Raw genomic sequence first — 56,477 nt, 5'->3', positions numbered from 1 at the left:
TGCGGGCCGTTGGTAGGCTCCTTACGGCAGCGCGGCAGATGCGAACACAAGGCCCGGGCGGAAGCGCCAGCCTTGGGGGCGATCACCAGCACCTGCGCGCCCGCTTTCAGCGACATCAACGGCAGGTGCAGACCGTTCAGTTCGGCATAGGCTTTCTGCGTCTGCTTTTGCCAGCCATCGCTTTTCTGGCGCATGCGCAGATCGGGGTTCGACATCTGCCAGCTCTGCGCTATACCGCCCCAATAGCCGGGCTGCGGCGCGTCTCGGTGCCATGCTTCGCCCTTGCCGATCGGGCCGCCGAGATAGGGATCATAACCGATAAAGCCCTTTATGGCATCGTCCTTCAGCAAGGTGGAGAGCGACAGGGCGTTGATGGCGCTGTAGCCGGTGCCGATGACGAACAGCGGCTTTTGCGCCGAGGGCTTGACGATATCGCGGATGAAATCGCGCGCCGTGATCTGGGCGTCGTGATAGCTCGGCGCGAAGATACTGTCGTTCTGCAGCAGATAATGACCGGCACCGCCCTGACCCGGCGCCTCCATAAGCCAGACGCCATAGCCTTCATCGATCAGGTGACGCATCAGTTCGAAATAGACCTCGGCGGGATAATCGGCATCGGCCAGGATCAGAACCTGCGCCTTCGGATTGATCGGCGGCGAGGCCACGCCGTAGCGCGCTTCGGGCAGGGAGCCGGCGCGATAGGCGCCCCAGACAAAGCCTTCGGGCGGATAATATTGTGGCGAAAGCCCCGCCGGAATGCGGCTATCGAGGAAGGCCTGGCCCGGTTGCATCTCTTTTGCCGCGTCCTTGAGCTTGGAACAGGCGACAAGGCTCGCTACCAGCAGGAGAGCAAGTGACGCCACGATCACGGATTTACGAAAGGGAAACGCCCACATTCAGCAAGCTATACTTGAGATTCCGTGAAGCGGCTATGACATTTGCAACGCACTATTAGCAGGAATTGACTTGATATTATGACGTGAAAAGACCAATTAGGGCCTCTGTATTCTCGTGAAGCCCCCAATTGAGTCAAGCTGAGCCCTCCATGGTCACTCTGATAAATCGTGTTGATTCCAGCCCGCGTGAACTGCGTCACCCGGAAAAGCAGAACAAACCCGATTCGCCGATCCTGAAAAAACCAGACTGGCTGCGCGTCAAGGCGCCCGGCTCGACCGGTTATAACGAGACGCGCGGCATCGTGCGCGACGCCAAGCTGGTGACCGTCTGCGAGGAAGCCGCCTGCCCGAATATCGGCGAGTGCTGGTCGAAAAACCACGCCACCATCATGATCATGGGCGACACCTGCACACGCGCCTGCGCCTTCTGCAACGTCAAGACCGGCCTGCCGCAACCGCTCGATACCGACGAGCCAAGGCGCGTGGGCGAAACCGTCGCCCTGATGAAGCTGTCGCACGTGGTTATCACGTCGGTGGACCGCGACGATCTGAAAGATGGCGGCGCGGCGCACTTCGCCGAGGTCATCCGCCAGATTCGCACGCAATCGCCCAAGACGACCATCGAGATCCTGACGCCGGACTTCCTGCGCAAGGAAGGCGCCGCCGAGATCGTCATCGACGCCAAGCCGGACGTCTTCAACCACAATTTAGAGACCGTGCCGCGCAACTATCTCAAGATCCGCCCCGGTGCGCGCTATTTCCATAGCTTGCGCCTTCTGGAGCGCGTCAAGGAACGCGATCCGCAGCAGTTCACCAAGTCCGGCATCATGGTGGGGCTCGGTGAAACGCGCGAAGAAGTTATGCAGGTCATGGACGACATGCGCTCGGCCGGTATCGACTTCATCACCATCGGCCAGTATCTCCAGCCGACGCGCAAGCACGCCGCCATTGATCGCTTCGTGACGCCGGATGAATTCAAGGCCTATGAAGCCATCGCCCGCGCCAAGGGTTTCCTGATGGTGTCGTCGTCGCCGCTGACGCGTTCGTCGCACCACGCCGGCGAGGATTTCGAGCGCCTGCGCGCTGCCAGAGCTGCGAAAAAGTAGTCCATGACGCAATTTCGTCTTGAGCGCGTCCTGCCTTATGACGCTGCGCAACTGTATGACCTGGTCAGCGATGTCGAACGCTATCCGGACTTTATCCAGTGGATCACCAAGCTGCGCGCCTATAACCGCGAAACCCTGCCGGATGGCGTCAGCCGCTTCGATGCCGACGTCAATGTCGGCTTCAAGATGCTGTCTGAGAAGTTCTCGACGCGTGTGACGCGCCATCCTTTAAACAAGACGGTCGATTTCGCGCTGATCCGCGGGCCTTTCCGCAAACTGGCCGGCCGCTGGTCATTCGTTGTCGTCGACGGCGGCACGCAGGTCGCCTTCGATATGGATGTCGAGATCAAGAACCCGATCCTCGATGCCGTTTTCAAAGCCAATTTCAAACTGGCGGTCTCGAAACTGCTGGCGATTTTTGAAGCCCGCGCCGCCAGCCTTTATCCCAAGCTATGAGCGCATTTGACTGGCATAGCGAAGCGCTAACCCGCGAAACGCCGCTGAATGCCAGTTATAAAATGACGCAGAACGTGCGACGCTTCATGATTGGTGAATGTGGCGATGAGTTTGCCTTCGATCGGGCGTTTATGGCCTGGATGAAAAGCGGCGTACCCCAAACCCTGGGCGATCTTGTCGATGAATGGCGCAAACGCCACAATCGCTGATCACGCCTGAAGCGTCTCGATCACCCAGCTTAAGGCATGAATGACGCTGGCTTCGCGCACCTGGTCACGACCGATAGCGCCGAACTGCATTTCCTGCGCCAGGGTCGTGATCCGCTTTTCCGGATCGATATGGCTGAGGCCAAAGCACACCATGCCGACCGGTTTTTCCGCGCTGCCGCCGGTTGGGCCGGCAATCCCGGTAACGCTTAAGCCCATGTGCGCGCTGGCTGTTTTTAACGCGCCTTCCGCCATGGCCGCCGCGACTTCGATGCTCACCGCGCCATAGGCCTGCAAAAGCGCTTCCGGTACGCCGACCAGAGCCGTTTTGGCGGCGTTGGAATAGGTGACGAAACCGGTTTCAAACACCTCGGATGAGCCCGAAACGCCTGTGATGGCCCCCGAAATCAGTCCGCCTGTGCAGCTTTCCACCGTGGTGATGGTCTTACGCTGTGCTTTCAGCAGGTCGATCAGGTGCGCGGCGAGTTTTGGCTGGGTCATGGTTCACATCAAAGAAAAAGGCGACCCGCAAGGATCGCCTTTTACCATCAAATAACAAGAAGAAATTAGACGCCGGCGTGCAGAGGGGCGTCCAGATTAGCGTTAGCGAAGTCCCAGTTGACCAGCGAGGTCAGGTAGGTTTCGATGAACTTCGGGCGCAGATTCTGATAGTCGAGGTAGTAGGCGTGCTCCCAGACGTCGAGGGTCAACAGCGGCTTGTCACCCTTGGTGAAGGGCGTTTCGGCGTTGCCGGTCTTGACGACCTTGAGCTTGCCGTCGGTGCCGAGCACGAGCCACGCCCAGCCGGAGCCGAACTGCGTGGCGCCAGCGGTCTTGAACTGCTCGACGAAGGCGTCGGACGAACCGAAATCGGCGTCAATCTTGGCGGCAATCGCGCCGGTGGCTGCACCGCCGCCGTTCGGCTTCATCGAGTGCCAGAAGAAGGTGTGGTTCCACACCTGGGCAGAGTTGTTGAACACGCCGGGGTTCTTGCCTTCCGACGCCTTGACGATCTCGACCAGCGACAGACCCGCGAATTCTGTGCCTTCGATCAGCTTGTTGAGATTGTCGACATAGGCCTTGTGGTGCTTCGCATGGTGGAAGCTGAAGGTGTTGGCCGACATGTACGGTTCCAACGCATCGGTGGCGTAGGGCAGGGCTGGCAATTCGAAGGGCATGGGAGGACCTCGGTGTGGGGGTTATGAAAAACGCGAACCCCCGTCATATATTCGGGGCGGAATCTCTTTTCAATACCTAGTGACCATGAGAATACTTCGCAATAAAACCCATAGCAATTCAATGGGTTTGATCAATTTCCTCAACACCCTGTTTTTACAGCTCGATCGCGCAGATTGCCTGTGCGGCAAGACCTTCTTCGCGGCCGGTAAAGCCCATGCCCTCGGTCGTCGTTGCCTTCACACTGACGCGATCAACCGTAATGTTGAGAATCTCGGCGATGCGGGCGCGCATGGCCTCGCGGTGCGGCTTGATCTTCGGACGTTCGCAGATGAGCGTGACATCGACATTGACGATCTCGGCGCCGACACCGCGCACCAGGTCGGCGGCGTGCTGAAGAAATTGATCGGAGGCCGCGCCCTTCCACTGTGGATCGGTCGGCGGGAAATGATCGCCGATGTCGCCCAGACCTGCCGCGCCCAGCAGGGCGTCGGTGAGGGCGTGCAGGCCGGCATCGGCGTCGCTGTGACCGATCAGGGTCTGGGTGTGCGTGATCTCGACGCCGCACAACCACACGCTGTCACCATCACCCCAGCGGTGGGCATCAAATCCCTGACCAATTCTAATTTGTTTCAAAGGCTTATCCTTGGGAATTAAAGCTTCAAGCAGGGCGAAATCTGCGGGATAGGTCAGTTTGTGTAGGCTCATATCGCCTTCGACCAGGGTAACATTGATGCCGGAATGGCTGGCGACCATGGCTTCATCAGTCGGCGTCTGGTCGGCGGGCCAACGTTCGTAGGCGCGCAGGATATCACCCAGCCGAAAAGCCTGCGGAGTCTGGGCGCGCCACAGATGTTCACGCGACGGCGCCTCGACAATGCGGTTGTTCTCGCCGCGCTTAAGCGAATCGGTGACCGGAAGCGCCAGAATCGCCGCCGGTTTCATCTCAAGTTCTCTCAACAAGGCATTGATATGATGCGCTTTAAGCAAGGGGCGAGCGGCGTCATGGATCAGCACCACTTCGTCCTTGCCGGCGCTTATGGCGTGAAGTCCATTGACCACGGAATCAGCCCGTAGCGCGCCGCCGGCCACGATTGTGGCGCGCGCCCCATAGACGATTTCGGACTGTGTCACGTCTTCCGGCGGCACGACAATGACGATTCCGGCTGCGCCTGCCTCTTCAAAGGCCGCGAAGGACCAGTCAAGGACGGAGCGGCCGCCGAGCAGCATCCACTGTTTTTTGCCGCCCGAGCGGCTGCCGGACCCGCCGGCGACGATGATCGCATGAAATGTCATGGGACCGTATTAGCGCGATACAGGCGTGGCGCAAGAGGCTTGAAGTGTGTATGTGAGCCTTATGACGGCACAGAGTTTGAAAATCGGTGATGTGGATATCAGGGGCAGGGTGCTGATCGCGCCCATGACCGGCGTGTCCGACCTGCCGTTTCGCTATATGGCGCATAAGCTTGGCGCGTCCTATGCCGCCACGGAAATGGTGGCGTGCGCGGAGATGGAAAGTGGCCGCCCTGATATTGTGCGCAAGGCGCAACTGGGCGAGCATGACGGCCTCAAGATCATCCAGCTTATCGGGCGCGATCCGGCGCATATCGCCCGTGGCGCGCATCTGGCCGAAGAGTTGGGTGCCCACATTGTCGATCTCAATTTTGGCTGTCCGGCCAAGGAAGTGACCGGTGTCTTGTGTGGCTCGGCCCTGATGCGCGATCTCGATCAGGCCGAACGGATCATGACGGCGGCGCTGCAAGCCACATCGCGTCCGGTGACAGTCAAGATGCGGCTGGGCTGGGACGACAATCACAATGCCGCCGAACTGGCGCAGCGGGCTGAAAAGCTCGGCATCGCTGCCCTGACCGTGCATGGCCGTACTCGCCAACAGTTTTACAAAGGTGAGGCCAACTGGCGCGCCGTAGCCGAGGTCAAGGCGGCGGTGCGCGTGCCCGTCATCGTCAACGGCGACATTATTGATCTCGATTCAGCTCAGGCAGCGCTGGAACAATCCGGCGCGGATGGCGTCATGATCGGTCGGGGTATCTATGGAAGGCCCTGGTTTGCGCGTGATCTTGATCAGGCCTTAAATGACAATAAACCGATGCAAATCATCGATTTATTGCAAAGGGCTAATCTGATGATTGAGCACATGCAGGCTTCCATGCGTTTTTATGGCGACGTTTTGGGCCTGCGCATGTTCAAGAAACACCTCGGCGCCTATATCGAGGCGTCGACACATCACTCCGATCCGCAGGTGCGACGGCAGGACAAGGCGCGCGTCTGCCGCATGGAGGATGCGGTTCAGATCGAAGCCGCCGTCCGGGATTTGATGACCGCCTGACCGTGGCAACAATCTCGTGAAATATGCAACATTCCTGTTGATATTCGGACACAGTAGTGCGCAAATGTCACTAGTTTGGTCATCAGTGGTTCACCCTTGAAAGACGCTACAGCACGACGACGCTGGCTGCCGCAGTTGCGACGCAGCCTGAAATCGCTCCGCACGGCTGGCCTTGGCAAGCTTGGCCTGGCGGTGGGTTATGGCGCGTCCATGCTGACCACCGCCTTTATCGTCTGGCTTATCGTCGCCACGCCGGGCACCGGCCTGACCATCAAGGGCCCCGTCGGCAACACCGCCGACTATCTTCTCATCCTCGTTTTTCTCAATCTGGCCCTGCTGCTGGGTCTGGTTTTCGTCGTCGTCCGGCGCGTCATCACGATTGCGCGCAGCCGTGGCGCCGATGCCGGCGCGCGTTTGCACCTGCGCTTCGTCTTCCTGTTTTCGCTGGCGGCGGTGACTCCGGCCATCATTGTGGCCCTGTCCTTCACCTTCCTCAATCGCGGCATCGACACCTGGTTCTCAGATCGGGTCAAGGCCTCGGTCGAGAACGGTTATGACTTTGCTGGCGTGTACCTGACCAGCGCCATTGATGCCTCGACCATCGCCATGAAGGATATCCAGACCCGCGCGCAGAGCGAGAATGGTCGCAAGCTGTTTCCCGATCGGCTGGCCTTCGCCATGGGCCTGCAAAAAGCATTGGAAGAGCAACGCGGCGAACTGACGGCCATCTATGTCATCGACCGAACCGGACAGGTTCTGGCACGCGCCGAGGGCAAGGGTTCGCCTCTTTATATGGCGCCGCCGCCGGAAGCGATTCAGGATGTGGCCTCAACCGGCCCCAAGGCCTACCCCTATGGCGATCCCGACGCCATCCGCCTGATCTATCCGCTCAGCAACTATAACGGTGCCATGCTTTATGGCATCAAACTGCTGCCAACGGGCATCTATGCCAAGATCCAGACCGCGACCCAGGCGATCAACGACTACCGCGAGACCACCAACAAGAAGATCCGGGCTCAGAGCATCTTCTTCATGGCCTATGTCGAGGCCGTGCTTCTGGTGCTCATCGGTGCCATCTGGGGCGGCACCTCAGCCGCAGAAAGCATCGCTGTGCCGGTGGCCCGACTTGTGCAGGCCGCTGACAAAGTGGCTGGTGGGGATCTCAACGCGCGCGTCATGACGATCAAGCAATCCGAAGATATCGCTGTGCTGTCACGCGCCTTCAACCGCATGACCTCCGACCTGCAAAGTCAGCAGGCGGCGCTTAAATCCGCCGGTGAGGAAGCGGAAAGCCGGCGGCGCTTTATCGAAACCGTGCTGTCGGAAATTAGTGCCGGCATCGTCGGGCTTGATGTTCTGGAGCATGTTTCGGCCATCAATCGTCATGCCGCCAACTTTCTCAGCATCGCTTCCGAGGATGCGCTTGGTGTGAACATACGCGAATTAGCGCCTGAAATTACTGAACTTCTCGATAAGGTGTCCGTGCATCGCGTCGAAGAGGTCGAGGTCGATCTGGTGCGCAAGGGCGAGACCCGCCGTATGCGCGTGCGGGCGTCCGGTCTGGAGACCGGCGGGGCGGTTCTGACCTTCGATGACATGACTCGCCTGATCGCGGCCCAGCGTAATGCCGCCTGGAAAGACGTGGCGCGCCGCATCGCCCACGAGATCAAGAATCCGCTGACGCCGATCCAGCTTTCGGCTGAACGCCTGCGCAAGAAATACCGCGGTCAGATTGATACGGATGTCGAGATCTTCGACCGCCTGACCGACACCATTGTGAGACAGGTCGGCGATATCGGCCGCATGGTCGATGAATTCTCCTCGTTCGCCCGTATGCCGGCGCCGAATTTCTCCGAGGAAGACGCACCGGAAATGGTGCGCGCCGCCGTCTTCGCGCAGCGTGTGGCAAGGCCGGATCTTTCTATCGAGATTGTCGAGCCTATGCCGGACGTCAAGGTGATCTGTGATGGCCGGATGCTCAGCCAGGCGCTTGGTAACGTTCTCAAAAACGGCGGCGAGGCGATTTCTTCGCGCCTGATGCGTGATCGCGGCAGCGATGAAGTCCAGCCGAATGATGGTATTCTTGGCCATCTGCGCGTCGAAATGCTGATCAAGGATGGCGAACTTGTCATTGAGGTCGAGGACGACGGTATCGGCCTGCCGGAAAAAGATCGTGACCGATTGACCGAGCCCTATGTCACCACGCGTGAAAAGGGCACGGGCCTCGGCCTGGCTATTGTAAAGCGTATTCTCGAAGACCATGGCGGTGAGTTCTATCTCAACGACGCGGTCCATTTAAGCGGCGCGCGGGCTGTCCTGCGTTTGCCGCGTATGCAGATCGGGCAAAATCCGGTTGCGGCAAGAGACGGTCATAGCAGCCCGAAACTTGTGAGCCAAAATATATGAGGATGTGATGAAAGTATCGTCTGGCGTTGATATTCTGGTTGTGGATGATGAGGCGGATATCCGCGAGTTGATCGCGGGTATTCTGGAAGACGAAGGCTATTCGGTGCGAACCGCGGCCGATTCCAACGCCGCCTTGCGGGCCATCAAGGCGCGCAAGCCCAGCCTGTGCGTGCTCGATATTTGGATGCAGGGCGGCGGCCTCGATGGCATCGAGTTGCTGAGCGTGATCCACGAGCTCGATCCGGATATTCCGGCCATCATGATTTCGGGTCACGGCACGATTGAAACCGCCGTCACCGCCATCAAGAAAGGCGCCTTCGATTTTATCGAAAAGCCCTTTAAAACAGAGCGCCTGATCATGGTTGTTCAGAGAGCGCTTGAACTGACCAGTCTGCGCCGAGAAAACAAGCGCCTGCGCAGCCAAGCCGTCGTGCCGGACGGACTGATCGGCAATTCAGCGGCGGCGCAACTGTTGCGGTCGACCATCGCCAAGGTGGCGCCGGCCAATTCGCGCATCATGATTTCCGGCCCCGCCGGTTCCGGCAAGGAACTGGTGGCCCGCATGATCCACGAGGTCAGCCCGCGCGCCAAGTGCGAATTCGTGCCGATTTCGGCCGCCGGTATGACGCCGGAACGGCTCGATGTCGAACTGTTCGGCGAAGAAGGCGAGAGCGGACGTCCGCGCAAGATCGGTGTGTTCGAACGCGCCCATGGCGGCACCCTGTTCCTCGATGAGGTGGCCGACATGCCGCCGGAGAGCCAGAAGTCGCATCCTGCGTGTGCTCGTCGAGCAGCGCTTCACGCGCGTTGGCGGTGCTCAGGATGTGCAGGTCGATGTGCGGGTCATCTCCTCAACCTCGAAAGACCTCTCGACCGAGATCGCGGCGGGCCGCTTCCGCGAAGACCTGTTCCACCGTCTCAACGTCGTGCCCGTTCGCGTGCCGGGCCTGTCGGAGCGTCGTGGCGATATTGCCGAACTGGTGCAGTATTTCATCGACCGCATCGCGGCGGCGCAAGGCCTGCCCAAGCGCATCCTCTCGGAAGACGCCATGGCCACTTTGCAGGTCCACGAATGGCCGGGCAATGTGCGCCAACTTCGCAACAACATCGAACGCCTGCTGATCCTGGCGACCGGCAATCCGAACGAACCGATTACCGCGCATATGCTGCCGTCGGAAGTGGTGGAATCCGCCACGGCCGGCGCTATTCGTCCGGAGCGCATCATCGCCCTGCCGCTGCGCGATGCCCGTGAGGTGTTCGAGCGCGAATATCTGTCGTCGCAGATCGTACGTTTCGGCGGCAATATTTCTCGCACCGCCAACTTCATCGGCATGGAGCGCTCGGCGCTGCACCGCAAGCTGAAGAGCCTGGGACTGGCCCATATCCGTAGCGATGAAGACGACATCTAGTTTGCGCAAGCCGGTTTTAGAAGCTATTCAGGCGCATCTGTCAGCCAAGAGTGAATCATGCCCAGAATAGCCTATGTTAACGGCGTCTACGAACGCGCCAGCGAAGCCGCCGTCTCCATCGAGGATCGTGGCTACCAGTTCGCCGACGCGGTCTATGAGGTGTGGTCGGTGTTTGATGGCCGGCTGGCCGATCTTGACGGCCACATGAACCGCCTTGAGCGTTCCTTGCGTGAATTGCAGATCACCATGCCGATGCCGAGCCGTTCTTTGCTGGTGGTGCTGAACGAGGTGATCAGACGAAATCGCATCCGCGAAGGCATGATCTACCTCCAGATCAGCCGTGGTGTGGCGCCGCGTGACCACGTTTTTCCGGCCAATGCCCGCGCTTCGGTCGTCATCACCGCCAAGCCCGTCGATCGTGATGCGGCTGAGAAGAAGGCGGCCGTCGGCATCAAAGCCATCAGCGCGCCGGATATCCGCTGGGGTCGTTGTGATATCAAGACGGTTGGTCTGCTGCCTAATGTTCTGGCCAAGCAAAAGGCGAAAGAGCAGGGCGCCGGCGAAGTGATTTTCGTAGACCAGGACGGCTTTGTGACCGAGGGCGGCTCGACCAATGTCTATATCGTCTCGGCCGAAGGCCTTATCCGCACGCGCAGCCTGAACGCCAACATATTAGCGGGTGTCACGCGCCTGAACGTGCTGCCGCTGATCCGTGAAAGCGGGCTCGAACTACACGAGGAAAGCTTTACGCTGGAAGAGGCCAAGGCGTCCGCTGAGGTTTTCATCACCGCCGCCACCAGCCTGGTCATGCCGATTGTCGCCATCGACGATCACGTTATCGGCGACGGCAAACCGGGACCAATCGCTTGTGCGCTAAGGGAAGCCTATATCGATCATGCGGGGCGCACCGCGGGTGTGTAAAATAAATTTACTTAAGCGCAGTTGAATTCAAAGAGATTCTTTGCCAAATATGAGGCTTATTGTCTGTGTGGGGGGTATTGTGCCCCTCAAATTTTAAACGAGAAGGGCCGACAATGTCCCACGATAAGAAACAAAACCTGCAAGACACGTTCCTCAACAGTGTGCGCAAAACAAAAACTCCCCTCACCATCTTCCTGATCAATGGCGTCAAGCTTCAGGGCATCGTGAGCTGGTTTGACAACTTCTGTGTCCTTCTGCGCCGCGACGGTCAATCGCAACTGGTTTACAAGCACGCGATTTCGACCATCATGCCGGCCGCACCCGTCCAGCTTTACGAGCAAGAAGAAGATCTTGACGACTAAATCCCTTCAAGGCTGTTTAGTTTGACCGATCGTTTCCATGACAACGCGCCGGAGATCGTGCGCGCTGTCGTCGTTGACCCCGACATAGATGTCCATGTCTCCGCCCGCCACAGCGGAGATACGGCTATCGCCCGCAAGTACGACAACTCACGGCTTGAAGAAGCCGTGGGCCTTGCCATGGCTCTGGACCTTGAGATCACCCGCACGCTGTCCGTGCGTGTGCGCAAGCTCAATCCGGCCACGCTATTCGGCGAAGGTAAGGTCAATGAAATCAAAGCGCTGTGCGAAGAAGCTGAAGCATCGTTGTGCGTCGTCAATGGATCGCTTTCGCCTATTCAGCAACGCAATCTGGAAAAAGCCCTCGATGTTAAGGTGGTCGATCGCACCGGCCTGATCCTGGAAATTTTCGGGCGCCGCGCCCGTACGGGTGAAGGCAAGCTGCAGGTTGAACTGGCGCGTCTTGAGTATGAACGCTCGCGACTGGTTCGCACCTGGACCCACCTCGAACGACAGCGCGCCACCGGCACGACCGGCGGCCCAGGGGAAACCCAGATCGAACTCGACCGTCGTATGATCGCGGACAAGATCAAGCAACTCAAATCCGAGCTGGAAGAGGTGAGGCGCACGCGCGGTCTGCACCGGAATCAGCGCAAGAAGGTGCCTTATCCTATCGTGGCGCTGGTCGGTTATACCAATGCCGGCAAGTCGACCCTGTTCAACAACCTGACCAAGTCCGAGGTCTTCGCCAAGGATCTGCTGTTCGCCACGCTCGACACGACCTTGCGTTCGCTCAAGCTGCCGAACGGCCGCTCAGCGATTCTGTCAGATACGGTGGGTTTCATTTCTGACCTGCCTCACGAGCTGGTAGCAGCCTTTCGTGCAACACTCGAAGAGGTCGAACAGGCCGATTTGATCCTGCATGTGCGCGATGTCTCCAATCCGGAAACGGAGGCGCAGAAGTCGGACGTCGAGCAGGTCATGGCGCATATTTTGCCCGACCTCGACCGCTCGCGCATGGTCGAAGTGTGGAATAAGATTGACCTGTTAGACGATGAATCCAAAGATATTTTGTATTCTCGCGCCATTACCGACCGAGCCGGCAACAAGCCCTTGCTTGTCTCGGCGATTACCGGCGAAGGCGTCTCCAATCTGCTGCAGCAGATCGCACTTCTGGTCGATGCCGCCGGCGAAGAAATGGATATTACGCTGGAACCGCATCAGGGCGATGTGGTCGCTTTCCTCTATCAGCATGGCCGCGTACTGGGGCGTCATGAGGATGAGGACGGCCGCACCCATCTGCGCGTTAAATTGAGCGATCAGGCCTATGGCCGCTATGAACGTATGCTGACCGGCAAGTCCTGATACCTGCTTAATCTCAATTTTAAATGCGGACGGTTCTTGCAATGACGCTGACTCAGGTCTAAATAGTTAGCCTTCTAACTATTAGATATGAACATGTCCGTCGAAGATCGCTTTTCCGCCGCCCTGCATAATACCGCCCGTATGTGGCGCCTGGCCCTTGATCGCCGCCTGAGAGACTTGGGTGTCAGTCAGGCCGGCTGGCTCAGCATCGCCTATATCGCCAAGACCCAAGGACCTTTGTCGCAAGGCGAACTGGCCAATCTTGTCCAGGTAGAAGCCGCCACCATGGTCTCGACCATCGATCGTCTGGAAAAGGCCGGACTGGTTTTGCGCGTCGCCTCGGAAAGCGATCGCCGCGTTAAGCACGTAGTCCTGACGCCTGCAGGCGAGGTGCTTTATGGCAAGGTGCGCACTCGTGCCGACGAGATGCGGCGCGATATATTGGGCCATATCGAGCCCGAAAAACTGGCTATGACAGCAGATATCCTTGAAAATATACAAGCGTTTATAGAGAAAACCTGATGAGTGGTACAGCAACAGCCCCTGTGGGCGGCTTAGCCATCAATCGCGGCATGATCACGGTTTCGATCATGCTGGCAACGATTATCCAGGCCATTGACGGCACCATCGCCAATGTGGCCCTGCCGCATATGCAGGGCAGCCTCAACGCCTCGTCGGACCAGATCACCTGGGTGCTGACGTCTTTCATCGTGGCTGCCGCCATTGCCACGCCCTTGACCGGCTGGCTGTCGGATCGCTTCGGCTTGAAGAACGTCTTTCTTGTTTCCATCGCCGGTTTCACGGTCGCCTCCATGCTGTGCGGTATCGCCGGCAACCTTTCGGAAATCGTTGTTGCGCGACTGTTACAGGGCCTGTTTGGCGCGGCGCTCGTGCCCTTGTCGCAATCGACCCTGCTCGACATCAACCCCAAGGAAAAGCACGGTTCGGCCATGGCGGTCTGGGGCATGGGCGTCATGGTGGGGCCGATTCTGGGGCCGACGCTCGGTGGCTGGCTGACCGATGCCTATGACTGGCGCTGGTGCTTTTTCATCAATGTGCCGATCGGCGCAGCGGCCTTTTTCGGCATCTGGAAATATATACCGCGCACCATCGCCAAGCGGAGTATTCGCTTCGATGTCTTCGGTTTCGCCATGCTCAGCCTGGCCATCGGATCGTTGCAGATGCTGCTCGATCGCGGGCAATCGAACGACTGGTTTTCGTCATCGGAAACCTGGATCGAGGCGATCATCGTGTTCGTCAGCCTGGGCTATTTCATCATCCACACGGCCACGCGGCCGGCCGGCGCCACCTTCCTTGATTACAGGCTGCTGTATAACCGCAATTTCGTGACCGGCCTGTTGTTCATCTTCATCGTCGGCATGGTGCTTTTCGCCACGCGCGCGCTCATGCCCTCCATGCTGCAAGGCCTGATGCACTATTCGGCCATGGCCGCCGGTGTGGTGACGGCGCCAAGCGGACTGGGTACCATGCTGGCCATGCTTGTGGTCGGACGGATGGTGGGTAAGGTCGATTTGCGCCTGATCCTGGCGGCCGGTTTCGGCCTGACGGCGGTTTCGCTGGCCTGGATGTGCACCTATACAATCGTGCTGTCACAACATGATATCATCTGGCCGGGCATTGTTCAGGGCATCGGCATGGGGTTGGTGTTCGTGCCGCTGAGCGCCGCGTCCTTCGCCACCCTGCCGGCGAACTTGCGTCCGGAAGGCACCGCCATCTATAGCCTGATGCGCAATATCGGCTCCAGTATCGGCATCGCCATGGTGCAGGCGCTTCAGGTGGGCAACACGCAGTCCGCGCACGCCGGCATTGCCGAACGTATGACGGAAACCAATTCGGCGCTGATGAGCAGCAGTTACGCTCAGACGCAAAGCGGCCTTGAAGGGCTGAACAATGAGATCAATCGTCAGGCCAGCATGATTGCCTATGTCGATAATTTCTGGCTGATGCTGATCCTGTGCCTGCTCTCCATGCCTTTGTTGCTTTTGATCGCCGCGCCGAAAAAGAAAAAGTCGGCGGAAGAGATAGAACACGATCAGCTAGCGGCGATGGAATAGCTAAAACAGGCTCAGCGTTTCATCGACCGGATCGATTTCGGTTTTTTTGCTCGCCGGTTTTGTCTTGGCCTTAGGCGTGAAGTGTCGCGTCAGGCGGGTGGCGAAAACCTGCTTGTTCTTCTGCATGTCCATGATGACCTCCTTGGCCATATCGACACGTGGTTCATATTTCAGACTGTACAGCGTGAGTTCGACCAGCACGGGCGCGAGATCGGCACCGCGTTCGGTCAGGGCATAGATGAACTTGCGCTTGTCGGTGGCGTCCGCCGTCTTGGTGATCAGGCCGTTCTGTTCCAGCTTGAGCAGACGATCGGCCAGAATGTTGGTGGCGATCTTTTCCTCTGAGCGCAGAAAACCCTGATAGCTGTTATGACCGCGCAACATCAGATCCCGCACGATCAGCATCGACCAGCTATCGCCGATAGCCTCCAGCGCCAGATTGATCGGGCACAGCGATCGGTGCGTCTTCGGCAGTGCGCTCTGCTTCGCCTTGGCGGGCTTTGAACCTTGAACCAGCTTTGAGCGGGCAGGGAAGGATTTGGCAGGCTTTTTCATACGCGGGCACCAGAAACGTCTTGCATGGCAGTTCGCAAGTGATGCGCGTTAATCTTTTGATTCGCAAGACAGCTTTCAATGACTTGCTAAATAAAAGTTTGGTTGCAATTAGATTGCTATTCACAACCAGTTTGAAATTCCAATTGTGCACAGCAAGTGAAATGCGATTTTCATTTCAATATGAAAGCAAGCTGATATCAGGAAGGGCGCCGCGCGACCTTAACGTCATAATCGCGCAAGGTGTTTTTATCGCCGGCCAGAACACGGTGGAAACGCGTGGTGATATCCAGCGTTTCCACCGGCTTGCTTAGCTCTGGCGCGGTTGTGGCACAATCATGCCGGATCGCCATTTTCTGATGCCCGGCATTGAGCGTCAGTTGGCAATCACCGCTATAATCTGTGATACGACGCTCAAAAAAGCGCGCCTGCTGAAAGGCCCGAAGAATGCGCTTTACGGCGAACTTGGAAATCTTGTAGCGATAGATCCGTGTCATGTCGCTGAGAACCACATGCCCTTCGGCATCGACATCAAGCCTGACAGAACCCGGCGCCTCATAGCTGATACGGGCATCCGCGGGCAGGGGCTGATTTTGCGTCGTGGCATGGTAGGCGATGATCAAGCTGGCGCAAAACAGCGTACTCATCAACGTATTGCGCAAACGTTTCGGCAGCGGCTTAATCTTCAGCACATCACTGGGTTTCGCGCTCGGCGTTCTTGGCGGCATTCCACAGCGCGTCCATTTCCGCTAGGTCGGATTGATCAGGCGTCTTGCCAAGTTTTGCCAATTCGGCTTCGATCGTTTCAAAGCGCCGGACAAACTTCGCGTTGGTCATGCGCAGAGCGTTTTCCGGTTCGACATCGAGCTTGCGCGCCAGATTGGCCAGCACGAACAGGACGTCCCCCAGTTCCTCATGCGATTTCTGCACATCGCCGCGCGCGATCTCAACCTTCAGTTCCTCAGTTTCTTCATCGAGCTTATCGAGCACCTCATGAACACTCGGCCAGTCGAAGCCGACACGCGCCGCGCGCTTGGTCAGTTTGGCGGCGCGGGTGAGGGCGGGCAAACCGACCGGCACGTCATCGAGCAGACCGTGCTTTTCCTTGGCCTTGCGCTCCTGCGCCTTGATGATTTCCCATTCGGTATTTTGCTCATCGGCCGTGCGATCACCGGCATCACCGAAAACATGGGGGTGGCGACGGATCAGCTTTTCGCTCATGCCAGCGGCCACGTCGTTGAAATCGAACAGACCCTGTTCTTCGGCGATACGCGCGTGGAACACCACCTGAAACAGCAGGTCACCCAGTTCTTCCTTCAGATCGCGCATATCCTTGCGCTGGATGGCGTCGGCCACCTCGTAGGATTCTTCGACCGTATAGGGCGCGATGGTATCGAAGGTTTGTTCTTTGTCCCAGGGACAGCCGGTTTCCGGATCGCGCAACCGGCGCATGACGTCCAGCAGACTGTCGATGGATTTCGAATTGCTCACACGATGTCCTTTGCTTTCAGTTGCGCCATAATCTGTTCGTGCCGTTCTGGCGTCAGATCGTAGGCCTTCATAGCGAGCGCGCCAAGAATAAGGAAGATCACTGGCAGGCCGATAAATAAAATTTCCACCCACACCAGAGCATCGGCCGGGCTTTGCGCCGGCGCCTTGACGTTGAAATGCAGCAGCCCCAGGATCGTGATCGTCAGGGCGGAAATGGCATAACCGACCTTGGTGGTGGCGGAAAGGATCGCCATCAGCGTGCCCTTGTGATCATGGCCGGTCTCCAGCATGACCTCATCGCCGATATCGGCCATCAAGGCACGGGTCAGCAAAAGCGAAGCAGCGTAAGGGATACCATTGGCAAATGTCATGGCGGCGCAGACAATAAAATTGCCCTTGGGCGCGAAATACATGGCGGCATAGAGCGCGGCAAAGATCAGGCTGGAAAGGATCAAAACCTTATGCTTGCTCATGCGTTTCGAGGCGATCGTCCAGATCGGCGCGCCAACAATGCCCGCCACGAAATAGAGCAGCATGGCGATATTGCACTCCATGCGCGTCAGCCCCTTGGTCTCTTCAAAGAAATAGAAGAAGAGGGCGGCCATCACGCCCGGCGCCAACCCCATGAAGAGATCCGCCCACAGGATGCAGCGCACGTTCTTCCGCTTCCACATATCGAAATAGTGGCTGAGTTTGAGATCATGTGTGGAGGTGTTCGAGACTTTTTCCGGCACCACCCACAGCGCAATGGCGATGCTGATCGGCAGGCTGAGCATAATGAAGGCACCCATGATCTGAACGCCGAGATTATAGCTATAACCAAGACTTTGAATAATCACAGGAATAAGCGCCGCCGCCAGAATGCCGATAATATTGCCAACCTGCCACCACGCAAAGATGCGCGAACGCTCATTGTAATCGGTGGAGAGCACCGTGCCCCAACTGGCCTGGCTGAGCGCCGCAATCGAGAAACCGACATAAAGCACAAACAGCCAAAGCCCGAGATAGATCGGTCCGACGCCTTTTTGCGCCATGAAGATAAAGCCGGTGCTGACGAAAAGGATGGGCAGACAGATCAGCATCCATAACTTGAAGCGGCCAAGCTTGGTTCGCGTGCGATCCATCCAGTGTCCCAATACCGGATCGATCAGGATATCGAAGCAACGAACGATGAAGAAAATAGCGCCGACCATTGCGCCCAACTGAAGCTGGGTGCCGTAGTATTCCGGCAGGGTGGCGACCAGCGGCAAACCCAAGGCGGCAAAGGGAACGCACGGCGCTATGAAGGCGAGCATACGTCCCATGCCGACCTTATCGCTGGCTGGCTGTGTGCTGATTTGTGACGCCACGATTTCCCCCGATTGTGCGAGTTTGTTCACGCCACGATAGGGCACCACGGCGCCTTTGCCAACGGGCCATCACATGACATAGACGTAAAGCTGTGTCTGCCGGCGATCGTCCACCGATATAATGCGGTCGGGTTTATAATCCGGCACAGGAAAACTGTTGCTGATCAATAGCGTACCGGCGCGCATCTCGGCCTTGGCCTTATCGAACATACGCGGCATGGGCACCGGGGACAAAAAGCAATAGACGACGTCGTAGTCAGCAAGATCGGCGTGCCATATGCTTTTGTAAATCACCTTGGCGTTGGCAGATGCTGCGAACAGCATGTAAATTTTCGAACCCAGATAGACGAGCGGTGCGGTTTCAAAGCCAAAGGCTTTCAGGTTGGGATGCGCGCGGGCAACGAAAGCCACGACACCACCCATGCCGCTGCCGAGATCGACAAAGCTGGTGGCTTCGCCCGTAAGATCGCTGATGGCCTGCCAGGTTTTACGATTGGTCATATAGAAGGGCACCTGTTCGGAGGCGCTGTTCCAGTAGACAAGACCGCAGAGAACAAAAGCGACCAGATAGGCCCAGGCGGGCACGGCGGCATTAAGCGCCACGGCCAGCGGCAGCAGAATCTGGATCGGTATCCAAAACCACGACAAGCCCATAAACCTGCCGATGGCAGCCGCAGCAAAACCTTGCAACACAAGACGCAACAATCCGTGGACGGGAATTTTGTCAGCAAGAAACCAAAGCGCCGCAATCACAAGGGCTTGTGAGAGAAGGACCTTGATCCAGGGTAGGCCTTGCTGGCTAAGACGGTTCATCGGCGGCGTTGCCTGTGGGAATCATTATGCTTCAGCAGACGTTTTCACAGTCTCAAGGTCAAGTCCGCAGAGTGGCAGACTTTTATCGCATAATAAATATTATGAGAAATAATACATCATTGTGGTGAATTTGGCTTCAGCAAACGCCCTTATAGCTTACTTATGCGCCGTAACAGCGTTCGACACATACCCCTTATGGGAAACCACGTAGCTTGATTTCAACGCAAAGATTTTGCGTACAGATTGCACGTCCGTTAGGAGTTCTGCTATGGCTACCACGACCGCCGCACATTTTGAACCAACGACCGACACTTTTGGCCAATTGACGCTTAACGCGCGTCACAAAGTTCGCGCCTTGCCGATCAATTTGCTCATCGCCTTGGCCTTCCTGAGCGCCATCATTCTGGCGATCACCGGTATAGTTATGGCGGACAATGCCATGTTCGTCCATGATCATGCGCAAGTCGTTTATTATGGCGGCGTGCCGTTGGACTATGACTGAACCGGATCACCTATTACATCAAGGCCGCCTGTTAACCTATTGACACAGCAGCCTAAAGGTTAATTTCAAAACCTATCTGATCATAAGCAGGCTCGACACCCTCAGGGAGTTGGGCCTGCAGCGCATTATAGTCCAGATCCTGGTGCAAATTCGTTAAAATGGCGCGTTCGGGCTGCACGCGCCGGATCCATTCCAGTGTTTTTTCCAAATGCGAATGGGTCGGATGCGGCTTATAACGCAGGCAATCGACAATCCACACCTTCAAATTCCGCAAAGCTGCAAAGCTGTCTTCAGGCATATTCGATACGTCACTCGAATAGGCCACATCACCGATGCGATAACCTACCGAGCGTATGGGGCCATGCTCCTGATCGAAGGTCACGATCGGCAGGGCGCCCCCCTCACCTGCGACGCTCCATAGCTGCCCATGTGGCGGTATAATATGAGGCTCGCAAACCGGCGGATACCCCAAATTCCCTTTAAAAACATAGCCGAAGCGCCTTGCCAGGGTGTCCATGGTCGCCTGATCGGCATACCCATCGATCGGCGTGTCGCGTTTGAAGGTAAAGGCGCGCATATCGTCAAGGCCGTGAGTTTGGTCGGCATGATCGTGCGTCCATAACACAGCATCGATATGCGTGACCCTGGCGCGGATCATCTGGTCACGAAAATCGGGTGACGTATCGATCACAACCGAGGTCATGCTTTCAGGCCTCGCCTGATCATAAAGCCCGAACCACGCCGAGCAGCGTGAGCGCCGGTTTTTAGGGTTCTCCGGATCACACGCGCCCCAATAGCCGTCGATGCGCGGCACGCCGGTTGAGCAGCCGGACCCGAGAATGCTGACCTGAAGCACCTGCGCCATCAGCGGGGTATCCTGTCAAAAAGCTTGAAGAAGGCGTCATGGGTCTTCGACCTGACGTCATCGAGGCTCCAGCCACGAATATCGCCCAACTTGTCATAGACATGGCGTACGAAAGACGGTTCATTGCGCCGACCGCGTATCGGAACCGGCGCCAGATAAGGGCAATCGGTCTCGATGATGATCTTGTCGGCCGGCATATCGACGATGATATCGCGGACATCCTGCGCCGCCTTGAAGGTGGCGATGCCCGAAACCGAAAACCAGGCGCCCATTTCCGCACAAGTTTTAGCGAGTTCCGCGCCGCTCGTATAGCAATGCAGCAGCAACTTGAAGGCACCCCTGGCGTGTTCTTCACTGAGGATTTGCCCCATCCAGTCATCGGCCTCGCGTGTATGAACGACGAGCGGCAAACCGCTTTCACGCGCGGCGATGATATGCTGGCGGAAAACCTGCGCCTGGATATCGCGCGGACTGAAATCATAATGGAAATCAAGACCGCACTCACCGATGCCAACCACCTTGGGCTTTTGCGCCAGATCCAGCAAGGTTTGGGCGGTCAGGTCAGGATTTTCGCGCGCCTCGTGCGGATGCGTACCGACGGTGGCCCAGATATCGTCATGATCCTGCGCTATCTTATACACAGCATCGAAATTTGACACCTTATCGCAGATGTTGACCATCAGCCCGACACCCGAGGCACGGGCGCGCTCGATCACTTCGGCGCGGTCCTCGTCAAATTGCGGGGCGTGCAGGTTGACGTGGGAATCAATATATTGGCAATCAACCATAATGTCTCACATCATACCTTAAGATAAGCTGGCCAATTCATTGTAAATAGACCAAAAATAGTCTCCGCGGTCAAGATTGACAAATTCGACCTCGCCGACCGATAAAATCAGCCTGGACCACAGTTGCGAATAAATTTGCCCGTTTTGTGACGTCTCTGCGCTCAGCGAACGCTCATGAAGACGGTCGGTCAGGCAGGCCATAAAGGTGGCGAACTTCCGGGCGCCATCGTTTTTAGCCGATGAGGATTTGAACGTGGCCGCCATTTGCATCAGCTCGGCGCGCGGTGGCAAGGGCTTCTCAAGCAGGCGTCCGGCGAAGCTATCCATCTCCAGAGCGCCTTCTTCCATAAGGCTTAGCGCCTTGCCTGGCGCGCCATGGGCCAGTCTGACCAGTCGTGTGAGCGTCTCTTCATCGACGTCAAGGCGCTTGCGCACGAAGGCGCTGACGGCTTGGTCCGTCCAGGGCACAAAGGTGAGCCTCCTGCAACGCGAACGGATGGTTGGCAGCAACCGGCCCGGCGAATGGGAAATCAGGAAGATGATGCCCTTATGAGGTGGTTCCTCAAGAATTTTCAACAAGGCATTGGCAGAATTGATGTTTAAGTCATCAACGGAATCGATGATGCAGACGCGATAAGGCGAACGCGACGGCGCCTTGGAGAAAAATTCGCCGATCTCACGCACGGCGTCGACGCTGATGTTCTTCTTCAGCTTGCTCTCGCCCATTTCGCGTTCAAGCACCAACAGGTCGGGGTGCGAACCGGCGGTAATCAGGCGCACATCGGCGTCTTCCGGCGACATGGCCAATCCGCCGAAGGCCGTATCCCGGTCACGTCCCATCAGGAAACGTGCGCACCGAAAGGCGAAACTGGCCTTGCCCAGCCCTTGCGGTCCGCACAACAACCAGGCGTGATGAAGACGGTTTTTGTCATAGGCCGACAGAAAGGCCTGATCCGCCGCTTCACCCTGCTCAAAGATGAAGTTTTCGCGTGGCGTGGTCAGCGTATCCATCATGCGCCTCGCAGGACAGGAAAGGCCGCAAGGACCGTCGACCAGATTTCGGCAGTGATCGGCTCGATCGCCTGATCGGCGTCGATAAGGCGATAGCGCTCAGGATGCGCAGCGGCGCGCGCGATGAAGCCGGCGCGCAGACGTTCGTGGAAAGCCGCACCCTTCGATTCAAAACGATTTTCGATATCGCCGCGGTCATACGCGCGCTTGAGGCCGACCTCGACCGGCATGTCCATCACCAGCACCAGGTCAGGCTGTGTCATACCCACCACAACCTGATCGACCTGCTCGATAAAGGCCGGCGCCACCCCGCCGCCGGCGCCCTGATAGGCGCGTGAAGAATCCGCAAAGCGATCGCAGATGACCCAGGCGCCGCGCGCCAGTGCCGGACGAATGACTTTTTCCAGATGGTCGGCACGGGCGGCATACATCATCAGGAGTTCGCTAACCGCCGACCAGCGCGTGGCGTCGCCCTGCACCAGCAGATCGCGCAAAGCCTCGGCGCCGGGAGAGCCGCCCGGTTCACGCGTCTGCACGACTTCGAGCCCCTGCGCGCGCAAACGCGCCACCAGCGCCTTGACCTGGGTGGATTTTCCCGCCCCCTCGCCGCCCTCGAAGGTGATGAAGCGCCCTGTTTCGGATGTATGTTCGGATGATGTGTTCACGCAGCGAGATAGACCGGTTTTCGCAGCAATTCTCAAGCCCTAATCGGCAAAAATTTCAATCGCTGCGCACAAGGATGGCGCCGCTAAAGCCGGCGTCGATGGCATCCTGTCGATGGGTTTCGGCCGCGGCCGCACTCTTATAGGGGCCGATAAAAACAATATAGAGACCGCCGCGCCGATCAATACGGGCATCCTCCAGTCGGTCTTGCGCCGCCTCGGCATTGGCTTCGTGCGCGAAGGCGCCCAGTTGCACAATATAGCGCCGGTCATCGCCCGATGAAGCGGTGTAGGTCGGGCCGGCATAGACCGGCCCCGCCCCTTCAGCGGGCCCCAGGAAGGTAATCTTCACGCGTGCCGTGCCGGTTTGGTAGACGCCCAGCGCCTTGGCCGCGCCGCGCGACAGATCCACGATGCGCCCTTGCACGAAGGGGCCGCGATCATTGACGCGCAGCCGGATAGTCTTGCCGTTGTCGAGATTGGTGATTTCGGCCACGCTCGGCAAGGGGAAGGTCTTGTGCGCCGCGGATATGCCGTCGGCCATGAAGACCTCGCCATTCGCGGTATGGGGATTAGGCAATTCCTCGCTGTACCAGGACGCCGTGCCGGTCTCGCTGTATCCGACGGAAGGGATTTTGGGGTAATAGGTGGTGCCGCGCACGGTATAGGGACGTAAGGTGCCCGAATTATAGTGCGGATCGCGCGCCACCTTGGCCCCGTGTCCGCCGCCCAGATCATGGCTCTGCCGTGTTGTGGTGCAGCCTGCCAAAACCATTAAGGAAACAAGGCCTAAGAGCCTCATTCCTGATGTGATCTGTGAGCTATGTGGCGCGCGCATCATCGCGGTCTTCTTTCTGAAAGACGCTAGGTTCAGCGTTCAGTTTGCGCGTAATATGCAAAACTTTGGTTAAGGACGGTTAAGCCTGTTCGTCTGGGTCGACATTTTCCGGAAAAACGCGGACTTGCCACAAAACAGGGCTTGGCACGCAGGCGGACGCACGCTACAAGCGCCCTTCCCTCGCGCGGACAGGTGGTCGAGTGGTTTAAGGCAGCGGTCTTGAAAACCGCCGTAGGTGGAAGCCTACCGTGGGTTCGAATCCCACCCTGTCCGCCAGTTCTACTGCATATAAACGGCTTCAAAGCGCGCCAGTGGTGCCATGCGGGCCTTGTTGAGCACCAGCCTGTCACCCTTGACGTTATAGCTATCGGCGCTATTGAGCACGCGAAGGAACTGCGTTTCGGTCTCCATGCCCTGCGTACACGCCATTTCCATGCTGACGATCTGTGAGAAGCGCACCCGGTTCATGGCGCCCAGCGTGTAGCTTCCACCCAGGCGATTGCAGCCCCCCGACCCGATAAGCCGCTGAACATCCCGTTTGAGCGTTATGTAAGTGTCGTTCGGCCCCGGTGCGACGGGATGGCCGTTAAGCTCCACCAGCATCCAGTATTTTTCGGTGATGACCGCCTCATGAGACGTCATCGCGCCGGATAGCGGACGTGGCGCTTGATCCGTGACGCATCCCGTGATGATGATGGCCGACAGCGCAAGGCCTGCGAAAAGCAGCGTCTTCATAATTGGCTCCCTGATGTGAGCCCATGATACGGGAAACAGACTGTGAGCGAAACCATTGACCATGTGTCCGATACCGCTTTTTGGGTAGCCTATTATCGCTGGATGGAAACGCAGCGGCCCGATGCACTGTTTCATGATCCTCTGGCCGGCAAACTGGTGGGCGATCGCGGGGAAAAGCTGGCGCGGCTTATGGGTATCCAGCGCGCCATGGCCTGGTCGATGGCGCTGCGCACGTACACGATCGACCGCTATATTCTGGAGGCCATTGAAGGCGGCGTCGATTGTGTGGTCAATCTGGGCGCCGGCCTCGATACGCGCCCTTATCGGCTGGATATGAAACCCGATTTCCCGTGGATCGAAGTCGATTTTCCGCATATGATCGATTTCAAGACCGATGCCCTGAAAGGTGAAACACCGGTCTGTCGGCTGGAGCGCATCGCCTGCGATCTGTCGCAGGACGCGGCTCGGGAAGACTTGCTGAAAGCACTGAATACGCGAGGGCAATCGATACTGGTGCTAACCGAGGGTGTGGTGCCGTATCTGACGAATGCGGCGGTGGCCGAACTGGCGCGCAATTTAAATGAACAAAGCCATGTAACCTATTGGCTAACTGACTATTTTTCACCGCTGTTTAATCAAATTTCTGCGCGCGGAAAAATGGGGAAACAGTTGCAGAAAAACGCGCCGTTCCAATTCAATCCCGGTGAAGCCCCGGACGATTGGCCGCGCTTTTTCGCGGATCTGGGCTGGCAAATTGACCAGGTGCGGTTTCTCGGCGAGATCGGTCGGGATCTGGGGCGCGACCTGCCCGCCAACTGGTTCATACGTATGTTTATGCGCTTTGCCAAGGAAGAGCATTTACGCCCTTACCGGCGCATGAATGGTTATGTCATGCTGAAAAGGGGTTACGAGATCGTTGCGATCAACGCTTAACAGGTGCTGGAAAGCTGTTGGTTTTCAAGAAAGAAACACCTGTCATCGTTTACCTTTGATTAGGGCGATTGCCTTATCCTCATCTTTTACATGAAGTTGCCTTGCCTCTATGCGATTGCAGTATGGCGCGTACTTTTAAAGTCATACCTTAAAGTATGGCCAGCCATACCCGATACCAATTCCTTGCCTATTTGTGATATTTTCAGCGCTGACGCACATTAATGATTTCAAATTTCTTTAATCTGCGATAGCTTCCTGGCGTCGCCCGTTCCGGTCTTCGACTGATAATGAGAAACGGGCATCAAAATCAGGAAGGATCATGGAATGTCACACGTTTCACGCCGTCGTTTAATGGGAACAGGCCTTGGCGCCTTAGGCATGGCGCTGGCCGGCTGCGCACTGGCCAAGCCGGATGTCAAAACGGACGCCAAATCATCGGATTTTGTCACGGTTGAGGGCATTCACTTCAAGCTCAAGGGCGAGACCTATCGCTATGTTGGCGCCAACATCTGGTACGGCGCCTATCTGGGCTCGGTCGCCAGCTTTGGCGATCGCGCCCGCCTGATCAAGGAACTGGACGATCTGAAGGCGCTAGGCGTGATCAATCTGCGCGTTCTGGCCTCGTCGGAACTGTCGCCACTGATCAATTCGCTCGATCCTGCCTTCTCCAACAAGCCCGGTGATTACAACAGCGACCTGTTGACCGGCCTCGATTTCCTGCTGGCCGAAATGCACAAGCGCGACATGAAGGCGGTGCTCTATCTGACCAATTTCTGGGAATGGTCGGGCGGCATGGTGACCTATCAATACTGGACCAATGGCGGCCAGTATATCAATGCCGGTGATCCGGCGCATCCATGGCCCGCATTCGCCGATTTCTCGTCACAGTTCTATGCCAGCGGCGCTGCCAAGCAGGCCTATTACGACTATATCAAGATGCTGCTGACCCGCACCAATTCGATTAGCGGCACGCCGTACAAGAACGAGACGGCTATCATGGCCTGGCAACTCTCGAATGAGCCGCGTCCGGGTGGCAGCGAGGCCTCGGTCAAGAAGAATGTCGCGGACTATTACGGCTGGATCAAGGACAGCGCGGCCCTGATCCGTTCGCTGGCGCCCAACCATCTGGTATCCCTGGGGCATGAAGGCCTGATGGGTGCCATCAACAGCGAAGAAATCGTGATCAAGGCGCACGAGCATATCGATTATTTGACGGCGCATATCTGGCCACAGAACTGGAGCTGGGTCGATGGCAAGGATCTGAAAGGCACGTTTGATGCCGGCGCGGCCAAGGTTCAGGCATATATCGACGTCCATATCGCCATCGCCAAAACGATCAAAAAGCCGCTGGTCTTTGAAGAGTTCGGCTTCCCGCGCGATGACGTGGCCTACGAGCCAGGTACGCCGACCACCTATAAGGACAAGTTCTACGGCCTGATCTACAAGGCCGTGGAGGACGCCATCGCCCACAATACGCCCGTCGCCGGTTCCAACTTCTGGGCCTGGGGTGGCGCGGGCCGCGCGCTGCACAGCGATTACCATATGCTGCGCGGCGAAACGGCCTATGTCGGTGATCCGCCGCATGAGCCTCAGGGCTGGTACAGCGTTTTCAATACCGACACCTCGACCCAGGCGCTGATAAAGACGCATGGCCAGCACCTGCTCAATATCAAGAGCTAAAGATAATAGGCTGATTAAAAGGGAAAAAAAGCCGCGTCACGAACAAAAAGCGTGACGCGGCTCAAGGTTTATCAGAAGAGGCCGTTCTGATAATCTAAATTCACCCCGCGCCTTACGTGGTTTGCGTTGTTGTCAGAAGGCAAGATTCATGCACAATGGTGTTGCATAAAATGGAACGCGCTAGATTAGACTTTGATGATTTGCAGGCTTTCTTCCTAGTGGCGGAAACCGGTAGCTTTGCGCGCGCGGCCCAACGCATGGAGTCATCGAAATCCATCATATCACGTCGCGTCGCGCGGCTTGAGGCCACCTTACTCACCAAATTGCTGCAAAGAACGGCGCGTGGCACGCATCTGACCGAGGCCGGCGCCAACTATTATGAACAGGCACGCCAAGCCGTAACCCAGCTTGAGTGCGCCGCTGAGAACCTGATCGAAACAACGGCCGACCTCGCCGGCCCTATCCGTTTTACCGGCCCGGTCTCTTTCGGATACCACTATCTCGCACCTGTCCTGGCGGCCTTCGCGCAGCAATATCCGCGTATCGAACTGGACATCGAGTTCAGCGACGAGACAACAGATCTGATCGGTGGGGGTTTCGATCTGGCGGTGCGTGTGGGTGAGCTTGGCGATTTAAGCCTTACCGTCCGGCGCCTTTGCCACTCCGGTCGTGTTGTGGTCGCCAGCCCAGACTATCTGGCAAGTCACCCTCCTATTGTGACTCCGGCCGATCTCAATCAGCATGTTCTGCTGCATTATAACGGCAGTCAGACACAGGATTTATGGCGCTACAGCTATCAGGGCGAAACCCATTCGCTGAAGATCAAGCCGCATATGCGCTCAAACAGTGCCGCCATGCTGATGTCGGCCGTAAAGGCGGGCGTCGGGGTCATGGTGATGCCGGTCTATATTACGGATGCAGCCCTTCAGTCCGGAGATGTCCAAGTTGTGTTGCCGGACTACGATTGGGGCGTGGCGGAGATCAGTCTGATCCTGCCGCAAGGACGCAATGCCACCAAGCGCGTGCGCAGTCTTGTCGATTTTCTGGTGCAGAAATTCCATAATAAATTCGGCTGAAGCGAGTCCGCTTGACTTGTGATGCGGCCTGAGTAAACCTGTAGATGCGGCCGTATTGGCCGTAACCTGGGGGGACATCTCATGACTTACAAAAACCCGTTTACGGGCAAAGCGCTTGTGCGCGCCACCTTGCTTCTGGCTGTAGCTGTTGCGGCAACCGGTTGCGCTACCATCACACGCGGCACAAAGGACGTCTTCGTCGTCGAAACCGATCCGATCGGCGCCAGCGTCACCACCAGCAACGGCTTTAGCTGCAAGGCTACTCCCTGCAGCATCAAAATGCCACGCAAGTCCGATTTTGAAGTGACGATTACCAAGGCCGGCTACAAGACTTGGACGGGTCACGTCACCAACAAGGTGGCGGGTGGCGGCGGTGCAGCCATGGCGGGCAATGTGCTCGTTGGCGGCATTATCGGTGCCGTTGTCGATGGCAATAATGGCTCCATGCTGGACCTCGTGCCCAATCCGCTCGTCGTCAAACTGGAAGTCGAAAATGCGGCACCGGCAGAATCGAGTGCTTCGGGTACAGGAAACTAAGGTCTGATGCCTAGCGCCGCCTTCGGTTTTGCGACTGGAGGCGGCATGGGTTGTTCGATCAGACCGCCGCTCCCCGAAGCGGAAGCGCCACCAATGCCCGGCACCACGGCAACCTGATACTCCGGAGGTGTGCGAAACCATTTCGCCTCCTGCCGCCCGACGGTGAGTTCAATCACCTGAAACAAGGGCTCACGCCTGCCCTGCTTGGTCATTTGCAGGATGATGTTGTCCAGGCTGACGCAAATGATCCCGGACTGGTTGAGGTAGCCGGAAAATTCCATAACACGACATGGTCGCCCCCCCACGATCGAGGCGCCAACCGGCTTGACCGTTGCCTGCCGGACAAGGACCGGCAGTTCGAGCGGCAAGGGAATAACGCCTTCCGCGTGATCGAGCGGGAAAACCAGCGCCATCCGGTTCTGGCCGGTGGCGGTCATGCTGATCAGCACACCCTTGTCACGATCGGCGATATAGGTTTGCAAAATGCCACCGGACGTCACATCAACGCGGGTTTTCTGGCCGGACTGGCGCAGATCGACGGGCGCAGAGAAGCCGGCCACCTTGACGCGCGCATAGAGGTCGGCGTGCACGACCGGGCCGGAAAGATCGTCGATACCTTGCGCCTCGGCACCTGGCGCACATATCATACCAAGCGCGAGCACCATTGCGGAAACCGTCTGCCATACAGACACAGCCATATTTTCGACTCCCATGTTCGTGCCGCTTATGGCAAGATTTGGCGATGAAACCTACCGCCCTGCCGCAGAGCTTGCCCGTGAAAGAGGGCTTTGTTGTGATCGACGCCCGTGGTCACCGCTGCCCCGTTCCAACCCTCAAGCTACGGCGACATATGCAGCACGATACGCAGGTCATGCTCTATGCCGACGATCCCATGGCACAGATTGATGTGCCGCATTTCTGCAACCAAAACAATTTCTTGCTGCTTGAAATGGAGACGATGGATGATGTGTGGATATTCACCATCCGGCGCACATGACGGTAGCCGGATGTGTTACAATAATGTTTACTGTTCCTCTTTAAGAATCGCGTACCCGTTTATGACCAGAATCGCTTGCCCCAAACCTGCTCACGAGGAGCTGCTGTGTTGACCCTTCAGGCACGTTTGTTGATTCTGAGCCGTGATGATGCGTGGCTGCAGGGTATGGGTGAAAATCTTGATCGTCTGGGCTTACGCACCATCAGCGCCTATGAGCCCGATGCCGCCTGCGCCGCCCTGGCTGATCTGCCGATTGAGGCCGTTCTGGTCAATGAAACCTGTCAGCGCGAATGGCCCGATATCGTGGCGCAGTTGCGCGCCGCCTGCTGGCCGCGCCGTATTCCGGTCATTCTGATGCGTCTGGATGATCAGCACCAGATTCCCGAAGGCTGGGACATGGTGTTTACGCGCGATGCGCACGCCCAGCAGATCGTTGTCAGCGTCGAGCATCTGGTGCGCGCCTGTATTGCCGAAGAAGAATATGACACGCGCCGCGAAACCTTTAACGCCGGCCTGCACGACCTTGATAGCCTTCTGGAAGGCCAACCCGTCCTCAACATTCTGTCGATTGGCAAGCCGGATCCGGAATATCTCGCCATGACCCACGCCTTGCGTGAAAAAGGCGTAGAGGTGACGGCCGCGTTGTCGAGTTACAGCGCTTTCGATTATCTGCACGACAAGACGTTCGATGCCGTGCTGCTGTGGGGGGGGGCGCAGCCCTCCGAATCCCTCGCCATAGCGGCTGGCATGCGTCGCAACACGCGCCTTTATCATACACCGGTTTTGCTGCGCCTCAGCAAACTGGTTGAGGTGGATATCGGCGATGCCTTTTTGCGTGGCGTCAATGATATCGCTAACCCCAAGGCGACCGTCGCTGAAATTTCTGATCGTCTGGTACGTCTGGCGCGGACGCACCGCCGGCAAGTGACAATACGCAAAACCCTGGAAACCATGCGTCACCGGCCTGAGATGGACAAGGGCACGGGGCTGTTCGGCCGCGATCTCTTCGCCGCCCATCTGGCGCGTCTGTCGAACGCCGCCAGCGAACGCCACCGCACGCTCAGCATCTGCGTGCTGAAGATCGCCGAAACGCCCGAAGTCACCCGCGCCCGCAGCCGCAAGATGCTCGATAAGGCCGTGCCGCAGATCGGCTCGATGGTGGCGCGCCTCGTGCGTGCCGAGGATTCCGCCGGCCGCCTCTCGAACGATGTCTTTGCCCTCGCCCTGCCCGCCACCTCGGTCGAGGCCGCGCGCAGCGTCGGCGAGCGTATCTCCGCCGTCGTGAGTTGCACGGCGTTTGATTCCGGCGAAGGGAAGACACCCTATGTCGTCGAATTCATCGTCGGCGCGGCGGAAATTCGGGATGGCGAACCTGCCGCCACCGCTTTGATGCGCGCCGCCGCGGCCGTCGGCAATCCGGACAGAGAAGCGGTTTAGGCGGCCTCCGCCGCCAGCTTCGCCAGTTCCTTCATAATGCGTTCGGCGGCCGCCAGACGCTGCGCGGCGTCCGGCCATTCGCCCTTGACCAGCAGCTTCTGATCCGGACGGAGTTTCCAGTCGTTCGGTCGCCCCTGAATCAGTTTGATCAGGCCCATGGGATTGTTGAAGCTGTCATTACGGAAGGTGATGACCGCGCCCTTGGGGCCGATGTCCAGCTTGGCGACATTAGATTCACGGCACAAGCCCTTGATTCCGACCACTTTCAGAAGTTGCTCGGCCTCTTCGGGAATGGGGCCGAAACGATCGATCAGTTCAGATGCCAGCGCTTCTCGATCGGCCAGCTTTTCGGCTTCCGATACGCGGCGATACAGCGAAAGGCGGATATTGAGATCGGGAATATAGCTTTCCGGGATCATGACGGCGGCGCCGGCATTGATCTGCGGTGACCAACTTCTCGCATCGGCCAGCGACTGATCGCCCTTCTGACGCAGTTCCGCCACGGCGTCTTCCAGCATCTGCTGATAAAGTTCCACACCGATTTCACGGATATGACCGGACTGTTCATTGCCCAGCAGATTGCCGCCGCCCCGGATATCAAGATCGTGGCTGGCGAGTTGAAAGCCTGCGCCGAGATTATCCAGGGATTGCAGCACCTTAAGGCGCTTTTCTGAAGCGACACTCAAGGTTTTGTGCTGCGGGGTCGTCAGATAGGCATAGGCGCGTGTCTTGGAACGCCCGACACGACCGCGGATCTGATAAAGCTGCGCCAGACCAAACATATCGGCGCGGTGCACGATCAGAGTGTTGGCTGTCGGCACATCCAGTCCGGATTCGACGATGGTGGTCGACAGGAGCACATCATACTGTCCCTCGTAGAAGGCATTCATGACATCTTCCAGCGCGGTCGGCGTCAATTGACCATGGCCAACGACAAACTTGATCTCCGGCACCTGCACGCGCAGGAAGTCGGCGACATCGGCAATATCGCTCAGGCGCGGCACGACATAATAGGCCTGGCCGCCGCGATACTTCTCGCGCAACAGCGCCTCGCGCAAAGCGACCGGATCATAGGGCAGCACATAGGTGCGTACGGCGATGCGGTCGACCGGTGGCGTGGCGATGATCGACATGTCACGGATACCCGACAGCGCCATTTGCAGCGTACGCGGGATGGGCGTCGCCGAAAGCGCCAGCATATGCACGTCGGCGCGGAAGGTCTTCAACTTTTCCTTGTGCTTGACGCCAAAGTGCTGCTCTTCATCAACAATAACAATGCCTAGGTCTCTAAAGCTCACCTGCTCTGACAGGAGCGCATGGGTGCCGATAACGACCTCGATCTCGCCCTTTTTCAGACCATCGCGCGTCTCATCGGCTTCCTTCTTGGTGACCAGACGCGACAATTGGCGCACGCGGATCGGCCAGCCCTGGAAGCGCTGGGTAAAGGTCTTGAAATGCTGCCGCGCCAGCAGCGTGGTCGGGCAAATGATGGCCACCTGCTGGCCGGACATGGCGACCACGAAGGCCGCGCGCAACGCCACCTCGGTCTTGCCGAAACCGACATCGCCGCAGATGAGCCGATCCATCGGCTGCCCCTTGGCGAGGTCTTCCAGCACATCGGCGATGGCGTTGAGCTGGTCGTCGGTTTCTTCATAGGGGAACTGGGCGCAGAATTCATCGTAGAGCCCGGCCGGCGGATCGATGGTCTGGCCCTGTTTCATGGCGCGGGCGGCGGCCAGCTGGATCAGGCCATCGGCCATATCGCGCAGGCGTTCCTTGGCCTTGGCCTTGCGCGCCTGCCAACTGGCGGAGCCAAGCCGGTCGAGTTGCGCGCTGTCGCTATCGGCGCCATAGCGTGTCAGCAGGTCGATGTTCTCAACCGGCAGATAGAGCTTGGCGTCGTTGGCGTATTGCAGATCCAGACAATCGTGCGGTGCGCCGGCAACATCGAGGGTTTTCAGACCGTCATAACGACCAATCCCGTGTTCGATGTGCACGACCAGATCGCCGGGTGATAGCGCGGACGCTTCGGCCAAAAAGTTCTGCGCTCTGCGTCGTTTACGCGGACGGGCTAACCTGTCACCTAAGATATCAGTCTCGGAAATAACCGCCAGGCTTTCGGTTTCGAAGCCATGATCGAGCGGCAGAACCGCGCGCTGGATTGGCTTTACCTTGGTGCCGGCCACGCCGAACGACAAGGTCTCGCTCCAGCTTGGCGCCAGGCGCAAGCTGCTGAGGCCGTGATCGGCCAGCATGACGCCCAGACGATCGGAAGAGCCATCGGTCCACGACGCGAACAGCACGCGCTTGCCCTGCTTCGCCAGAGCCTTGGCGTGGTCGGTGACCGCCGCGAACAGATTGGTCGAATCCAGCAGGCGTTCCTGCGAAAAATTACGCCCCAGCCGTCCGCCGAGATCGATAACATCGCCACCTTCGCGTTCAAAGGGCTCGAAGCGGCGCAAGCGGTGCGCGCTCAGGGCCGTATTCCAGTGCGCGTCATCAAGATAGAGCTGGGTCGGCGGCAGGGCGCGATAGGCCGAACCACCCTTCTCTTTCGCCGCCTCCGCGCGCAGTTCGTAGGCGTCCTGCACGGTGGCGGCGCGTTCGGCAAAGGCGTTGTCCGCTAAGGCATCCAGCATCAGCAGGCTATTGCGGGACAGGTAGTCAAAAACGCTGTCGAGCCCATCATAGAACAGCGGCAACAGGTGTTCGATCCCTTGACGACGGATGCCCGCCGACAGCGCCGTATAGAGCGGATCATCGCCGGCGGCGCCAAAGCTTTCAAGATAGTGCTGCCGAAAGCGCTTGATACTCGCCTCGTCCATGCGGATTTCCGCCACGGCGGTAAAATCGAGACTTGTGATCTGCTTGAGCGAACGCTGCGTTTCCGTATCGAAGCTGCGAATTGATTCCAGGCTGTCCCCAAAGAAATCGAGGCGCACCGGCTCGTCAAAACTCGGCGAAAAGACGTCAAGCAAGCCGCCGCGCACGGCAAATTCGCCCTTTTCCGCCACGGTCGAGACGCGCGTATAGCCGTGCTTGAGGAAATAATCTTCCAGGACACGGATATCGATGGTCTGGCCCGGTTTGAGCGACAGACGGTCTTCGTTGATCACGCTGAGCGGCGGCACCTTCTGCATCATAGCTGCCGCGGTCGTCAGAAACAGCAGCGGCGCCGATGGTTTTTGCGTCTTGAGCGCCGCCAGTCGCGACAGGGCGAACATGCGCTGCGCCACGATACCGGCCGTGGGACTCATCCGATCATAGGGCAGGCAATCCCACGCCGGGAAGCTCAGGATTTCCAGTTCCGGCGCAAAGAACTTCAACGCCTCCGCCACCGCGTTCATGCGGGCGAAATCGCGCGCCACAAAGACACTCAGGCCCTCGCTGCGCGCCAGATCGGCGGCCATGAGACTTTCAAAGCCTTCCGGGCAGCCGCTCAAGGTCAAGGGCTGGCTGGAACGGGCAATCTGGGAGAGGTCGGACATGCAGTCTTAGATCTTCGTATAGGCGATTTTATAATACTGATTGAGCTGATCCATGATCACCGAGCGGAAGTCTTCGGGGGTCGGATCGCGCTGAATGATCCAGCCATAGAGGTCCTGATCGGGCACTTCGAGCAGGATTTCAAAAATATCCAGTTCCTCAGGTGTCATCTCTGGCAGACGATCATCGGCAAAGTTTCCGAGGATGATATCGGCCTCCTTGAAGCCTCGACGCCATGCCCGGAAGGACAGCTTTTTCAGGCGCGCCTCACGCATCTCTTTTTCTGTCACAGCTTTGAACTCCGGAAAACCAATCTGGCCCTTCTCATAAAGCATTTTTGGTGCTTGATAAGCCCATGCGACCAGAAATTTTGTTTCCCTACTATGCGCCGGTGACCAGCCTGAAAGGCGTCGGCCCCAAGATAGCGCCTTCCTTAAGCGCCCATGTGGGGACGCATGTGCGGGATCTGGCCTTCTTCCTGCCGTCGGGGATCATAAAAAGGCCGTTGGTAACGCTCGCTACAGCGCGAATCGGCGAGGTTCAGACGGTCGAGGTGACTATCGGCGGCTATCCATCTTCCGCGCCTAAGGCGCCCCAGCGCATAGAGGTGTTTGACGATACCGGCCGGATGCAACTGGTCTATTTCCACCGCATCCGCAGCTTCGAGATTCAGCATCCGATTGGCGAGAAACGGCTGATCAGCGGCAAGATCGAAAAGTTCGGATCATATCTTCAGATGACGCATCCGGACTATGTGGTCGATGTCGCGCAGGCTGGTGAAATCCCGGCGTGCGAACCTGTTTATCCGGCGACTTATGACCTGTCGTCTCGCCTGATCCGCAAGTTCGCGCAGACCGCCCTGGCCACCCTGCCCGATCTGCCGGAATGGCAGGATAAAGCTATATTGGACAAATACATATGGCCATCCTTTAATGCAGCGCTGAAAACTGTCCATGCGCCGCAAGCCGAGTTTGATTTGTCGCCCGATGCACCGTCGCGCCAGCGTCTGGCCTATGATGAAGCGCTGGCGCATCAACTGGCGCTTAAAAGCCGAAAACAGCACCGACAAAGCACGAGCGCCCGTGTGGTTGATTATCGCGCCTGGTCCGATCTGGCGCTGGCCAGCCTGCCTTTCGGGCTGACGGGCGCGCAGATTCGGGCGCTGGAAGATGTGCGCGGCGATCTGCGCTCTGGCCATCGCATGAACCGGCTGATCCAGGGCGATGTCGGCGCCGGCAAGACGCTAGTGGCGCTATTGGCTATGATCGATCTGGCGGAGGGCAGCTATCAGAGCGTGATGATGGCGCCTACGGAAATTCTGGCACGTCAGCACTATGAGAAATGTCAGTCGAATTCTGCAGCCTCTGGGCATCACGTCAACCATCATGACCGGACGCGACAAGGGCAAGGCGCGCGAAGAAAAACGCGCTGCCGTGGCCAATGGCGAGGTCATGATCATCTTTGGCACCCACGCCGTCTTTCAGGACGGTGTCGATTTCAAGAGCCTGCAACTGGCCGTCATCGACGAGCAACACCGCTTCGGTGTCGGTCAGCGCCAGCGCCTGTTTTCCAAGGGCGACGCCGTTCATTATCTGTCGATGTCGGCGACGCCGATCCCGCGCACCCTGGCTCTGACGCAGTATGGCGAGGCCGATCTTAGTATCCTCGATGAAAAGCCGCCCGGCCGCCAGCCGATCCATACGGCGGTCTTGCCGCGCCAAAGGCTGCCGGATGTGATCGCGCGCCTGAAAACGGCGCTGGCCAGTGGTTCACAAGCCTACTGGATCTGCCCGCTGGTCGAAGATACCGCGGAATCCGACCTGATCGCGGTCGAACGGCGTCATCGTGAGCTTCAGGAGGCCATGGGGATAGAGATCGGCCTTGTGCATGGTCGCATGGCTTCGGAAGACAAGGACGCGGTCATAGGCCGGTTTGCCGCCGGTGAAATACGCATCCTGTGCGCCACAACTGTTGTTGAGGTCGGGATTGATGTGCCGACCGCGTCGATCATCATCATCGAGCAGGCGGAACGCTTTGGCCTGGCGCAACTGCATCAGCTTCGCGGGCGTGTCGGGCGCGGACGCGACAAGAGCGCCTGCATCCTGCTTTACGATACGCCTCTGTCAAAGAACGCACAGGCACGTCTGGAGCTTTTGCGTGACACCGAGGACGGCTTCAAGATCGCTGAGATGGATTGGAAACTGCGCGGCGAAGGTGACATTCTGGGCGCCAAGCAATCCGGCTTCCCCGACTATCGCTTCGTCGATCCGGTGGCGCACACCAGCCTGATCGCGATGGCGGCGCGCGATGCCATCTATGTTCTGCAACACGGGGACGCATTGCCAGCGCCGCGCCGCAAGGCCATCGAGGTGCTCAAGCAGCTTTTTGACTGGCGACCTGACCTGGCGGATAAGCAGGACTAGGGCTGCGCCGGTACCGGCAGCGCTTGATAAGCCTGCCAGCGCGCCTGAATATCCGCTTGAAGATCACCATAGAACAGATTGTAAGGATTGACCTTTCTCTGCCCCTCCCAAGTGCCGTCATCGCGCAAGGACGGCGAATTCGGCTTATCGACGAACAACAACCCACGCAGGCAATGCGCTGACACCTTGCGCGGACTCAACGGCGGTTCTGTGCCCCATTCCAGCCCGGTGGCGTTGGTGGCGCCTAAAGAATGCCTTGCCGCGACCTCTTCGTTTGACGCCGCGCCCAGCAAGGGATTGACGCAAACCCCCTTGGCCGATCCCAGCCCTGCCAATTCATCACCTTCCCAATAAACGGCCTTTTGCAGCACTTGAAGCGCTATATCGGGACGGCCTGAATTGATGGAGACATAGCTGACGAGACAATGCGTTTGCTGACGTGACATACAGGCTGGCAGCCATGGGCTTTGCGGCCCGAACTGACTTTCCGGCACAAGGGTTTCCAGCAGGTAAGCCGCCACCAGTTGTTGTTTGAGGTCGGGATCAGGCGCCACGATATCGCGGATCAGGCGTTCCGCGAGCACCCCGCCCTGCTCGATTCCCACGATCACGAAACCGCGTCCCCCTTGGCGCTTTTTCAGGAAAACACGGAAAGCGGCCTCCACATCGCGGTAAGCGAATTGCCGGGCTTCACGGGCATCTTCGCGCAGCGTCAACTGGGTATAGAGGCTAGCCTGACGATATTTGGGAGCATAGATATTGCCCATGATACCAAAGGGTGCAGCATAATTGGGCAACTGTATGCGATGCACATCTTCCTGCGCAGCATTGCTGCCGGTTGCCCCCAACCACGACTTACCGCCGTTGAAGCTGGTGGCATGGATGAAGAACACATCGACCTTGCGTGGATCAGCATAGAATTTCGCCAGGGCCGGATTGAGGTGCCAGGCGTCCATTTTGGCGTAATCCGGTGCAGGTGGCGGCTGATAGACTGGGAACGGTATCTTGGGATCAAGAAGATCACGATGGATGTCGTTTTGCAGATACAACAAGGCGAGCGCCACAAAGGTGGCTATAGCCCCGCCAATCACCAGACCACGCCGGCGTTTCATTACATTCTGTATCCACATGTCGGGCAGAGCTTAAGAGCGTGCCATCCTAAAGCAAGGTCTTCAGGGTTCACTTTTTGTGACCCTTGATAACAGCCCTAGGAGCCCGTCCGAGTAATCAGCCTTTTTGAGGTTTTTGGTCGACAGTTGTGTGTCTTGGTGATTCACTCATTTCCTATGAGCACCAAGACATTCCGGCCCTGGCTAGTTGACCAACTTCAGCTTCTTCCACCTTCTGTGGACGAATTCGTTCCCGCAGGTCACCTGTCTCACTTTATCCGAGACATGGTCAGGGAAGATCTTGATTTGTCTTCTATTTTGGATGTTTACAGCGAGGATCGTGGTTATCCGCCTTATGATCCTCGCATGATGACGGCCCTGCTACTTTATGGTTATAGCCGGGGTATTTATTCGTCTCGTCGCCTGGCAAGGTCGTGTGATGAGCGGTTAGATTTTATGGCGGTTACTGCGATGAACCGTCCTGACCATCGGACGATCTCCGATTTTCGCAAACGTCACTTGAGCGCGTTGTCCGGCCTATTCCTGCAGGTGTTGACGCTGTGCCGTAAGGCTGGTCTTGTTGCCTTAAACCATGTGTCTGTGGACGGTACGAAGATGAAGGCCAATGCGTCAAAAAATAAGGCTATGAGCTACGGTCGGATGAAGACCGCCGAGGTTGACCTGGAAGCTGAGGTTGCGCGTTGGCTTAAGTCCGCAGAAGCTGCAGATGCCGCTGAAGATGCAGAGTTTGGTGACAAGCGTGGCGATGAAACGCCAGACTGGATGACTTCGAAGGAAAAGAGGCTGGCGAAAATCAAGGAGGCACGAGCCGCCCTTGAGGCCGAGGCCAAAGCAAAGTCTGAGAACAAAAAGGCTGAAGCGGCAAAGTCCGGAAAAGACCCGGAAGATCCAGACGGCCCACCAGCATCATCCGGGAAGAAGCGTGGACCTAAGCCGAAAACGCCCGAAGGTATGCCATCTAATAAGACACAACGGAACTTCACTGACCCTGATAGCAAAATCATGCTGGGACGTGATGGATTTATCCAAGGCTATAATGCCCAGGTGGCCGTGGACGCCAGGGCTCAGATCATATTGGCGCATGACTTAAACAACTACGCCGCCGACTGCACCCAGTTGGTGCCTATGGTTGACACCGTTATTGCCAATACTGGCAAGGCTCCAGACGAATTATCGGCTGATGCAGGCTATTGCTCCGAAGCCAATATAGCGGCCATGGAAAATCGGAAAATAGACGCCTTTATTGCAACCGGACGTCAAAAGCATAACAGCCCGGCTGCGGATGGCGGCCGGGCCAAAACGCCCAAAACGGAAGAGATGCGCAAACGATTGCGCGAAGGCGGCTATGAAAGTCCATACCGTTTACGAAAGCAGACGGTAGAACCTGTGTTTGGCCAGATCAAACACGCCAGAGGCTTTCGTCAGTTTCTAATGCGAGGCATAGAAAACGTATCCGCCGAATGGGCAATGATCTGTACCGTTCACAACATCCTGAAGCTCGCCAAGGCAACCTAAAGACAAAACACCTTCTGAACAGACTGGCAGCAACGAAAAAATGGCCGGGCCCGATATTGCCGAACCAAATCAAAAAATACCTAACCCCAAAACTGGTTACTCGGACGGGCTCCTAGTCCTGCAACGCCTTATAGACGTCATTCGGCCAGCGCTTATGGACCCAGAACCATTCTTCGGGGTTATCGCGTACCGCCTGTTCAATGAAAGCACTGATCTTGCAGACCGTGGTCTCTATGTCCCTGGCCTTGTGGCCGGTATCATCAACCTCGATCGGATCGTGTACAGTCACGTGGAAACGCGCCTTATGCAAACGGCGAATCGTCAACGGCTGCAGCACGGTGCCAAAACGCTGCGCCAGTTTGGTAGGTCCCGGTGCCGTTTCCGCAATATGACCAAAAAACGGAGTCGGCACACCGCGATTGAACTTCTGGTCGTTCATCAGCCCGACCGACTCGCCTTTTTGCAGCGCAATCAGAAGTTCCTTGGCGCCATCGCCGCCTTTCGGCGCGAACATCGTCACGCCATAAGCCGCGCGACCGGCGCGTATACGGGCATCGACATAAGGATTATTCGCGGCGCGATAGGTGATCATATAGGGCACCTTCGCCGCCAGTATGGCCGCGTTCATGATCTCCCAGTTCGACAGGTGGCCGGAAATGAAGATGACCGGCTTGCCGCTGTTGGCGATGGCCTCCAGCTTTTCGAAGCCTTTGATATCAAAGCGGCTGCGATCCTTCACGATGCGATCCATCACCGGAAATTCCCCGGCCATGGCGCGGCCGGTATTCTCCCACTGCTTTGCGATCAAAAGATCGCGCTCGTCAGCCGACATATCTGGGAAGGCCAGTTTCAGATTGCGCCGCACGGTCTTCTGAACCCCGGTCATGGGGCCGAAGATTCGGAAGATCCAGCCGCCCAGGTCTGACGCGGTATCAACAGGCAAGGCGCGCATCACCGCGACAAAGCTGTCATAGAGCAGAGCCTCCAAGCGCCAGGCCAGTTTCTGCATGAAGGTAGGATGAACTCGCTGACATTAGCCTTGCGCTTTCTTCGCAGCTTTTTGCGCCATCAATATTTTCCACAGGCGCTTAAGGCGCGCTTCCGCGGCCAGATGGCTACTGTACAGGCCATCCAAACCACCCGTAAAATGGCAGCGAAAGAAGAAATAGCGTATAAACACGAAGGGATATTCAAACGGCAGCCTCAAGACGATGGCCCATGCCGGTTTCTTCAACACCTTGGCTTGCAGGTTGGTATAGGAATCGAGCTTGGCGCGGATATGGGCGTAGGACCGCGACGAGAAGTGCATGACCGGGCCCTTTAGCTGGCCGACCGCCTCGTGCCTCGTGTCCACTGTGTCGTGCACCTGACTTTCGCGAAAACGGACGACCCGGCGATCATATAGCCGCACATAGTTATGATAGTCAGCCCAAAGCCTGGGCTTGGACTTGCGCGGATAGACATTGCGGATGCGGAACCGGTAGGCCCTGAGCGGTGGTGTCGTTTGCAGCAAAGCCTTGATCTCGGCAGCGAGTTCGGGTGTCACCACCTCGTCCGCATCGAGATTGAGAATCCAGTCATGCGTGGCGCAATCTTCACTGTAGCGCTTCTGCGGGCCGTAGCCGGGCCAGGCATGATACAGGACGCGGGCGCCCAAACCTTCCGCAACCGCGACCGTGTCATCAGTGGAGCCACTGTCGATGACCAGCACTTCGTCCACAAGCCCCTGGATGGCGCGAATGCAATCACCGATGCGATCCGCCTCATTATGAGCGATTATACAGCAGCTTAAGGGTGTCCGATTGATTTGGTCCATGCTAGCCTTTGTGCCCAAGACGCTCCCAACAGGCAAGCTTCCATTTAGGCTCCATGACAGAAAACCCCCTACATGCCGCGCCGGTCATCCTGTGGTTTCGCAGTGATTTGCGGCTTCAGGATCAGGCCAGTGTTCAAGCGGCGCTAAAAACCGGTCAACCGATTATTCCTCTTTATATATGGGATGAAACCCTTGCCACACGCCCTTTAGGCGCTGCTTCGAAATGGTGGTTGCACCATTCTCTTAAAGCTTTGGATGAGGGTTTGCGTTCATTTGGATCAAGATTGATTATTGAACGCGGCACGGCTCAGGTCATTCTGGCGTCATTGGCAAAAGAATATGATGTAAAAACAATATTTTGTTCTCGTACATTTGACCCCGCCCATGAAGAAAATGACCTGCACCTTGAAAATAAATTAAAGGCTTCCTTCCTCACGCTTAACCGCCTGAATACCAGTCTTCTGACGGAACCCAACCGGGTCAGAACCGGGGAAGGTAAACCGTTTCGCGTCTTTACTCCCTATTTCAAGGCGCTTCAGGCATCGGGCGCCTGTGATGTTGATCATCTGCCGGAAAACCCATCAACTGATTCGTGGGCTGCACCGGCTAAATGGCCGCACTCCCAGTCCATCGAGGCTCTGGGCCTTGCGCCGAAGCTGACGCCAGGCGGAAAAGACTGGTCTAACGGCTTTGGTGCCCGCTTCAAGCCAGGCGAACGCGGGGCGCGAGCGGCGCTACGCGGCTTTCTGAAGCATCATCTGCGCGATTATGACTCCGGACGCGACAGGCCCGATCTCGACCTGACCTCACACCTTTCGCCCCACCTGCGCTTTGGTGAAATCAGCCCGCAGCGTATCCTTCTTGAAACCGACAAGGCCGTGCGAGCCGATAACAGCCTGAGCATGGGCACCGCCAAGTTCCGCGCTGAACTGGCATGGCGCGACTTCTCCTACGGCTTGCTCGGCCAACAACCCAGGCTGCACGAGGTCAATTTCAGGCGTGATTTTGACACGTTTGAATGGCGGCAGGATGATGCCGGTTTCAAGGCCTGGTGCCGGGGCGAAACCGGCTATGAACTGGTCGACGCCGGAATGCGCGAGCTGTGGCAGACCGGCTATATGCACAATCGCGTCCGCATGGTGGCCGCGTCCTTCCTGATCAAGCACCTTATGATTGACTGGCGACGCGGCGAACAATGGTTCTGGGATTGCCTTGTGGATGCCGATCCGGCCAATAATCCGGCCAGTTGGCAATGGGTAGCAGGCTGCGGCGCCGATGCAGCCCCCTATTTCCGCGTTTTCAACCCCATAACTCAAGCAGAAAAATTCGACCCGCAGGGCGCTTACCGCGCGCGTTATATACAGGGTTATACACATCCCTCCACAGGCGGTATCCACAAGACAGTGCAAAACGATCTGTTTGGCTCAGGCGACACATCGCCGCCCTCCACCGCCTATCCTAAGCCTATCGTCGACCACGCCTTCGCCCGCCAGCGCGCGCTGGAAGCTTACAAACAACGAGGACAAGATGACCACGCAGATTGAACCCGGCTGCCTGAACGCCCTTATCGAAAAACAGGCTGTCAAAATACTCGATGGCAGTTGGGCGCTTGATGGCACGGACATGCACGCGCTCTTTCGGCAGGACCACATTCCTTCGGCCCAGTTTTTTGATCTGGAAGCCATCAGCGATCATACCTCGGCCCTACCGCATATGGCGCCGTCCGCCCGGCAATTCGCTGAGGCCATGGGTGCGATGGGCATTTCCGAAAGCGATCATGTCGTGATCTATGATCGGCAGGGGCTCTTCTCCGCGGCGCGCGTGTGGTGGACGTTCAAGCTTATGGGCCATGACAAGGTGCAAATCTTGCGCGGTGGCTTGCCGGCTTGGAAGGCCGCCGGCTTGCAGGTTTCGGCCGATATTATAACGCCCGTGCCCACAAACTATTCACCGCAACGACGCGATGAAAAGGTGATGAATTTGAGAGAATTGTATAACCATCTTAATGAAACAGGTTACACAATTCTGGATGCCAGACCCAAGGCGCGTTTCGATGGCAGCGCACCTGAGCCGCGCGCCGGTTTGCGCTCTGGCCATATGCCTGGCAGCCGCAGCCTGCCCTTTGCCGAACTGATACGCGAGGGCGCCCTGAAACCCAGGGCAGAACTGTCCGAGATACTGCAGGCGCATGGCGTTCATGAAACCGATACCGTTATCACCACCTGTGGCTCAGGCGTGACCGCCGCCATCATCAGCCTGGCGCTCCACGAAACCGGCCATACCTCGGCCCTACTCTATGACGGCTCGTGGGCAGAATGGGGGCAGGAAGCATTGGATACGCCGGTCGTCAAAACCGAATCAGAATGCCCAGACCTTTAAGTCTGGGCCTCCAACCTCACGAAGAGGTTAAGGGCAGTATAGGGATGAGTGGCGACTCCGACAGGGCTCGAACCTGTAACCGTCCGCTTAGAAGGCGGATGCTCTATCCAGTTGAGCTACGGAGCCAGTGAGGCCCGTTTAGTGGGTCCAGCTTTGGCGACGGCCATAAGCGAAATTGTCAGCATAGGCTTTGATGATTTTCGGCGGCGCTTCCGGCTCGATGAGACGGAAAGGAATGCCGTGATGTTCGGCGAAAGCCATGGCCTGATCCTTGGTCTCGAAGGTCAGGCGCACCTGCGCGTCGGTATCTGACGATGATGACCAGCCCATCAGGGGATCGGGTGTGCGGGCGGACCTGGGTTCAAACTCAAGGATCCAGTCATGGGTCTTGCCGCGGCCGGATTGCATGGCGGTTTTGGCAGGTTTGAAAATACGCGCAAACATCGTTGTCTCCTTGAGCGGCATGGATTCGTCAGAGCCCAGGCTTCCTCAGTCTGTTACTACCAAAAGCAGGGTTGGGTAAAGAGGAAAGCTAAGTCTTGTCGCCGCTTTGCCAATACATTCAGACATTAAAAAAGGCAGCAGACATTAAAAAAGCCAGCCTCTTAATGAGGCCGGCTTTTTTAAATGGTCGGGGCGAGAGGATTCGAACCTCCGGCCTCCTGCTCCCGAAGCAGGCGCGCTACCAGGCTGCGCTACGCCCCGACTGATCTATAATTTCCAAACACCGATGTCTGAAACCTGTGAAGGTCCGGTCAACGATGAGATGGTCGGGGCGAAAGGATTCGAACCTTCGACCTGCTGCACCCAAAACAGCTGCGCTACCAGGCTGCGCTACACCCCGAACTCAATCATCGGACCGTGCGGCCCAACGATGAAGAGGCGCGCTTCATGCCATTTTAGATTGACCTCCGCAAGCCCCGTCATCGCTAAAAATCAACAAGTGGCTGACTTTTCTCGCTTCTGGCTCAAGGCTTATGGAAAAAGGGGTGGATAACGATGTCGCCCGCCTTCAGACCCAGCCTATCGCTGAGCCCGGCCTGAACCTCCAGCACGCCACTGGCGGCGCCATAGGATGGCAAAGGTGTACGATCGAGTGGCTTGGCATTCTTTTGAATCGAAACGATTCGGCCATCCGGCGCGATATAGATGATGTCGAGACCGATCAGCGTGTTCTTCATCCAGAAGCTCCGGTCGGCGACATTCTGGAACTCGAACAACATGCCCTGATCCGCCGCCAGTTGCGGGCGGCACATCAGCCCCTGCTCGCGGGTTTCGTCATTATCGGCGATTTCGACCGAGAAAGACGTCGTGACCATGGCGCCGGAAGACCCGGCATGGGTAACCGCCAGCTTTTCAGGCGGTGTATAGGGAGAAATGTCGATATTAAGGCATTGCGCCGGTATAGCCGGCGCATTGTCTTGCGCCACACCCGAAGATGAGCAACCGAGCGATACCAGCCCTGTTGCGATCACCGCCGCCCAAACCGACTTCACATAGGTCTTCGTCATGCGCATCATTCCTGCCTGTACTCAATTGCCAGTACTCAATTGGCAGACCATGACTGCAGCGCATGGCGTTTTCAAGACAAAAAGAAACGCGGACAACCTGAGCCATCCGCGCTGAATATCTTTTGTAATGGACGATGTTTACACTAGGGCTTTGGGCTGAACCTCGGTCACCACCAGCCCCTTTGGGCCTTCGCCAAAACGAACCATGATAACGTCCCCTTGCTGGACATCTTCGAGGCCATAACGACGGAGCGTCTCAATATGTATGAAGATATCGGTAGGATCATCACCGCGAACCACAAAACCATAGCCCTTGGTCCGGTTGAACCACTTAATAGTGGCGGCTTCGAGATCGCCTACGCGCACACTATCAGGGACGGCACGCGAAGCACGCGACGCCTGAATATCTGAGCGTACAGCACTATGGCCCGCCGCCACCACTTCCAGATCATCTATCTCGATAACCTGCCAACCCTTGGCGCGTTTGGCGATCTTGCAAGAAATTTTCGCGCCTTCTTGGGCGCAGTCGCGTCCCAGATCACGAAGACTAGAAATATGCAGCAGAACATCGCGCATGCTTGTCAGCGTGGAATCCTGCGGAACGATAAAGCCGTAACCCTTCGCCGTATCAAACCACTTCACATGACCTGAGATCGTTACTAACTCTTCGGCTTCTGTTTTGTTATTATAATCAAACAAACTCATCTATCCTCACCCATGTCGCCATGAACTATCAAGTGACACTCATTATCATAACACAGATATCTCAATTTGGGATATAAAAAGAGAAATATTCGCATGAATTGCGAAAATACGCCAGAAAATCGCTTTAGGCGAGTATTATTGTGATCACGACAGCGCTTTTGGGCTGTTCAGATAACAAAAATGGTTAATTTTCTGTGGATAAGTGCGCGACCGTATGATCAAGCGCAAGAGATAAAAAAGCAATGTGGGAAAATACTCTTGGCAGTCCCTAGCGGAGTCGAACCGCTCTTTTCAGGATGAAAACCTGACGTCCTAACCGATAGACGAAGGGACCACATTCAAGAGCGCGCTTGGTAACCGTTCTGTTTTCTGGATGCAAGTGCTATTTTGACTTTTTCCACAAGCTGGGTCAACTTTTATGCCTGTTTGCGAAAGATCAGTGTTTTGCGCGGCTTGTCGGCTAATCTGTCGCCAGGGCTATGTCTTCGATTTCAAGCTGCACGCCATGTCTTCCCATATAGTCGTCCGCTTTGAGGCGACCTAAAACATGGACAAAACCGGCTGGCCGCAACAAGGCGTTCCCGATGGCGGTGCCTTCCGCTCGCCAGACAATGCCTTTCAGCTTGCCACCTGAATCGTCGCTCAGTTCAAAGCGCACATGACCGCCCTTCATCACCTGGGAATAGCCGATGCGCACGCGGGCAAAGGCCAGCAAGGGTTCGGGATTTCCTTGCCCGTAAGGCGCCAGCAGATCAAACTTGTCATACATGGCGCGCGACGCAGCCCGCACGCTCAGAATGGCGTCGACCTCAACGGACTCGATCTGATCGGCCTCAGAGACATGCGACGTCACATAATCATTGATGAAAGCACGCAACTCACCGATGCGGTCTTTCTCGACACTCAAGCCGGCCGCCATAGCGTGACCGCCGCCGGAGAGTAGAATACCCGCCTCGAAAGCGGCACCAATCGCCTCACCCAGATTGACACCGGCCTGCGAACGTCCCGAGCCCTTGCCCATGCCGCTGACCGGGTCAATGCCAATGATCACGACAGGCTTATGCCAACGTTCGCGCAGACGCCCGGCCACGATGCCGATGACGCCGGGATGCCAGTCTTCGCGCGCCACAATAATGACGGGATCATCGCTCGGCCAAAGCCCTTGCGCTTCTGCGGTTTGCATAGCCTGCTCCAGCACATCCGCCTCGATATCGCGGCGGGTGCGGTTCAGTTCATCCAGTTCCTGCGCCAGCGCAGCCGCTTCGTCCGCATCGTCGGTAGAGAGCAGGCGCACGCCGAGATCCGAGCGCCCTACCCGACCGCCGGCATTAATACGCGGGCCAATCACGAAACCGGAATGGAAGGTGCTCATCAGGTTAACGGCGGCGCTCTTGTCACCGGCAACTTCCATCAGCGCCTTGATGCCGGCATTCTTACGTTGTGACATAATCTTGAGACCCTGTGCCGCCAAGGCCCGGTTGAAACCTGTCAACGCGGTGACATCACAGATGGCGCCAAGCGCTGACAAATCAAGCCACTGACGCAGATCGGGTTTTTCACGATCGGCAAAAAGGCCGCGCTTTTCAGCGTCGCGGTTCAGTGCCGCCAGCACGACGAACACAACGCCGGCGGCCGCCAGATTACCCTGCGCCGAGGTGCAGCCGGGACGATTCGGGTTAACCACGGCCAGGGCCTGAGGCGGTTCTTCCCGCATCAGGTGGTGATCAATAACCACGACATCAAGCCCGATACTCGCGGCATAATCAAGCGCCTTATGGGCCATGGCGCCGCAATCGACCGTAATGACCAGACCGGCGCCCTGACGTTTCAGGCTGTCGAAAGCGGCATTGGATGGACCATACCCCTCGGTAACGCGATCGGGCACATAAACCGTCAGTTCGTGGCCCATATAACGGAACCAGCGCACGAGTTGCGCCGCACTGGTGGCGCCATCAACGTCATAATCGGCAAAGACGCAAACCTTCGCCTTGCGTTCCAGGGCATCGAGAATGGCGATGACCGCCTTATCCATATCCATAAAAGACGAAGGTTCTGGAAACAGCGCCTTCAGGGTCGGGAAGATAAAGTCCTGAAGGCCTTCCGGTGTCACGCCGCGTCCTGCAATAAAGCGCGCGAGAGGCTCGATAAAATCGGGTTCAGCGACATTCATGAGGCCCAGGCGATGCGTAATGTCGCGCAGGATCTCTGGTGTAACGCCAATGGACGCCATACGCTCACGCCACCCCCGGCCGCTTAAGGAAGATGTCACGCCCAGATAAGGCGGGAGCTCGCGGGCGGGTATCAGCTTAGCGGTGGTGTCCATAGGCATTATGATTTTACCAGCGGGCGGCGCATGGAAAGTTTGCGCACGGTATGGGTTTTGGAAATCATCACCAGACTTTCCGTCGTGACGAAGACCTCGCCGCGGGCCGAGGTTTCCTTCTGTACGCCACGCAACAGCGCACCATGGGTGACGCCGGTGGCGATAAATACGGCATCGGAACTGACCAGATCATCAAGCATGTATTTGCGATCGAAGTCACTCAGGCCAAGGCTTTCAGCGCGTCGCTTTTCATCAGCATTACGGAAAACCAGACGCCCCTGGAACTGTCCCCCAACGCATTTCAGCGCGGCACACGCCAGCACGCCTTCGGGAGCGCCACCCTGCCCAAGGTAAATGTCGATTCCCGTTTCCGGCTGGGCGGTATGGATGACGCCGGCGACATCACCATCTGTAATCAGGTGTACGCGCGCCCCGGCCTTGCGCAGGGACGTGATGATCGAATCGTGGCGCGGGCGATCGAGCACGCAGGCGACGATTTCCGATACATCGACACCCTTGGCCTTGGCGAGTGAGCGTACATTTTCTTCCGGTGACCAATCGAGATCGACCACGCCCTGAGGGTAGCCAGGTCCGATGGCCAGTTTGTCCATATAGGTGTCGGGCGCGTGCAGCATACCGCCGCGCGGCGCAAAGGCGATCACCGCCAGCGCATTGGCCATGGCCTTGGCGGCCAGCGTCGTACCTTCGAGTGGATCCAGTGCGATATCGATCGCGGGCCCTTTGCCGGTACCGACCTTTTCGCCAATATAGAGCATGGGGGCCTCGTCGCGCTCGCCCTCACCGATCACAATCCGGCCGTCCATATCAATGGCGTTGAGCGCGGTGCGCATGGCATCGACGGCGGCCTGATCGGCGGCTTTTTCATCGCCGCCGCCGATTTCGGCGTAACAGGCGATGGCGGCCTCTTCAGCGACTCGCACGATATCGAGGCTCAGGTCGAAATCACGGATGGCCGCTGGTTGGCTATCCTTCGTCAAAACAGATGTTTCCTGCATTTTATTTTTTCTGGCTTTAAGTTTTCTTGAAGCGGCGCTTAGCTTTTACGCCGTATTTTACGCTTAAGGACATGTGGCAGCCTTTGTCGCGCGCGCCCTCTTAGCAGAGAAAACCTGCCAGATACAGCCTGGACATGAGGGCTAGTTGATGACCGGCGGAGGTGCCGCCTTGCGACGAAGCTCGACGGCAAGCGCCTCGATTTCAGCGACGGAATAGGAACCCTCGACAGGCCCGGCCAGCGATGGATTGATCTTATCTCGCGCTGTTTCGGCAAAAACGTTGGGGTCGCTTTCATCCCAGACCAGAGCGCGAACCTCGGTGCGCAACTGGCGGCGCTGGTTTTGCGTTTCGGTGACCTTGGCCAGGAGTTCGGCAGGCGTCGGTACCTTTTCCGGCGGCAGAGGAAACTCCGACCATCTGGGCATGCTGTTGATGTTGGCGGCTGGAGCGTCCTGCGCATGGCCCGAAAGCGCCACACCCGCCAACGCCATAAAGCTGACGGGCAGGATCAAATGTTTCATTGTGCAGCGTATCGGCAAGGGACGTTTCTCCACTCAGGAGCCTCAGGACAACAGATATTGGCAACGCCATTCTGACGTCGTTGAATCTCTACCGTAAAATACGGTTATGACGACAGGCAAGACAAGAGAAATATAAATTTAGTTGGCGCGGCTGGCGACGCACGCTCTATATATTCTTAAAGAGCTATGATCGAGGAGGCGCGTATGACCCGAGCACCAAAGACGACAACGACCAAGACAGGGCCCGCAAAGACCTCCGCCAAAACCTCACCTAAAAAAGCGCCGGCTAAAACCGAGAAAGCGCCCTCCAAGGCCAAGACCGCACCTAAACCCCATATCGAGCAACCTGCCCCACAGCCGCAGATTACACCGCGTCCGGAATTCACGCCGACCAAGGCACCGGGCTTCGACAACGAAACCGTGCGCAAGATGGAGGAACTGTCGGTCAATATCGCCAAGGCGGCGATGACAGCGCAAAGCGCCCTGGCCAAGACTATCTTCAAGCAACCGGACTCCGCCGGCGGATCTTCTCCCGATCCGTTTCAGGTCGGCCCGGCCATGACCGAGATTATGGGGTCACTGGCCACCAAGCCGGATAAGCTGGTCGAAGCGCAAAGCGAACTGCTGACCGGCTATATGGAGCTTTGGGGTAAGATGACACGCCGCGCGCTCGGCACAGAAACGCCCGATAACGGCAAATCGGCCGACAAACGCTTCGCCGATCCGCGCTGGCAGGAAAACCAGATGTTCGACATGATGAAACAGTCCTATCTGTTGTCATCGAATTGGATCAACAAGCTGATTTCCAGCGCCGAGGGCGTAGATCCCATGGTCAAACGCCGCGCTGAATTCTTTACCAAGCTAATGACCGACGCCATGTCGCCATCGAACTTCCTGATGTCCAATCCGGCGGCCTTGCAGGCCCTGATCGATTCTCAGGGTGAAAGTCTGGTCAAGGGTATGGAGCGTTTCGCCGACGACATGGCACGCGGTGATGGCAAGCTGATGATTTCGCAGGCCGATTACAGCCGCTTCACGGTCGGCGAAAATGTTGCCACTACGCCGGGCAAGGTCGTGTATCGCGGTCCGTATTTCGAGCTTTTGCAATACAGCCCGACGACGGAACAGGTGCGCGAGATACCGCTGTTGATCTTCCCGCCGTGGATCAACAAGTTCTATATTCTCGACCTGCAAGCCAAGAACTCGATGATCAAATGGCTGGTCGGTCAGGGCTTCACCGTTTTCCTCGTCGCCTGGGTCAATCCTGATACGTCAATGAAGGACACGACCTTCGAGGACTATATGTTCGGCGGCATCTACGAAGCGACGCAGAAGGTGCTGGAACAGACGGGCGCCAAGAGCGTCAGTGCGGTCGGTTATTGCATCGGCGGCACCCTGCTCGGTTGCGCGCTGGCCCACATGGCGGCCAAGGGCGACACCTCAATTTCGGCGGCCACCTTCTTCACAGCCCAGCATGACTTTTCCGAGGCCGGCGACCTCTTGCTGTTTACAAGTGAAAACTGGCTGAAGGAACTGGAACGCCAGATGGACGCGGCCGGCGGTGTTCTGCCCGGCTCCGCCATGGCCGATACCTTCAACAGCCTGCGCGCCAATGACCTGATCTGGTCGTTCTTCGTCAATAACTACCTGATGGGCAAGGACTTAACGCCGTTCGACCTGTTGTGCTGGAACGCTGACCAGACGCGGATGCCCAAGGCGCTGCATATGTTTTATTTGCGAAAATTCTACGGTGAGAACGCCCTGGTCAACCACAAGCTGGTTCTGGCCGGTGTCGAGATTGATCTGAAAAAGGTGACCATTCCGATCTACGAGCAAGCCGGACGCGAAGACCATATCGCGCCGCCGGGTTCGGTCTATAAGGGCTCGAAACTGTTCGGCGGCCCAGTTACCTTCATGCTGGCGGGCTCAGGCCATATCGCCGGTGTGGTCAATCACCCGGATGCGAAGAAATACATGCACTGGCTGAACGATAGTCATCCCGACACGCTGGAACAATGGATCGACACCGCGGTCGAGCATCCCGGTTCATGGTGGCCGCATTGGGCCGGCTGGTTACATGTACGTGCCGGCAAGATGGTGCCGGCGCGCGATCCGGCCAAGGGAAAGCTGAAAGCCCTGATGGATGCGCCCGGCGCCTATGTCATGGTGAAGTCATAATAGAAAACGGCCCGCTTGTTCTGCGGGCCGTTTGAATTCTCCAAGGTGCTCTCAAAAGCACCTTGGCAAGGGCAACGCCCGTCCGAGCCCTTGCGAGGAGCCATGCGGCGTTTGGGCTGAATTATATCCTAAGGATGATGGTCTCTACAATCGGTCGGCGGCCCCAGATAGACTGCGCCGCCTTCTTGACGATACGCGCCACGACGATTTCAACACCTTCATCTTCATCCCGCGCTTCGTTCGGCATGGCCTTAATGGCCTTTTCAACGCTCTGGCAGATCGCCTCCAACTGATCGGAGATAATGTCATCATCCTCGTAAGCGAGGCCAAGCCCCCTCACCTCGACGATCGAGGCCAGGCGGTTCTTGCTGTCGAGTGCGAACGACACGAACATCATACCGTTATGGGCAGCATGTCGGCGTTCGCGCAGAGCGTCTGAGGCTTCCGGCACCAGATGCCCGCCATCGACGAACAGACGACCGGACGGCACTTCGTCAATAATTTCCGCGCGACCCGGCGCAAGACGTACCATATCGCCGTTGCGGGGCGTGATCTGTTCCTCAATGCCCACTTCTGCCGCCAGGGCCGCATGTTTCAAAAGGTGGCGTCGTTCACCGTGCGTCGGCACCGAGATGCGCGGACGGGCCAGCGCGTACATTTCCTTCAATTCGTCGCGGCACGGGTGGCCGGAGACGTGGATTCCTGGATGATCGCGTTCGGTATGGATGGCGACTCCGAGATCTGACAGGCGGTTTTGCAACGAACGGATCGAGATTTCATTGCCGGGAATGACGCGCGAAGAGAAGACGCAGGCGTCGCCTTCCTTGAGCTTGACGAGCGGGTGGTTGCCGTCAGCGATGCGTGACAGGGCGGCGCGTGGCTCGCCTTGCGAACCCGTGCAGAGATAAAGCACTTCGTTGGCCTTGAGGTGCTGGGCCTCGCCTTCGCTTACCGGATCAGGAATGCCGGCCAGCAGACCAACGTGACGGGCGGCGGCGGTGATGCGGTGCATCGAACGGCCGACCAGACAAACCTTTCGGCCGGCTTCCATGGCGGCGCGCATCACCGAATTGACCCGCGCGACATTGGAGGCGAAACAGGCGACGGCGACGCGCTTTTTCAAGCCCTTGATGACCTCGGTCAGTTCTACGCGCACATCCTCTTCCGAGCCGGCACGGCCTTCGACGAACACATTGGTCGAATCACAAACCATGGCCAGAAGACCTTCGTCGCCCAGTTTGCGTATGGCGGGGATATCGGTCGGGGCGCCAGTGATGGGCGCCTCGTCAAACTTCCAGTCACCCGTATGGAAGATTGTACCCAGTTCGGTGCGGATAGCCAGACCATTGGGCTCGGCGATCGAGTGCGTAAGCGTAATATAATCAATATCAAACGGCCCAAGCTTGACATTGCCGTTCAGCGGCACTTCGGTCAGGTCGCAATCATCGACGCCCGCTTCACGCAGCTTTTCACGCACCAGAAAGGCTGTGAACGGCGTGGCGAAAACCGGCGCCTTGATCTTGTCCCACAGCCAGCCGAGCGCACCGATATGGTCTTCATGCGCGTGGGTCAGGATGATGCCGAGGATATTTTCGCCGATCAGGAATTCCGGATCGGGCACGATCACCTCGATGCCCGGCGTGGTCAGATCGCCGAAGGTGACGCCCACATCAGCGATAATCCACTGACGGTCATCGGCAGGCCCGAACCCATACAGGTTCAGGTTCATGCCGATTTCATTGGACCCGCCAAGCGGCAGGAACACCAGTTCGTTTGACTTCTTTTTCATTTTTATTCGTATGCCAATCAGGACGCGGCTGACGTCGCCAGCGTTCGCTTATAAATTTCGAGAAGTCCGCGCAAGGTCAGATCGTGGTCGAAATAATCGATCTTGTCTGTAGCACCTTCAAACAGAGAAACCACCCCTCCCGTGGCGATGACCGTCATCTTTTGCCCATATTCGCCCTGGATGGAGGCGACAAGATACTCGATCAGGCCGACATAGCCCCAGAAGATACCAGTCTGCATGGCGCTGACCGTATCCTTGCCGATCTTACGGTTGGGCTTTTCAATGGCTATGCGCGGAAGCTTAGCCGCTGCCTGATGCAGCGCCTGCATCGAAAGATTGATGCCGGGCGCTATGGCGCCGCCTTCGTAACCGCCATCCGCCGCCACCACATCAAACGTGGTGGCCGTGCCGGAATCGATGATGATCAGCGGACCGTCATATTTGATATGGCCGCCGATGGCATTGACCAGGCGATCCGCACCGGCTTCACGTGGCTTGTCGATGCGGATATCGATGCCAAGGTGGGTGTTTTCGCCGATGACATAGGGTTGGCGGTCGAAATAGCGTTGGCAGAGCTTGCGCAGATTGAACAGCGATTGCGGCACGACCGACGATATGATGCAGTCATCAATGACCTTGAAGTCGAGGTCATTCATTTGCATTAACTGATAAAGCCAGGCGGCGTATTCATCAGCGGTACGTGTCGTTTCGGTGGCCACCCGCCACTGGGCGACCCACGCCTTGCCATCATGAATGGCGAACAGTGTGTTGGTATTGCCTTGTTCAATGGCCAGCAGCATCAATCAGTTCTCCGTAAGTGATCTCGCCGCCGGTGACAGTGTATATCTGTCCGTCCGTCGCTTGGATTTTCAGTCCTCCAAACTCATCCAGCCCCTTTATATGACCGGAAACCGTTCTGCCTTCGTGTGTGAGGTTTAAAATGCGATCACGACCGTAGGCGCGCTTGAGCCAAGCCTTGGCGATGTCGCTGAAATCCTTGCTGCGCCAGAGATCAAGCACGCCATCGAGATGACCATTGAGCTTGTGCATCAGGGCGACAGGATCAAGGTTTTTCGCTTGCGGACTGATATCGCGCAGCGAAACGGTCAGGTAGTTTTCCAGTATCGGGGCGGCGCGCATATTGATGCCGATACCGATGACAACACCAAGATGGCCGGGCTTTTGGGAAGCCTCCGTCTGGACAATGATGCCGCACAGCTTGCGTCCTCGATGCAGAACATCGTTTGGCCACTTGATACGCATCGCTTGTTCGGTATCGGGCACCAAGGGGCGCAGCATCTCGTAGACGGCCAGGGCCACGATGAAGGATAATTGCGGCACCAGGCGCACATCAATTTCCATGACCTCCCAGCGGGAGGCCATGAAATTACCCTTGGTGCCGACCCAGGTCTTACCGTGCCGGCCAATGCCCTTGGTCTGTTCCTTCGTCAGAATCCAGCCTGAGCCGGGCCGCCCTGCCCGCACCCGCGCCAGGCCAAGATCCTGGGTCGATGACAGGGTGTCGAAGATTTCAAAATCGGCCACAGCCAATTAGTGTCCGAAACCCTGAGCCGCGGATTGCGCCAGCGGGTAGGCATAGATCAGGAAAATGATCACGCCAGGGAACGAGAAGGCAGCTGCGGCATAGGCAATCCACCTGGTCTCGGCCGGCGACTTATCAACTTCGCCCACCGGCGCATCGAACCACATCAGCTTGATAATGCGCAGGTAGTAGAAGGCGGCGACAACCGAGGCGACAAGACCTGCGGCGGCGAACCACCAAAGACCGGCAGAAATAGCGGCGCCAAACACGAAGTACTTTGCCCAGAAACCACCGAAAGGCGGCATGCCCAGAACCGAAAGCGCCAGTATGGTAATGACCACGGTCAGCGGCATGTTGCTCTTGGCCAGACCGGCGAGTTGGTCGATGCGGGTAACCGGCTCGCCCTTCCGGCTCAGCGCCATCTGGACGGTAAACAGACCCAGCGTATCGACCATGTAGAGGACAAAGAACAACAGCAGAGCCGGAATGCCGACCGCACCAGCGGCGATGGCCAGAAGCGCGTAGCCCATGTTGGAGATCGACGAATAGGCCAGCAGTCGCTTGATATCCTTTTGCATCAGGCCACCGAGGGCGCCAACGATAAAGGACAGGACAGCCAGAACCAGAATGACCTGGCGCCACTGTTCGACCTGCGTCTCAAAGCCGGTTTGCAGCACACGGGCGAACAGCACCATGGCGGCGAACTTCGGCGCGCCGGCGAAGAAGGCGACGACCGGGGTCGGGGCGCCTTCGTAAACGTCAGGCGTCCACATATGGAAGGGCGCGGCGGAGACCTTGAAGGCCAGACCACAGATGAGGAAGACAAGACCGAAGATCAGGCCGACATTGAGGTTGGTGCTGGCCGAAAGCGCGATGGCGTGGAAGTTCATCGAACCGGCGAAACCGTAGATCAGCGATGCACCATAGAGCAGCATACCGGACGACAGAGCGCCCAGGACGAAATACTTGAGGCCGGCTTCCGACGACTTAGCGTCATCGCGGCGGAAAGCTGCTAGCACGTAGAGCGCCAGCGATTGCAGTTCGAGACCGACATAGAGCGAGATCAGGTCGCCGGCCGACACCATCATGCTCATGCCGAGCGTGGCCAGCAGGATCAGGATCGGGAATTCGAAACGACGGGCGCCGAGACGAT

General features: G+C 57.5%; 52 protein-coding genes, 5 tRNA genes and 2 pseudogenes (2 of these 59 only partly in view). 24 read left to right on the top strand and 35 right to left on the bottom strand.

The features are described from left to right. A protein-coding gene (locus tag ABQ278_RS09515) for a hypothetical protein (RefSeq protein WP_349319389.1) crosses the window boundary here: on the bottom strand, positions 1–896 show its 5' portion. 58 nt of this gene lie to the left of the window's left edge; only the first 896 of its 954 coding nucleotides appear in the window; the start codon lies at positions 894–896; its stop codon lies off the left edge, out of view. 149 nt (positions 897–1,045) lie between these two features. Here ABQ278_RS09515 and lipA point away from each other — a divergent pair, with 149 nt between their 5' ends. The 3 genes from lipA to ABQ278_RS09500 are packed head-to-tail and all read left to right on the top strand — an operon-like array spanning position 1,046 to position 2,667. After that, positions 1,046–2,002, top strand: a complete 957-nt coding sequence (gene lipA, locus ABQ278_RS09510) for a lipoyl synthase (RefSeq protein ID WP_018080179.1) — start codon at positions 1,046–1,048, stop codon at positions 2,000–2,002. A 3-nt stretch (positions 2,003–2,005) separates the two neighbouring features. After that, a complete protein-coding gene (locus ABQ278_RS09505) occupies positions 2,006–2,458 on the top strand; it encodes a type II toxin-antitoxin system RatA family toxin (RefSeq protein ID WP_349319388.1) in 453 nt (150 codons plus the stop codon). Then, positions 2,455–2,667 carry a DUF6434 domain-containing protein gene (locus ABQ278_RS09500; RefSeq protein ID WP_349319387.1) on the top strand — a complete coding sequence of 71 codons (213 nt, stop codon included), beginning with the start codon at positions 2,455–2,457 and terminating at the stop codon, positions 2,665–2,667. The genes ABQ278_RS09505 and ABQ278_RS09500 overlap by 4 nt, the downstream gene beginning before the upstream one ends. On the opposite strand, the gene ABQ278_RS09495 is transcribed toward ABQ278_RS09500, so the two are convergent. The 3 genes from ABQ278_RS09495 to ABQ278_RS09485 all read right to left on the bottom strand — a co-directional run bounded on the left by ABQ278_RS09495 (position 2,668) and on the right by ABQ278_RS09485 (position 5,136). After that, positions 2,668–3,165 carry a CinA family protein gene (locus ABQ278_RS09495; RefSeq protein WP_349319386.1) on the bottom strand — a complete coding sequence of 166 codons (498 nt, stop codon included), beginning with the start codon at positions 3,163–3,165 and terminating at the stop codon, positions 2,668–2,670. A gap of 65 nt (positions 3,166–3,230) precedes the next feature. Next, on the bottom strand, positions 3,231–3,842 hold the full coding sequence (locus ABQ278_RS09490) for a superoxide dismutase (protein WP_349319385.1): 612 nt from the start codon (positions 3,840–3,842) through the stop codon (positions 3,231–3,233). Positions 3,843–3,996: 154 nt separating this feature from the next. Beyond that, positions 3,997–5,136 carry a bifunctional 2-C-methyl-D-erythritol 4-phosphate cytidylyltransferase/2-C-methyl-D-erythritol 2,4-cyclodiphosphate synthase gene (locus ABQ278_RS09485; RefSeq protein ID WP_349319384.1) on the bottom strand — a complete coding sequence of 380 codons (1,140 nt, stop codon included), beginning with the start codon at positions 5,134–5,136 and terminating at the stop codon, positions 3,997–3,999. Between the two features lie 61 nt (positions 5,137–5,197). Here ABQ278_RS09485 and dusB point away from each other — a divergent pair, with 61 nt between their 5' ends. The 8 genes and pseudogenes from dusB (at position 5,198) to ABQ278_RS09445 (ending at position 14,722) form a co-directional block, all read left to right on the top strand. Further along, positions 5,198–6,187: a tRNA dihydrouridine synthase DusB gene (gene dusB, locus ABQ278_RS09480; protein WP_349319383.1), complete on the top strand. Its 990-nt coding sequence runs from the start codon at positions 5,198–5,200 to the stop codon at positions 6,185–6,187. A gap of 96 nt (positions 6,188–6,283) precedes the next feature. Continuing rightward, positions 6,284–8,593: a PAS domain-containing sensor histidine kinase gene (locus ABQ278_RS09475; protein ID WP_349319382.1), complete on the top strand. Its 2,310-nt coding sequence runs from the start codon at positions 6,284–6,286 to the stop codon at positions 8,591–8,593. A 7-nt stretch (positions 8,594–8,600) separates the two neighbouring features. Then, positions 8,601–10,002 (top strand): annotated as a pseudogene (locus ABQ278_RS09470) (sigma-54 dependent transcriptional regulator). 57 nt (positions 10,003–10,059) lie between these two features. Further along, entirely contained in the window at positions 10,060–10,923 is an 864-nt protein-coding gene (locus ABQ278_RS09465) for a D-amino-acid transaminase (RefSeq protein WP_349319381.1), read from the top strand. Positions 10,924–11,036: 113 nt separating this feature from the next. Further along, positions 11,037–11,285 (top strand): RNA chaperone Hfq, encoded by a 249-nt coding sequence (gene hfq / locus ABQ278_RS09460; protein WP_018080169.1) that lies wholly within the window; start codon positions 11,037–11,039, stop codon positions 11,283–11,285. A 21-nt stretch (positions 11,286–11,306) separates the two neighbouring features. Beyond that, a complete protein-coding gene (gene hflX, locus ABQ278_RS09455; protein WP_349319380.1) occupies positions 11,307–12,647 on the top strand; it encodes a GTPase HflX in 1,341 nt (446 codons plus the stop codon). Between the two features lie 93 nt (positions 12,648–12,740). Continuing rightward, positions 12,741–13,169: a MarR family transcriptional regulator gene (locus tag ABQ278_RS09450; protein ID WP_349319379.1), complete on the top strand. Its 429-nt coding sequence runs from the start codon at positions 12,741–12,743 to the stop codon at positions 13,167–13,169. Further along, the gene (locus ABQ278_RS09445; RefSeq protein ID WP_349319378.1) at positions 13,169–14,722 is read left to right on the top strand and encodes a DHA2 family efflux MFS transporter permease subunit; all 1,554 of its coding nucleotides are present in this window, start codon (positions 13,169–13,171) and stop codon (positions 14,720–14,722) included. The genes ABQ278_RS09450 and ABQ278_RS09445 overlap by 1 nt, the downstream gene beginning before the upstream one ends. Here ABQ278_RS09445 and ABQ278_RS09440 read toward each other — a convergent pair whose 3' ends face one another. The 5 genes from ABQ278_RS09440 to ABQ278_RS09420 form a co-directional block, all read right to left on the bottom strand. Beyond that, positions 14,723–15,277, bottom strand: a complete 555-nt coding sequence (locus ABQ278_RS09440) for a helix-turn-helix domain-containing protein (RefSeq protein WP_349319377.1) — start codon at positions 15,275–15,277, stop codon at positions 14,723–14,725. A 197-nt stretch (positions 15,278–15,474) separates the two neighbouring features. Further along, positions 15,475–15,921: a hypothetical protein gene (locus ABQ278_RS09435; protein ID WP_349319376.1), complete on the bottom strand. Its 447-nt coding sequence runs from the start codon at positions 15,919–15,921 to the stop codon at positions 15,475–15,477. 46 nt (positions 15,922–15,967) lie between these two features. Beyond that, positions 15,968–16,726: a nucleoside triphosphate pyrophosphohydrolase gene (gene mazG, locus ABQ278_RS09430; RefSeq protein WP_349322136.1), complete on the bottom strand. Its 759-nt coding sequence runs from the start codon at positions 16,724–16,726 to the stop codon at positions 15,968–15,970. A gap of 35 nt (positions 16,727–16,761) precedes the next feature. Next, the gene (locus ABQ278_RS09425; RefSeq protein ID WP_349319375.1) at positions 16,762–18,114 is read right to left on the bottom strand and encodes an MFS transporter; all 1,353 of its coding nucleotides are present in this window, start codon (positions 18,112–18,114) and stop codon (positions 16,762–16,764) included. A 69-nt stretch (positions 18,115–18,183) separates the two neighbouring features. Continuing rightward, positions 18,184–18,762 (bottom strand): hypothetical protein, encoded by a 579-nt coding sequence (locus ABQ278_RS09420; RefSeq protein ID WP_349319374.1) that lies wholly within the window; start codon positions 18,760–18,762, stop codon positions 18,184–18,186. Positions 18,763–19,195: 433 nt separating this feature from the next. On the opposite strand from ABQ278_RS09420, the gene ABQ278_RS09415 reads away from it, so the two are divergent. Next, a complete protein-coding gene (locus ABQ278_RS09415; protein WP_349319373.1) occupies positions 19,196–19,429 on the top strand; it encodes a hypothetical protein in 234 nt (77 codons plus the stop codon). A gap of 52 nt (positions 19,430–19,481) precedes the next feature. On the opposite strand, the gene ABQ278_RS09410 is transcribed toward ABQ278_RS09415, so the two are convergent. Genes ABQ278_RS09410 through ABQ278_RS09390 form a run of 5 tightly spaced genes read right to left on the bottom strand, consistent with a single transcriptional unit; the run spans position 19,482 to position 23,530 of the window. Further along, entirely contained in the window at positions 19,482–20,294 is an 813-nt protein-coding gene (locus ABQ278_RS09410; protein WP_349319372.1) for an MBL fold metallo-hydrolase, read from the bottom strand. Continuing rightward, on the bottom strand, positions 20,294–21,082 hold the full coding sequence (locus tag ABQ278_RS09405; protein ID WP_349319371.1) for a TatD family hydrolase: 789 nt from the start codon (positions 21,080–21,082) through the stop codon (positions 20,294–20,296). Before ABQ278_RS09405 ends, ABQ278_RS09410 begins: the two co-directional genes overlap by 1 nt. 18 nt (positions 21,083–21,100) lie before the next feature. Continuing rightward, a complete protein-coding gene (locus ABQ278_RS09400; RefSeq protein ID WP_349319370.1) occupies positions 21,101–22,096 on the bottom strand; it encodes a DNA polymerase III subunit delta' in 996 nt (331 codons plus the stop codon). Next, positions 22,093–22,758, bottom strand: a complete 666-nt coding sequence (tmk, locus tag ABQ278_RS09395; RefSeq protein ID WP_349319369.1) for a dTMP kinase — start codon at positions 22,756–22,758, stop codon at positions 22,093–22,095. Before tmk ends, ABQ278_RS09400 begins: the two co-directional genes overlap by 4 nt. A 55-nt stretch (positions 22,759–22,813) precedes the next feature. Continuing rightward, positions 22,814–23,530, bottom strand: coding sequence for a septal ring lytic transglycosylase RlpA family protein (locus tag ABQ278_RS09390; protein WP_349319368.1), 717 nt, complete (start codon positions 23,528–23,530; stop codon positions 22,814–22,816). A 249-nt stretch (positions 23,531–23,779) separates the two neighbouring features. Between ABQ278_RS09390 and ABQ278_RS09385 the strand changes: the two genes are divergently transcribed. Continuing rightward, positions 23,780–23,869 (top strand) — tRNA-Ser (locus tag ABQ278_RS09385). A 3-nt stretch (positions 23,870–23,872) separates the two neighbouring features. Here ABQ278_RS09385 and ABQ278_RS09380 read toward each other — a convergent pair. Beyond that, the gene (locus ABQ278_RS09380) at positions 23,873–24,328 is read right to left on the bottom strand and encodes an META domain-containing protein (RefSeq protein ID WP_349319367.1); all 456 of its coding nucleotides are present in this window, start codon (positions 24,326–24,328) and stop codon (positions 23,873–23,875) included. Between the two features lie 42 nt (positions 24,329–24,370). Between ABQ278_RS09380 and ABQ278_RS09375 the strand changes: the two genes are divergently transcribed. The 4 genes from ABQ278_RS09375 to ABQ278_RS09360 all read left to right on the top strand — a co-directional run bounded on the left by ABQ278_RS09375 (position 24,371) and on the right by ABQ278_RS09360 (position 28,554). Next, positions 24,371–25,261 carry an SAM-dependent methyltransferase gene (locus ABQ278_RS09375; RefSeq protein ID WP_349319366.1) on the top strand — a complete coding sequence of 297 codons (891 nt, stop codon included), beginning with the start codon at positions 24,371–24,373 and terminating at the stop codon, positions 25,259–25,261. A 324-nt stretch (positions 25,262–25,585) separates the two neighbouring features. Then, entirely contained in the window at positions 25,586–26,941 is a 1,356-nt protein-coding gene (locus tag ABQ278_RS09370; protein ID WP_349319365.1) for a mannanase, read from the top strand. Positions 26,942–27,111: 170 nt separating this feature from the next. Beyond that, entirely contained in the window at positions 27,112–28,017 is a 906-nt protein-coding gene (locus ABQ278_RS09365; RefSeq protein WP_349319364.1) for a LysR family transcriptional regulator, read from the top strand. A gap of 81 nt (positions 28,018–28,098) precedes the next feature. Continuing rightward, positions 28,099–28,554 carry a PEGA domain-containing protein gene (locus ABQ278_RS09360; RefSeq protein WP_349319363.1) on the top strand — a complete coding sequence of 152 codons (456 nt, stop codon included), beginning with the start codon at positions 28,099–28,101 and terminating at the stop codon, positions 28,552–28,554. On the opposite strand, the gene ABQ278_RS09355 is transcribed toward ABQ278_RS09360, so the two are convergent. Next, on the bottom strand, positions 28,551–29,252 hold the full coding sequence (locus ABQ278_RS09355) for a hypothetical protein (protein WP_349319362.1): 702 nt from the start codon (positions 29,250–29,252) through the stop codon (positions 28,551–28,553). The two genes, ABQ278_RS09360 and ABQ278_RS09355, sit on opposite strands and share 4 nt — an antisense overlap. A gap of 44 nt (positions 29,253–29,296) precedes the next feature. On the opposite strand from ABQ278_RS09355, the gene ABQ278_RS09350 reads away from it, so the two are divergent. Together ABQ278_RS09350 and ABQ278_RS09345 are read left to right on the top strand one after the other, a co-directional pair. Next, positions 29,297–29,551 carry a sulfurtransferase TusA family protein gene (locus tag ABQ278_RS09350; protein WP_349319361.1) on the top strand — a complete coding sequence of 85 codons (255 nt, stop codon included), beginning with the start codon at positions 29,297–29,299 and terminating at the stop codon, positions 29,549–29,551. 105 nt (positions 29,552–29,656) lie between these two features. Continuing rightward, a complete protein-coding gene (locus ABQ278_RS09345) occupies positions 29,657–30,988 on the top strand; it encodes a diguanylate cyclase domain-containing protein (protein ID WP_349319360.1) in 1,332 nt (443 codons plus the stop codon). On the opposite strand, the gene mfd is transcribed toward ABQ278_RS09345, so the two are convergent. Beyond that, positions 30,985–34,476 (bottom strand): transcription-repair coupling factor, encoded by a 3,492-nt coding sequence (mfd, locus tag ABQ278_RS09340; protein ID WP_349319359.1) that lies wholly within the window; start codon positions 34,474–34,476, stop codon positions 30,985–30,987. The genes ABQ278_RS09345 and mfd overlap by 4 nt on opposite strands. 6 nt (positions 34,477–34,482) lie before the next feature. After that, positions 34,483–34,809, bottom strand: coding sequence for a succinate dehydrogenase assembly factor 2 (locus ABQ278_RS09335; protein WP_018080145.1), 327 nt, complete (start codon positions 34,807–34,809; stop codon positions 34,483–34,485). Between the two features lie 20 nt (positions 34,810–34,829). Here ABQ278_RS09335 and recG point away from each other — a divergent pair. Further along, positions 34,830–36,897 (top strand): annotated as a pseudogene (gene recG, locus ABQ278_RS09330) (ATP-dependent DNA helicase RecG). On the opposite strand, the gene ABQ278_RS09325 reads toward recG, so the two are convergent. Then, positions 36,894–38,009 carry a DUF3089 domain-containing protein gene (locus ABQ278_RS09325; protein ID WP_018080143.1) on the bottom strand — a complete coding sequence of 372 codons (1,116 nt, stop codon included), beginning with the start codon at positions 38,007–38,009 and terminating at the stop codon, positions 36,894–36,896. The pseudogene recG and the gene ABQ278_RS09325 overlap by 4 nt on opposite strands. A 174-nt stretch (positions 38,010–38,183) precedes the next feature. Here ABQ278_RS09325 and ABQ278_RS09320 point away from each other — a divergent pair, with 174 nt between their 5' ends. Beyond that, entirely contained in the window at positions 38,184–39,542 is a 1,359-nt protein-coding gene (locus ABQ278_RS09320; RefSeq protein ID WP_349319358.1) for an IS1182 family transposase, read from the top strand. A gap of 112 nt (positions 39,543–39,654) precedes the next feature. Here ABQ278_RS09320 and ABQ278_RS09315 read toward each other — a convergent pair whose 3' ends face one another. After that, complete coding sequence (locus ABQ278_RS09315) at positions 39,655–40,551, bottom strand: lysophospholipid acyltransferase family protein (protein ID WP_349319357.1); 897 nt, start codon at positions 40,549–40,551, stop codon at positions 39,655–39,657. A gap of 24 nt (positions 40,552–40,575) precedes the next feature. Beyond that, positions 40,576–41,358 (bottom strand): glycosyltransferase family 2 protein, encoded by a 783-nt coding sequence (locus tag ABQ278_RS09310; protein WP_349319356.1) that lies wholly within the window; start codon positions 41,356–41,358, stop codon positions 40,576–40,578. A gap of 53 nt (positions 41,359–41,411) precedes the next feature. Between ABQ278_RS09310 and ABQ278_RS09305 the strand changes: the two genes are divergently transcribed. Both ABQ278_RS09305 and sseA read left to right on the top strand, forming a co-directional pair. Further along, positions 41,412–42,902, top strand: a complete 1,491-nt coding sequence (locus tag ABQ278_RS09305; RefSeq protein ID WP_349319355.1) for a deoxyribodipyrimidine photo-lyase — start codon at positions 41,412–41,414, stop codon at positions 42,900–42,902. After that, on the top strand, positions 42,886–43,737 hold the full coding sequence (gene sseA, locus ABQ278_RS09300; RefSeq protein WP_349319354.1) for a 3-mercaptopyruvate sulfurtransferase: 852 nt from the start codon (positions 42,886–42,888) through the stop codon (positions 43,735–43,737). The genes ABQ278_RS09305 and sseA overlap by 17 nt, the downstream gene beginning before the upstream one ends. A 49-nt stretch (positions 43,738–43,786) precedes the next feature. On the opposite strand, the gene ABQ278_RS09295 is transcribed toward sseA, so the two are convergent. From ABQ278_RS09295 to ABQ278_RS09250, 10 genes are all read right to left on the bottom strand, one after another. Continuing rightward, positions 43,787–43,863: transfer RNA gene (locus ABQ278_RS09295), tRNA-Arg, on the bottom strand. A 12-nt stretch (positions 43,864–43,875) separates the two neighbouring features. After that, on the bottom strand, positions 43,876–44,181 hold the full coding sequence (locus tag ABQ278_RS09290) for an ETC complex I subunit (RefSeq protein WP_349319353.1): 306 nt from the start codon (positions 44,179–44,181) through the stop codon (positions 43,876–43,878). A 184-nt stretch (positions 44,182–44,365) separates the two neighbouring features. Then, positions 44,366–44,442 (bottom strand) — tRNA-Pro (locus tag ABQ278_RS09285). 62 nt (positions 44,443–44,504) lie between these two features. After that, positions 44,505–44,581, bottom strand: a tRNA-Pro gene (locus ABQ278_RS09280). Positions 44,582–44,705: 124 nt separating this feature from the next. Continuing rightward, on the bottom strand, positions 44,706–45,248 hold the full coding sequence (locus tag ABQ278_RS09275; protein ID WP_349319352.1) for a DUF192 domain-containing protein: 543 nt from the start codon (positions 45,246–45,248) through the stop codon (positions 44,706–44,708). 138 nt (positions 45,249–45,386) lie between these two features. Further along, positions 45,387–45,953 carry a cold shock domain-containing protein gene (locus ABQ278_RS09270; protein WP_349319351.1) on the bottom strand — a complete coding sequence of 189 codons (567 nt, stop codon included), beginning with the start codon at positions 45,951–45,953 and terminating at the stop codon, positions 45,387–45,389. Positions 45,954–46,212: 259 nt separating this feature from the next. Then, positions 46,213–46,287: transfer RNA gene (locus ABQ278_RS09265), tRNA-Glu, on the bottom strand. Between the two features lie 126 nt (positions 46,288–46,413). Further along, positions 46,414–48,282 (bottom strand): single-stranded-DNA-specific exonuclease RecJ, encoded by a 1,869-nt coding sequence (gene recJ / locus ABQ278_RS09260; RefSeq protein WP_349319350.1) that lies wholly within the window; start codon positions 48,280–48,282, stop codon positions 46,414–46,416. Then, complete coding sequence (gene glpX / locus ABQ278_RS09255; RefSeq protein ID WP_349319349.1) at positions 48,282–49,292, bottom strand: class II fructose-bisphosphatase; 1,011 nt, start codon at positions 49,290–49,292, stop codon at positions 48,282–48,284. Before glpX ends, recJ begins: the two co-directional genes overlap by 1 nt. 141 nt (positions 49,293–49,433) lie before the next feature. After that, a complete protein-coding gene (locus ABQ278_RS09250; protein WP_349319348.1) occupies positions 49,434–49,814 on the bottom strand; it encodes a hypothetical protein in 381 nt (126 codons plus the stop codon). Positions 49,815–50,018: 204 nt separating this feature from the next. Between ABQ278_RS09250 and phaC the strand changes: the two genes are divergently transcribed. Beyond that, complete coding sequence (gene phaC / locus ABQ278_RS09245; protein ID WP_349319347.1) at positions 50,019–51,992, top strand: class I poly(R)-hydroxyalkanoic acid synthase; 1,974 nt, start codon at positions 50,019–50,021, stop codon at positions 51,990–51,992. 121 nt (positions 51,993–52,113) lie between these two features. Here the strand turns inward: phaC and ABQ278_RS09240 are convergent, their stop codons facing one another. The 4 genes in view from ABQ278_RS09240 to nuoN are tightly spaced (at most 17 nt apart) and all read right to left on the bottom strand, a layout consistent with a single transcriptional unit that may run on beyond the window. Further along, positions 52,114–53,781: a ribonuclease J gene (locus tag ABQ278_RS09240; protein ID WP_349319346.1), complete on the bottom strand. Its 1,668-nt coding sequence runs from the start codon at positions 53,779–53,781 to the stop codon at positions 52,114–52,116. Between the two features lie 17 nt (positions 53,782–53,798). Next, a complete protein-coding gene (locus ABQ278_RS09235; protein WP_349319345.1) occupies positions 53,799–54,584 on the bottom strand; it encodes a type III pantothenate kinase in 786 nt (261 codons plus the stop codon). Then, positions 54,565–55,326 carry a biotin--[acetyl-CoA-carboxylase] ligase gene (locus ABQ278_RS09230; protein ID WP_349322135.1) on the bottom strand — a complete coding sequence of 254 codons (762 nt, stop codon included), beginning with the start codon at positions 55,324–55,326 and terminating at the stop codon, positions 54,565–54,567. The genes ABQ278_RS09235 and ABQ278_RS09230 overlap by 20 nt, the downstream gene beginning before the upstream one ends. Before the next feature lie 6 nt (positions 55,327–55,332). Continuing rightward, on the bottom strand, positions 55,333–56,477 hold the 3' portion of the coding sequence (gene nuoN, locus ABQ278_RS09225) for an NADH-quinone oxidoreductase subunit NuoN (RefSeq protein ID WP_349319344.1). Its footprint extends 283 nt past the window's final position; only the last 1,145 of its 1,428 coding nucleotides appear in the window; its start codon lies beyond the right edge, outside the window; its stop codon occupies positions 55,333–55,335.

Origin of the sequence: Asticcacaulis sp. MM231, from assembly GCF_964186625.1 — a bacterium.
GTDB lineage: Bacteria > Pseudomonadota > Alphaproteobacteria > Caulobacterales > Caulobacteraceae > Asticcacaulis.
The sequence above is the reverse complement of the archived record's forward strand: the minus strand, read 5'-3'. Positions and strand labels throughout refer to the sequence as shown.

Bases quoted from the DNA above. Each gene is read 5' to 3' on its own strand.
- ABQ278_RS09275 (WP_349319352.1), bottom strand. From the start codon at position 45,248: ATGACGAAGACCTATGTGAAGTCGGTTTGGGCGGCGGTGATCGCAACA.
- ABQ278_RS09415 (WP_349319373.1), top strand. From the start codon at position 19,196: ATGGCTACCACGACCGCCGCACATTTTGAACCAACGACCGACACTTTT.
- ABQ278_RS09290 (WP_349319353.1), bottom strand. From the start codon at position 44,181: ATGTTTGCGCGTATTTTCAAACCTGCCAAAACCGCCATGCAATCCGGC.
- ABQ278_RS09505 (WP_349319388.1), top strand. From the start codon at position 2,006: ATGACGCAATTTCGTCTTGAGCGCGTCCTGCCTTATGACGCTGCGCAA.
- dusB (WP_349319383.1), top strand. From the start codon at position 5,198: ATGACGGCACAGAGTTTGAAAATCGGTGATGTGGATATCAGGGGCAGG.
- ABQ278_RS09360 (WP_349319363.1), top strand. From the start codon at position 28,099: ATGACTTACAAAAACCCGTTTACGGGCAAAGCGCTTGTGCGCGCCACC.
- ABQ278_RS09315 (WP_349319357.1), bottom strand. From the start codon at position 40,551: ATGCAGAAACTGGCCTGGCGCTTGGAGGCTCTGCTCTATGACAGCTTT.
- ABQ278_RS09490 (WP_349319385.1), bottom strand. From the start codon at position 3,842: ATGCCCTTCGAATTGCCAGCCCTGCCCTACGCCACCGATGCGTTGGAA.
- phaC (WP_349319347.1), top strand. From the start codon at position 50,019: ATGACCCGAGCACCAAAGACGACAACGACCAAGACAGGGCCCGCAAAG.
- ABQ278_RS09370 (WP_349319365.1), top strand. From the start codon at position 25,586: ATGTCACACGTTTCACGCCGTCGTTTAATGGGAACAGGCCTTGGCGCC.
- ABQ278_RS09400 (WP_349319370.1), bottom strand. From the start codon at position 22,096: ATGATGGATACGCTGACCACGCCACGCGAAAACTTCATCTTTGAGCAG.
- hfq (WP_018080169.1), top strand. From the start codon at position 11,037: ATGTCCCACGATAAGAAACAAAACCTGCAAGACACGTTCCTCAACAGT.
- ABQ278_RS09440 (WP_349319377.1), bottom strand. From the start codon at position 15,277: ATGAAAAAGCCTGCCAAATCCTTCCCTGCCCGCTCAAAGCTGGTTCAA.
- ABQ278_RS09325 (WP_018080143.1), bottom strand. From the start codon at position 38,009: ATGAAACGCCGGCGTGGTCTGGTGATTGGCGGGGCTATAGCCACCTTT.
- mazG (WP_349322136.1), bottom strand. From the start codon at position 16,726: ATGCGCCGGTTGCGCGATCCGGAAACCGGCTGTCCCTGGGACAAAGAA.
- ABQ278_RS09365 (WP_349319364.1), top strand. From the start codon at position 27,112: ATGGAACGCGCTAGATTAGACTTTGATGATTTGCAGGCTTTCTTCCTA.
- ABQ278_RS09355 (WP_349319362.1), bottom strand. From the start codon at position 29,252: ATGGCTGTGTCTGTATGGCAGACGGTTTCCGCAATGGTGCTCGCGCTT.
- ABQ278_RS09445 (WP_349319378.1), top strand. From the start codon at position 13,169: ATGAGTGGTACAGCAACAGCCCCTGTGGGCGGCTTAGCCATCAATCGC.
- ABQ278_RS09250 (WP_349319348.1), bottom strand. From the start codon at position 49,814: ATGAAACATTTGATCCTGCCCGTCAGCTTTATGGCGTTGGCGGGTGTG.
- ABQ278_RS09320 (WP_349319358.1), top strand. From the start codon at position 38,184: ATGAGCACCAAGACATTCCGGCCCTGGCTAGTTGACCAACTTCAGCTT.
- ABQ278_RS09310 (WP_349319356.1), bottom strand. From the start codon at position 41,358: ATGGACCAAATCAATCGGACACCCTTAAGCTGCTGTATAATCGCTCAT.
- ABQ278_RS09410 (WP_349319372.1), bottom strand. From the start codon at position 20,294: ATGGCGCAGGTGCTTCAGGTCAGCATTCTCGGGTCCGGCTGCTCAACC.
- lipA (WP_018080179.1), top strand. From the start codon at position 1,046: ATGGTCACTCTGATAAATCGTGTTGATTCCAGCCCGCGTGAACTGCGT.
- glpX (WP_349319349.1), bottom strand. From the start codon at position 49,292: ATGCAGGAAACATCTGTTTTGACGAAGGATAGCCAACCAGCGGCCATC.
- ABQ278_RS09405 (WP_349319371.1), bottom strand. From the start codon at position 21,082: ATGGTTGATTGCCAATATATTGATTCCCACGTCAACCTGCACGCCCCG.
- ABQ278_RS09240 (WP_349319346.1), bottom strand. From the start codon at position 53,781: ATGAAAAAGAAGTCAAACGAACTGGTGTTCCTGCCGCTTGGCGGGTCC.
- ABQ278_RS09380 (WP_349319367.1), bottom strand. From the start codon at position 24,328: ATGAAGACGCTGCTTTTCGCAGGCCTTGCGCTGTCGGCCATCATCATC.
- recJ (WP_349319350.1), bottom strand. From the start codon at position 48,282: ATGCCTATGGACACCACCGCTAAGCTGATACCCGCCCGCGAGCTCCCG.
- ABQ278_RS09390 (WP_349319368.1), bottom strand. From the start codon at position 23,530: ATGGTTTTGGCAGGCTGCACCACAACACGGCAGAGCCATGATCTGGGC.
- ABQ278_RS09485 (WP_349319384.1), bottom strand. From the start codon at position 5,136: ATGACATTTCATGCGATCATCGTCGCCGGCGGGTCCGGCAGCCGCTCG.
- ABQ278_RS09350 (WP_349319361.1), top strand. From the start codon at position 29,297: ATGAAACCTACCGCCCTGCCGCAGAGCTTGCCCGTGAAAGAGGGCTTT.
- mfd (WP_349319359.1), bottom strand. From the start codon at position 34,476: ATGTCCGACCTCTCCCAGATTGCCCGTTCCAGCCAGCCCTTGACCTTG.
- ABQ278_RS09270 (WP_349319351.1), bottom strand. From the start codon at position 45,953: ATGAGTTTGTTTGATTATAATAACAAAACAGAAGCCGAAGAGTTAGTA.
- ABQ278_RS09335 (WP_018080145.1), bottom strand. From the start codon at position 34,809: ATGCTTTATGAGAAGGGCCAGATTGGTTTTCCGGAGTTCAAAGCTGTG.
- ABQ278_RS09305 (WP_349319355.1), top strand. From the start codon at position 41,412: ATGACAGAAAACCCCCTACATGCCGCGCCGGTCATCCTGTGGTTTCGC.
- ABQ278_RS09450 (WP_349319379.1), top strand. From the start codon at position 12,741: ATGTCCGTCGAAGATCGCTTTTCCGCCGCCCTGCATAATACCGCCCGT.
- ABQ278_RS09435 (WP_349319376.1), bottom strand. From the start codon at position 15,921: ATGAGTACGCTGTTTTGCGCCAGCTTGATCATCGCCTACCATGCCACG.
- sseA (WP_349319354.1), top strand. From the start codon at position 42,886: ATGACCACGCAGATTGAACCCGGCTGCCTGAACGCCCTTATCGAAAAA.
- ABQ278_RS09465 (WP_349319381.1), top strand. From the start codon at position 10,060: ATGCCCAGAATAGCCTATGTTAACGGCGTCTACGAACGCGCCAGCGAA.
- ABQ278_RS09500 (WP_349319387.1), top strand. From the start codon at position 2,455: ATGAGCGCATTTGACTGGCATAGCGAAGCGCTAACCCGCGAAACGCCG.
- ABQ278_RS09495 (WP_349319386.1), bottom strand. From the start codon at position 3,165: ATGACCCAGCCAAAACTCGCCGCGCACCTGATCGACCTGCTGAAAGCA.